At 59.9% G+C, this 55,770-nt stretch carries 55 protein-coding genes and 1 tRNA gene (2 of these 56 only partly in view); 38 read left to right on the forward strand and 18 right to left on the reverse strand.

Features of this window, described 5'->3' with window-relative positions; translation table 11 throughout:
• On the reverse strand, positions 1-321 hold the beginning of the coding sequence (locus FPL22_RS01335) for a type II secretion system protein (RefSeq protein WP_238991277.1). Its footprint begins 462 nt before the window's first position; the window shows 321 of its 783 coding nt (coding positions 1-321); its start codon is at positions 319-321; the stop codon falls past the left edge of the window.
• 126 nt (positions 322-447) lie between these two features.
• Here FPL22_RS01335 and ilvE point away from each other — a divergent pair, with 126 nt between their 5' ends.
• From ilvE to FPL22_RS01360, 5 genes are all read left to right on the forward strand, one after another.
• Positions 448-1,314 (forward strand): branched-chain-amino-acid transaminase, encoded by an 867-nt coding sequence (gene ilvE / locus FPL22_RS01340; RefSeq protein WP_144228324.1) that lies wholly within the window; start codon positions 448-450, stop codon positions 1,312-1,314.
• 258 nt (positions 1,315-1,572) lie between these two features.
• Complete coding sequence (locus FPL22_RS01345; RefSeq protein ID WP_144228325.1) at positions 1,573-2,082, forward strand: UvrB/UvrC motif-containing protein; 510 nt, start codon at positions 1,573-1,575, stop codon at positions 2,080-2,082.
• A 4-nt stretch (positions 2,083-2,086) separates the two neighbouring features.
• On the forward strand, positions 2,087-3,172 hold the full coding sequence (locus tag FPL22_RS01350) for a protein arginine kinase (protein ID WP_144228326.1): 1,086 nt from the start codon (positions 2,087-2,089) through the stop codon (positions 3,170-3,172).
• A gap of 18 nt (positions 3,173-3,190) precedes the next feature.
• Positions 3,191-5,728: an ATP-dependent Clp protease ATP-binding subunit gene (locus tag FPL22_RS01355; RefSeq protein ID WP_144228327.1), complete on the forward strand. Its 2,538-nt coding sequence runs from the start codon at positions 3,191-3,193 to the stop codon at positions 5,726-5,728.
• 73 nt (positions 5,729-5,801) lie between these two features.
• Positions 5,802-7,619: a hypothetical protein gene (locus tag FPL22_RS01360; RefSeq protein WP_144228328.1), complete on the forward strand. Its 1,818-nt coding sequence runs from the start codon at positions 5,802-5,804 to the stop codon at positions 7,617-7,619.
• On the opposite strand, the gene FPL22_RS01365 is transcribed toward FPL22_RS01360, so the two are convergent.
• The gene (locus tag FPL22_RS01365; RefSeq protein ID WP_144228329.1) at positions 7,620-8,540 is read right to left on the reverse strand and encodes a LysR family transcriptional regulator; all 921 of its coding nucleotides are present in this window, start codon (positions 8,538-8,540) and stop codon (positions 7,620-7,622) included.
• Positions 8,541-8,648: 108 nt separating this feature from the next.
• Here FPL22_RS01365 and leuC point away from each other — a divergent pair, with 108 nt between their 5' ends.
• The 4 genes from leuC to FPL22_RS01385 all read left to right on the forward strand — a co-directional run bounded on the left by leuC (position 8,649) and on the right by FPL22_RS01385 (position 11,789).
• Complete coding sequence (gene leuC / locus FPL22_RS01370; RefSeq protein WP_144228330.1) at positions 8,649-10,061, forward strand: 3-isopropylmalate dehydratase large subunit; 1,413 nt, start codon at positions 8,649-8,651, stop codon at positions 10,059-10,061.
• A 30-nt stretch (positions 10,062-10,091) separates the two neighbouring features.
• On the forward strand, positions 10,092-10,697 hold the full coding sequence (leuD, locus tag FPL22_RS01375) for a 3-isopropylmalate dehydratase small subunit (RefSeq protein ID WP_144228331.1): 606 nt from the start codon (positions 10,092-10,094) through the stop codon (positions 10,695-10,697).
• Positions 10,698-10,807: 110 nt separating this feature from the next.
• Positions 10,808-11,383, forward strand: coding sequence for a MotA/TolQ/ExbB proton channel family protein (locus FPL22_RS01380; protein WP_144228332.1), 576 nt, complete (start codon positions 10,808-10,810; stop codon positions 11,381-11,383).
• A gap of 7 nt (positions 11,384-11,390) precedes the next feature.
• Positions 11,391-11,789 (forward strand): ExbD/TolR family protein, encoded by a 399-nt coding sequence (locus tag FPL22_RS01385; RefSeq protein ID WP_144228333.1) that lies wholly within the window; start codon positions 11,391-11,393, stop codon positions 11,787-11,789.
• On the opposite strand, the gene FPL22_RS01390 is transcribed toward FPL22_RS01385, so the two are convergent.
• The 3 genes from FPL22_RS01390 to cutA form a co-directional block, all read right to left on the reverse strand.
• Positions 11,770-12,438: a DedA family protein gene (locus tag FPL22_RS01390; RefSeq protein ID WP_343160869.1), complete on the reverse strand. Its 669-nt coding sequence runs from the start codon at positions 12,436-12,438 to the stop codon at positions 11,770-11,772. The genes FPL22_RS01385 and FPL22_RS01390 overlap by 20 nt on opposite strands.
• Positions 12,439-12,543: 105 nt before the next feature.
• The gene (locus FPL22_RS01395; protein WP_144228335.1) at positions 12,544-12,699 is read right to left on the reverse strand and encodes a small basic protein; all 156 of its coding nucleotides are present in this window, start codon (positions 12,697-12,699) and stop codon (positions 12,544-12,546) included.
• A gap of 43 nt (positions 12,700-12,742) precedes the next feature.
• The gene (gene cutA / locus FPL22_RS01400; RefSeq protein WP_144228336.1) at positions 12,743-13,048 is read right to left on the reverse strand and encodes a divalent-cation tolerance protein CutA; all 306 of its coding nucleotides are present in this window, start codon (positions 13,046-13,048) and stop codon (positions 12,743-12,745) included.
• Positions 13,049-13,174: 126 nt separating this feature from the next.
• On the opposite strand from cutA, the gene FPL22_RS01405 reads away from it, so the two are divergent.
• From FPL22_RS01405 to thrB, 3 genes are all read left to right on the forward strand, one after another.
• Positions 13,175-13,375: a DNA-directed RNA polymerase subunit omega gene (locus tag FPL22_RS01405; protein WP_144228337.1), complete on the forward strand. Its 201-nt coding sequence runs from the start codon at positions 13,175-13,177 to the stop codon at positions 13,373-13,375.
• A gap of 153 nt (positions 13,376-13,528) precedes the next feature.
• Complete coding sequence (gene smpB, locus FPL22_RS01410; protein WP_144228338.1) at positions 13,529-14,008, forward strand: SsrA-binding protein SmpB; 480 nt, start codon at positions 13,529-13,531, stop codon at positions 14,006-14,008.
• Positions 14,005-14,913 carry a homoserine kinase gene (thrB, locus tag FPL22_RS01415; protein WP_144228339.1) on the forward strand — a complete coding sequence of 303 codons (909 nt, stop codon included), beginning with the start codon at positions 14,005-14,007 and terminating at the stop codon, positions 14,911-14,913. The genes smpB and thrB overlap by 4 nt, the downstream gene beginning before the upstream one ends.
• On the opposite strand, the gene FPL22_RS01420 is transcribed toward thrB, so the two are convergent.
• On the reverse strand, positions 14,899-15,324 hold the full coding sequence (locus tag FPL22_RS01420) for a response regulator (protein WP_144228340.1): 426 nt from the start codon (positions 15,322-15,324) through the stop codon (positions 14,899-14,901). The genes thrB and FPL22_RS01420 overlap by 15 nt on opposite strands.
• A 106-nt stretch (positions 15,325-15,430) precedes the next feature.
• Between FPL22_RS01420 and FPL22_RS01425 the strand changes: the two genes are divergently transcribed.
• Positions 15,431-15,895 (forward strand): tRNA (cytidine(34)-2'-O)-methyltransferase, encoded by a 465-nt coding sequence (locus FPL22_RS01425; RefSeq protein ID WP_144230233.1) that lies wholly within the window; start codon positions 15,431-15,433, stop codon positions 15,893-15,895.
• On the opposite strand, the gene FPL22_RS01430 is transcribed toward FPL22_RS01425, so the two are convergent.
• Positions 15,896-16,720, reverse strand: a complete 825-nt coding sequence (locus FPL22_RS01430; RefSeq protein ID WP_144228341.1) for an alpha/beta hydrolase — start codon at positions 16,718-16,720, stop codon at positions 15,896-15,898.
• A 108-nt stretch (positions 16,721-16,828) separates the two neighbouring features.
• Between FPL22_RS01430 and hrpB the strand changes: the two genes are divergently transcribed.
• Positions 16,829-19,381 carry an ATP-dependent helicase HrpB gene (gene hrpB, locus FPL22_RS01435; protein WP_144228342.1) on the forward strand — a complete coding sequence of 851 codons (2,553 nt, stop codon included), beginning with the start codon at positions 16,829-16,831 and terminating at the stop codon, positions 19,379-19,381.
• On the opposite strand, the gene FPL22_RS01440 is transcribed toward hrpB, so the two are convergent.
• The 4 genes from FPL22_RS01440 to FPL22_RS01455 form a co-directional block, all read right to left on the reverse strand.
• The gene (locus tag FPL22_RS01440) at positions 19,378-20,649 is read right to left on the reverse strand and encodes a glycosyltransferase (RefSeq protein WP_144228343.1); all 1,272 of its coding nucleotides are present in this window, start codon (positions 20,647-20,649) and stop codon (positions 19,378-19,380) included. The genes hrpB and FPL22_RS01440 overlap by 4 nt on opposite strands.
• An 80-nt stretch (positions 20,650-20,729) precedes the next feature.
• A complete protein-coding gene (locus FPL22_RS01445) occupies positions 20,730-21,044 on the reverse strand; it encodes a tetratricopeptide repeat protein (RefSeq protein WP_144228344.1) in 315 nt (104 codons plus the stop codon).
• Positions 21,044-21,754 carry a PP2C family protein-serine/threonine phosphatase gene (locus FPL22_RS01450; protein WP_144228345.1) on the reverse strand — a complete coding sequence of 237 codons (711 nt, stop codon included), beginning with the start codon at positions 21,752-21,754 and terminating at the stop codon, positions 21,044-21,046. Before FPL22_RS01450 ends, FPL22_RS01445 begins: the two co-directional genes overlap by 1 nt.
• A gap of 34 nt (positions 21,755-21,788) precedes the next feature.
• The gene (locus FPL22_RS01455; protein WP_144228346.1) at positions 21,789-23,867 is read right to left on the reverse strand and encodes an ATP-dependent DNA helicase; all 2,079 of its coding nucleotides are present in this window, start codon (positions 23,865-23,867) and stop codon (positions 21,789-21,791) included.
• Positions 23,868-24,046: 179 nt separating this feature from the next.
• Between FPL22_RS01455 and FPL22_RS01460 the strand changes: the two genes are divergently transcribed.
• Positions 24,047-26,326: a heavy metal translocating P-type ATPase gene (locus FPL22_RS01460; RefSeq protein ID WP_144228347.1), complete on the forward strand. Its 2,280-nt coding sequence runs from the start codon at positions 24,047-24,049 to the stop codon at positions 26,324-26,326.
• A 37-nt stretch (positions 26,327-26,363) separates the two neighbouring features.
• Here FPL22_RS01460 and FPL22_RS01465 read toward each other — a convergent pair whose 3' ends face one another.
• Positions 26,364-26,912: a L,D-transpeptidase gene (locus tag FPL22_RS01465; protein WP_144228348.1), complete on the reverse strand. Its 549-nt coding sequence runs from the start codon at positions 26,910-26,912 to the stop codon at positions 26,364-26,366.
• Between FPL22_RS01465 and FPL22_RS01470 the strand changes: the two genes are divergently transcribed.
• The 7 genes from FPL22_RS01470 to cobA all read left to right on the forward strand — a co-directional run bounded on the left by FPL22_RS01470 (position 26,911) and on the right by cobA (position 33,909).
• On the forward strand, positions 26,911-27,957 hold the full coding sequence (locus FPL22_RS01470) for an aspartate-semialdehyde dehydrogenase (RefSeq protein ID WP_415663344.1): 1,047 nt from the start codon (positions 26,911-26,913) through the stop codon (positions 27,955-27,957). The genes FPL22_RS01465 and FPL22_RS01470 overlap by 2 nt on opposite strands.
• A 109-nt stretch (positions 27,958-28,066) precedes the next feature.
• Positions 28,067-28,143: transfer RNA gene (locus tag FPL22_RS01475), tRNA-Val, on the forward strand.
• A gap of 28 nt (positions 28,144-28,171) precedes the next feature.
• Entirely contained in the window at positions 28,172-28,642 is a 471-nt protein-coding gene (gene ilvN, locus FPL22_RS01480) for an acetolactate synthase small subunit (protein ID WP_144228349.1), read from the forward strand.
• A gap of 112 nt (positions 28,643-28,754) precedes the next feature.
• Positions 28,755-29,786 (forward strand): ketol-acid reductoisomerase, encoded by a 1,032-nt coding sequence (ilvC, locus tag FPL22_RS01485; RefSeq protein ID WP_144228350.1) that lies wholly within the window; start codon positions 28,755-28,757, stop codon positions 29,784-29,786.
• Between the two features lie 298 nt (positions 29,787-30,084).
• Positions 30,085-31,332 (forward strand): hypothetical protein, encoded by a 1,248-nt coding sequence (locus tag FPL22_RS01490; RefSeq protein ID WP_144228351.1) that lies wholly within the window; start codon positions 30,085-30,087, stop codon positions 31,330-31,332.
• A gap of 84 nt (positions 31,333-31,416) precedes the next feature.
• Complete coding sequence (gene hemC, locus FPL22_RS01495; protein WP_144228352.1) at positions 31,417-32,286, forward strand: hydroxymethylbilane synthase; 870 nt, start codon at positions 31,417-31,419, stop codon at positions 32,284-32,286.
• Positions 32,287-32,379: 93 nt separating this feature from the next.
• Positions 32,380-33,909 carry a uroporphyrinogen-III C-methyltransferase gene (cobA, locus tag FPL22_RS01500; RefSeq protein WP_144228353.1) on the forward strand — a complete coding sequence of 510 codons (1,530 nt, stop codon included), beginning with the start codon at positions 32,380-32,382 and terminating at the stop codon, positions 33,907-33,909.
• Positions 33,910-33,913: 4 nt separating this feature from the next.
• Here cobA and FPL22_RS01505 read toward each other — a convergent pair whose 3' ends face one another.
• A complete protein-coding gene (locus FPL22_RS01505; RefSeq protein WP_144228354.1) occupies positions 33,914-34,267 on the reverse strand; it encodes a hypothetical protein in 354 nt (117 codons plus the stop codon).
• A 429-nt stretch (positions 34,268-34,696) separates the two neighbouring features.
• Here FPL22_RS01505 and FPL22_RS01510 point away from each other — a divergent pair, with 429 nt between their 5' ends.
• Entirely contained in the window at positions 34,697-35,791 is a 1,095-nt protein-coding gene (locus tag FPL22_RS01510; protein WP_144228355.1) for a DegT/DnrJ/EryC1/StrS family aminotransferase, read from the forward strand.
• An 11-nt stretch (positions 35,792-35,802) separates the two neighbouring features.
• Positions 35,803-36,453: a phosphoribosylanthranilate isomerase gene (locus FPL22_RS01515; RefSeq protein ID WP_144228356.1), complete on the forward strand. Its 651-nt coding sequence runs from the start codon at positions 35,803-35,805 to the stop codon at positions 36,451-36,453.
• A 1-nt stretch (position 36,454) separates the two neighbouring features.
• Here the strand turns inward: FPL22_RS01515 and FPL22_RS01520 are convergent, their stop codons facing one another.
• From FPL22_RS01520 to ffh, 3 genes are all read right to left on the reverse strand, one after another.
• A complete protein-coding gene (locus FPL22_RS01520; protein ID WP_144228357.1) occupies positions 36,455-36,979 on the reverse strand; it encodes a methylated-DNA--[protein]-cysteine S-methyltransferase in 525 nt (174 codons plus the stop codon).
• Positions 36,976-38,394, reverse strand: a complete 1,419-nt coding sequence (locus FPL22_RS01525; RefSeq protein ID WP_238991280.1) for a DNA-3-methyladenine glycosylase 2 family protein — start codon at positions 38,392-38,394, stop codon at positions 36,976-36,978. The genes FPL22_RS01520 and FPL22_RS01525 overlap by 4 nt, the downstream gene beginning before the upstream one ends.
• A 75-nt stretch (positions 38,395-38,469) precedes the next feature.
• Positions 38,470-39,813, reverse strand: a complete 1,344-nt coding sequence (gene ffh / locus FPL22_RS01530; protein ID WP_144228359.1) for a signal recognition particle protein — start codon at positions 39,811-39,813, stop codon at positions 38,470-38,472.
• A gap of 135 nt (positions 39,814-39,948) precedes the next feature.
• Here ffh and FPL22_RS01535 point away from each other — a divergent pair, with 135 nt between their 5' ends.
• The 13 genes from FPL22_RS01535 to FPL22_RS01595 all read left to right on the forward strand — a co-directional run bounded on the left by FPL22_RS01535 (position 39,949) and on the right by FPL22_RS01595 (position 52,550).
• Entirely contained in the window at positions 39,949-40,437 is a 489-nt protein-coding gene (locus FPL22_RS01535) for an Lrp/AsnC family transcriptional regulator (protein WP_144228360.1), read from the forward strand.
• A gap of 14 nt (positions 40,438-40,451) precedes the next feature.
• Positions 40,452-41,633, forward strand: a complete 1,182-nt coding sequence (locus FPL22_RS01540) for a pyridoxal phosphate-dependent aminotransferase (RefSeq protein ID WP_144228361.1) — start codon at positions 40,452-40,454, stop codon at positions 41,631-41,633.
• 108 nt (positions 41,634-41,741) lie between these two features.
• Positions 41,742-43,310 (forward strand): ribosome biogenesis GTPase Der, encoded by a 1,569-nt coding sequence (der, locus tag FPL22_RS01545; protein ID WP_144228362.1) that lies wholly within the window; start codon positions 41,742-41,744, stop codon positions 43,308-43,310.
• Entirely contained in the window at positions 43,291-44,208 is a 918-nt protein-coding gene (locus tag FPL22_RS01550; RefSeq protein ID WP_144228363.1) for a hypothetical protein, read from the forward strand. The genes der and FPL22_RS01550 overlap by 20 nt, the downstream gene beginning before the upstream one ends.
• Positions 44,209-44,230: 22 nt before the next feature.
• Entirely contained in the window at positions 44,231-45,250 is a 1,020-nt protein-coding gene (gene fmt, locus FPL22_RS01555; protein WP_144228364.1) for a methionyl-tRNA formyltransferase, read from the forward strand.
• A 40-nt stretch (positions 45,251-45,290) separates the two neighbouring features.
• Entirely contained in the window at positions 45,291-45,860 is a 570-nt protein-coding gene (locus tag FPL22_RS01560; RefSeq protein WP_144228365.1) for a LysM peptidoglycan-binding domain-containing protein, read from the forward strand.
• 4 nt (positions 45,861-45,864) lie between these two features.
• Complete coding sequence (locus tag FPL22_RS01565) at positions 45,865-46,797, forward strand: ParB/RepB/Spo0J family partition protein (protein ID WP_144228366.1); 933 nt, start codon at positions 45,865-45,867, stop codon at positions 46,795-46,797.
• A 25-nt stretch (positions 46,798-46,822) separates the two neighbouring features.
• Entirely contained in the window at positions 46,823-48,712 is a 1,890-nt protein-coding gene (locus FPL22_RS01570; RefSeq protein ID WP_144228367.1) for a SulP family inorganic anion transporter, read from the forward strand.
• A 90-nt stretch (positions 48,713-48,802) separates the two neighbouring features.
• Complete coding sequence (gene secG / locus FPL22_RS01575; RefSeq protein ID WP_144228368.1) at positions 48,803-49,207, forward strand: preprotein translocase subunit SecG; 405 nt, start codon at positions 48,803-48,805, stop codon at positions 49,205-49,207.
• A gap of 5 nt (positions 49,208-49,212) precedes the next feature.
• The gene (locus FPL22_RS01580; RefSeq protein ID WP_238991281.1) at positions 49,213-50,124 is read left to right on the forward strand and encodes a LolA-like protein; all 912 of its coding nucleotides are present in this window, start codon (positions 49,213-49,215) and stop codon (positions 50,122-50,124) included.
• Complete coding sequence (locus tag FPL22_RS01585; protein ID WP_144228369.1) at positions 50,121-50,810, forward strand: HAD family hydrolase; 690 nt, start codon at positions 50,121-50,123, stop codon at positions 50,808-50,810. The genes FPL22_RS01580 and FPL22_RS01585 overlap by 4 nt, the downstream gene beginning before the upstream one ends.
• A 114-nt stretch (positions 50,811-50,924) precedes the next feature.
• Positions 50,925-51,248 carry a ribbon-helix-helix domain-containing protein gene (locus FPL22_RS01590; protein ID WP_144228370.1) on the forward strand — a complete coding sequence of 108 codons (324 nt, stop codon included), beginning with the start codon at positions 50,925-50,927 and terminating at the stop codon, positions 51,246-51,248.
• Between the two features lie 108 nt (positions 51,249-51,356).
• Positions 51,357-52,550 carry a pyridoxal phosphate-dependent aminotransferase gene (locus FPL22_RS01595; RefSeq protein WP_144228371.1) on the forward strand — a complete coding sequence of 398 codons (1,194 nt, stop codon included), beginning with the start codon at positions 51,357-51,359 and terminating at the stop codon, positions 52,548-52,550.
• Between the two features lie 90 nt (positions 52,551-52,640).
• Here the strand turns inward: FPL22_RS01595 and FPL22_RS01600 are convergent, their stop codons facing one another.
• Together FPL22_RS01600 and FPL22_RS01605 are read right to left on the reverse strand one after the other, a co-directional pair.
• Positions 52,641-53,321 (reverse strand): metal-dependent hydrolase, encoded by a 681-nt coding sequence (locus FPL22_RS01600; protein ID WP_144228372.1) that lies wholly within the window; start codon positions 53,319-53,321, stop codon positions 52,641-52,643.
• A gap of 18 nt (positions 53,322-53,339) precedes the next feature.
• Positions 53,340-53,789 carry a methylglyoxal synthase gene (locus FPL22_RS01605; RefSeq protein ID WP_144228373.1) on the reverse strand — a complete coding sequence of 150 codons (450 nt, stop codon included), beginning with the start codon at positions 53,787-53,789 and terminating at the stop codon, positions 53,340-53,342.
• Between the two features lie 166 nt (positions 53,790-53,955).
• Between FPL22_RS01605 and FPL22_RS01610 the strand changes: the two genes are divergently transcribed.
• Positions 53,956-55,770 carry the 5' portion of an ATP-binding protein gene (locus FPL22_RS01610; protein ID WP_144228374.1) on the forward strand. 45 nt of this gene lie beyond the right edge of the window, so 1,815 of the gene's 1,860 nt are visible here — the first part of the coding sequence; the start codon lies at positions 53,956-53,958; its stop codon lies off the right edge, out of view.

Below are 55,770 nucleotides of genomic sequence, written 5' to 3' on the forward strand. Positions count from 1 at the left end.
CAAGCCACCAGAGACTGCGAGAGCGCCTGCTACGGTTTCGACGGTAGCTTGAACGCCTCCAGTGGACAAATTCTGACCGAAGGTTGTGCCGGGACCGGTAAGCAAATTGGCGGGCAGTTGATCTTTGTTGAGCTGCGAATAGATCAGCGAGGATTGGCCGATTTGGCGGAGATTGGAGGAATCGGCGGTGCGGCGGGCCGTCTGTTGGACCTTGCCGACCGTGGGGATAATGATGGAGGCAAGAATACCGATGATCGCGATAACCGTGAGGAGTTCGATCAGGGTAAAACCTGCGTTTTGACGACGGATGTTTTTAGTCATGGGGAAGGGCATTGAGGGTAGTGGTAAGGGTATGACAAAACAGTTCCTCTGGTTTTGTTGAAACTCAAGAAGAAAGTCCCTCTGAAGCTGGACAAAATCGGGGCGTGGTTTCTACGCTGACACGGAATGAAAATTTATTTGGACGGAAAATTTGTGGATGAGTCCGAAGCCAAAATTTCCGTGTTTGATCACGGCCTGCTTTACGGTGACGGGGTGTTCGAGGGCATTCGTGTTTATCAGGGTAACGTTTTCCGTCTCGAGGAGCATCTGGAGCGTCTGGAATACTCGGCGAAAGCCCTGCTCCTGAAAATGCCTTGGTCTCGCAAGGAGATTGCTGATGCGACGATGGAAACCTGCCGTCAGAATGAGCTGATGGATGGCTACATCCGTTTGGTTGTCACCCGTGGCGTGGGCGATCTCGGGCTCTCTCCCTGGCTGTGCCCAGTTCCGTCAATTTTTATCATCGCCGGCAAGATCGCCCTGTATCCCGCCGAACACTACACGACTGGTTTGTCGATCGTCACGGTGCCTACCCGCCGCATCAGTTCGGCGGCACTGCCTCCAGCCGTCAAGTCGCTCAACTATCTTAATAACATTCTCGCCAAGATGGAGGCCCGCCAGGCCGGCGCCCTGGAGGCGATCATGTTGAACGACCAAGGCTACGTGGCCGAGTGCACCGGCGATAATATCTTTATTGTTCACAAGGGCGAAATCATCACGCCGGCCGCGTCGCAGGGGGCACTCAAGGGCATCACGCGCTCGACGATCATGGCGATCGCGGAAGAGTTAAAGATTCCCCTCAAGGAGGCCGATATGACCCGCTACGATGTGTGGAATGCGGACGAATGTTTTCTTACGGGCACGGCGGCCGAGGTTATCCCGGTGGTAAAGCTTGACGGACGTGAAATTGGCAACGCCAAGCCGGGTCCGGTTACGCAGCGGATATTGGAGGCTTTTCGCCGTCGTGTGCTGGTCGAAGGGACCCGCCTTTGACGTTGTTGCCTTTGGCAATCCCCTGTCGTGTCCGCCGTCTGCAAGTGGGACATTGTCGCGCACTTGGTTTATTGGCACTGCGCCGTGTAGTCTCTTGCGTCCGGACGTCGATTTGTGTCGTTACAGAGGTGACGCCTTGCCTTGTCAGCCGACCACCGGTTGGCATGGTCGGTGCAAGAGACCTCCATCGCTTTGTCCAATCTCAAAAATTCTTGCGAGTGCAGTCGAAGTTTCCGCCTTACGTGATAACCTACTCCCATGGCCAGCCCGCTTAAGTGTGATCTTTGCACCAATCCCGCCACTGTGCACCTCACGCAAATCGTGAATAACAAGGTGCATAAGGTGGACCTGTGTGAATCGTGCGCCCAAGCCAAGGGCGTGACGGATCCGAGCGGGTTCTCGCTGGCGGATCTTTTACTCAAGGCTTCGCTCAATCCGGAAATTCCGGCCTCCGCAGTGCGTTGTGAGCAGTGCGGTTTCACTCAAGGGGATTTCAAGAAGCATGGGCGCTTTGGCTGCCCGCAGTGCTACTCCACTTTTTCCAGTATTGTTGAGCCCATGCTCGACAACATGCACAAGGGCACCGCTCACACGGGCAAAGTCCCTGAAAAAGCCCTTGAGCGTAAAACCCTTCACGACCGCCTCGGTGAACTCGAACTGAACCTTGAGGATGCGGTCAAAACTGAACGTTACGAGGACGCTGCCCGTTACCGCGATGAAATCACCCAGCTCAAACAAACCGTCGAGCAACCGAAGCGTGCGCGCTAAGCCCATGACCATCACCTCTCTGTTGGCCACGCCTTCCGAGCTCACCGATTCTTCGAGCAGCAAATCTGCGATCGTGCTGATGACGCGTATCCGTCTGGCGCGGAATCTTGCAGGCAAATCCTTTCCCGGCTGGGCTCGCGAGCCGCAACGGGCCGAAATTTTGGAGGCCTGTCGCGAGGCTTTGATGGCGACCGCTCCGATGAAGCGGGGGGCTAGCGCTGCGGTTTCGGAGCTTACTGATCTTGAGAAACAGATGTTGGTTGAACGTCATCTGATCTCTCGCGAACTCAGCGGCTCGGCCGCGGGTTCAGGCGTGGTGATCAACAAGGACCAGACGGTCTCGGTTATGATCAACGAAGAGGACCACCTGCGCATTCAGGTGCTTCGCGCCGGATTCCAACTCAAGAAAGCTTGGAGCGTGATCAACGCCCTCGATTCCGAACTCGAAGACCGCCTCGATTATGCGTTTTCGCCGCAGCTGGGCTATCTCACCGCGTGCCCGACCAATTTGGGCACCGGCCTAAGGGCGTCTGCCATGATGCACCTGCCTGCGCTCGTGATTGCCGGCCAGATGGAGAAAGTCGTTCGTGCCGTGAACCAACTCGGCATGGTGGTGCGCGGACTCTTCGGCGAGGGCTCCGATGCGAGTGGCAGCATTTTCCAGATTTCCAATCAGACGACCCTGGGCGAATCCGAGGAGGCGATCATCAAGCGCCTTGGCAGCGTCTTGGAATCCATCATCGAGCATGAGCTCAACGCCCGAGCAAAGTTGATGGAGACAGATTCCGCCAAGTTGTTTGATAAAATCGGACGCGCTTACGGAATCTTGCAGAATTGCCATCAACTGACCTCGACCGAGGCGATGAACCTGCTGTCACTCCTGCGCCTGGGTATTGATCTGATGGTATTTCCGGAAGACTCCCGCGCCATTATCGACCGCCTGTTTATCGAGGCCCAACCGGGGCACATTCAGAGGACGGCGAAACACGACTTGGAATCTAATCAACGCGATATTCTTCGTGCCGAACGTCTGCGCACGGAGTTTGCTACGTTTGCAAAACCCAATTTCACGATCAACGGTCAGAACTAACCCATATAAACCACGCCTATGGAACCGATGAACAATTTCACCCCCCGCGCCCAGCAAGTGCTGGCGCTGGCTCGCAAGGAAGCCGATCGCTTCCATCACAACTACGTCGGCACCGAGCACATCCTTCTGGGATTGATCAAGCTCGGACAAGGCGTCGCCGTGAGCGTTCTCCAGAAGATGGGCCTCGATCTTGAGACCGTCCGCAACGCTGTCGAAAAACAGGTGGGCACCGGTCAGGAAACCAAGACGCAGGGCAGCATTCCTTACACGCCTCGCGTGAAAAAGGTCCTCGCCCTCGCAGGCAAGGAAGCCAAGGCGCTCAACCATTCTTACGTCGGCACCGAGCACATTCTGCTCGGTCTTCTCCGTGAGGGCGAGGGCGTCGCCGCCCGCGTGCTCAAGTCTCTCGACATCGACATCGAGCGCACCCGCAACGAAATCCTCCGCGAACTCGATCCGCAGTTCTCTGGCGGCGAAGGCGGCACTCCTGGTGGCGGTGAAGAAGCGTCTGCCGGCGGTTCGCAGCGCGGCTCCGGTGACGAGGGCGGCGGCAACAAAAAGGAAGTGAAGACCCCGGCCCTCAAGGCCTTTGGTCGCGACCTCACGGAACTCGCCCGCAAGGGTGAACTGGACCCCGTCGTCGGTCGTAAAAACGAGATCCGTCGCGTCATTCAGATTCTCTGCCGCCGCACCAAGAACAATCCCGTCCTCATCGGTGAAGCCGGTGTGGGTAAAACGGCGATCGCCGAAGGTCTCGCCCAAGAGATCGCCGGTGGCCTCGTGCCTGAAATCCTCTTGGATAAAAAGATCATCACGCTCGATCTTGCGCTCATGGTTGCCGGCACCAAATACCGCGGCCAGTTCGAAGAGCGCATCAAGGCCGTGATGGACGAGGTCAAACGCGCGAAGAACGTCATCATCTTCATTGATGAGATGCACACCATCGTTGGCGCCGGCGCCGCCGAAGGTGCCATGGATGCGTCCAATATCTTCAAGCCCGCACTCAGCCGCGGCGAACTCCAGTGCATCGGTGCGACCACTCTCAACGAATACCGCAAGTATATCGAAAAGGACTCCGCCCTCGATCGCCGCTTCCAGTCCGTGAAGGTCGAGCCGCCGTCCGTTGAGGACACGATCACCATCCTGAAGGGTATTCGCTCGAAGTATGAGGATCACCACAAGGCCATCTTCACTGACAAGTCGCTGGAGATCGCGACGAAGCTTTCTGATCGCTACATCACCGGACGTTTCCTGCCCGACAAGGCCATCGATGTGATGGACGAGGCCGGCTCGCGCGCCCGTATCTCTTCTCTCAGCCGCCCGACCGACATCGAGGACCTTTCCAAGGAAATCGAGCAGGTCTGCGCGCAAAAAGAAGAGGCCATCGCCAAGCAGCACTTTGAGGAAGCGGCCAAATATCGTGACACCGAGAAGCAGCTCCGCGCGAAGCAGGAGCAAGCCACCGAGGCTTGGAAGAAAGCCCGCGACGAGCAGCGCATCACCATCGACGAGGATCTGATGATGCAGGTCGTCGCCGACTGGACCGGCATTCCGCTCTCGCGCATGGAAAAGAAGGAGAGCGAAAAACTCCTGGGCCTCGAAAAGGAAATCCAGCGCACCGTCATCGGTCAGGATCTCGCGGCGAGCGCCATCGCCCGCGCTCTGCGTCGTTCCCGCGCCGACCTTAAAGATCCGCGCCGTCCGATCGGTTCGTTCCTGTTCGTTGGCCCCACGGGCGTCGGCAAGACCGAGACCGCCAAGCAGCTCGCGATGCAGATGTTTGGCAACCAAGAGGCGCTCATTCAGATCGATATGAGCGAATACATGGAGAAGTTCGCTGTCTCCCGCATGGTCGGCTCGCCTCCCGGCTACGTCGGCTATGACGAAGGTGGCCAGCTTACCGAAGCCGTGCGTCGCAAGCCCTACGCTGTGATCCTTTTCGATGAAATCGAAAAGGCCCACCCGGACGTGTTGCAGATCCTGCTGCAAATTCTCGAAGACGGACGCCTGACCGACTCGCTTGGTCGCGTGGTCGATTTCCGAAACACGATCATCATCATGACCTCGAACGTCGGTGCGCAGCTCTTGATGCGTCAGACCTCGATGGGCTTTGCAGCTGCGGCTTCGAGCTTCAGTGACGCCGAAAAGATGCGTGAGAAGGTCCTGGAAGAGGCCAAGAAGGTCTTCAAGCCCGAGTTCCTCAATCGCATCTCCGACATCGTGTTCTTCCGCCCGCTGGAGAAGACCGATCTCGTCAAAATCGTGGACCTCGAAGTCACCAAGTTCGCGAAGCGTCTCGTGGAACGCAAAATCGAGCTCGAGTTCACCGACGAGGCCAAGCTGCTCCTCATCGACAAGGGCTACGACGAAAAATACGGCGCGCGTCCGCTGCGCCGTGCCGTCGAGCACTTCCTCGAAGATCCGCTGGCCGAAGCCATCCTGCGCGGCGATGTGAAGGACGGCGAAGTCATCTTGGTGACCCGTGATGGCGAAAAACTAGCCTTCACGCAAAAGACGCCCGTCGAGCCTTCACCTGATACCAACGTCGCTTCCTGATCGAACGCAACTTAGGTTCAACGCCTCGCAACCATTACGGCGGCGAGGCGTTTTTTTGTGTATTGTCTTCGCCGTGCGCGTGTTCACTCGTCTTCCCGTGTCTCGATTCTGCCTGCGATTGATCTGGTGGCTTTGTCTGGTTGCGTGCGTCGCACAAGGCCGGGCCGCGCTGAACACGGATCTGCCGGACGATTGGTTCACGCGTGCGCCCACGCCCGAGCGGCTCAAAGCCGTGCAATCCAGCGCAGTGTCTTCCGGCTGGAGCGCGGTTTCAAACCGGCTGTTTGCAGGCGCGATTCGCGCGTATGAACTTCGACAGGAAGATGCGGCCGCAGCGTGGTATCACGTCGCGCGGTGGTGCGACGTGTTTGCCCAATCCCAGTCCAAATCGGGACGGCAATGGCTGGAAGCGCTCAACCAGGTTGGCGGGATTCACGGTAATATTGATCAGGTAAAAATATTCTCGCTGCCGGATGAAGAGATCGCGCAGTTGCTGTCGGCTGAGACCCGCGGGTGGCTTCTGGGAGACAAGGCGTTTTCGGAGTCATTTTTTAATCTGCTCACGCCTTATGATTGTCTGCCGCAGGTGATGCGAATCGTGCAGACGCTCCGGGATTCGGACGCGCGTTTGTTTTCTGAATACAGCCAGCTGGCGATTGCGATTGCCTTGGTTTACGACGAATCCCCGCCGTCGTATTGGCCTCACTGGCAGGTATCCGAAAAGACGTTACCGCGGCGTTTGCCGGCTCCGCTGGATGCTTTCAAGTTTTTGGTGGATGCGGACCAACGGCGGGTGACGTTACAAAAACTGGGACAGTTGTCCGCCGGCGAATTGAAGTTCGTGGTCGATCTGGCCGCACCGGCAACCGAGCTTGCCTGGGCGCAACGCACGGTGAAGTTCCCTCTGGCTGACTTGGTTAAAAGCTATGAATCCGTTCGTTATCGGCATGACCGGATCGACGCGCGCGAATACGTTTGGACCGGTGCCAGCTATGATCTGGAGGAAATCCGTCGTGAGGGCGGAATTTGCGTGGATCAAGCTTACTACGCGACACAGGCGGGCAAGGCGAGGGGAGTGCCGACGCTGTTGTTTTCAGGCGCAGGGCAGGACGGACGGCACGCGTGGTTTGGCTATCTAGGAATAGGCCGTCAATGGGTGCTCGATGCCGGGCGTTACGCGGAGCAGCGATATGTGACCGGGGTCGCGTATGATCCGCAGACATGGCTGGAACTTTCGGATCATGAACTGGGGTTTTTGAGCGAGGGATTTCGACGGCTGTCGCCCTATCGCCAATCGTGGCAGCATCAGGTTTTCGCGGAACTCTATCTGCGCATGCACAAACCGGCCGCAGCTGCCGTGGCTGCACGCAAAGCGGTCAATTATGAGCGCCGAAATCTGGCGGCTTGGGATCTGTTGCTGGATGCCAGCGAAGGCGCGCCGGCACGCACGCGCGAGGGCTTGTTGATCGAAGCGGCCCAGGCGATGCAGCGTTATCCCGATCTCAATGGTCGTTATGTCCGCGCGCTGGTGGCGAGCTTGCGCGAACGCGGTGAAATCAGTGCGGCGGATTTGGAAGAGCGGACTTTGCTTCGTCGCAGTCGTGGCGGCGGCCGCACCGACATGGGGGTTGATCAGGCGGTCGCGGTCATGGCCAAATCATCGCCGGCTGATGACACGCGCACCTACCGTCAGGTGCTGCAACAATACGGACGAGGCGCCGGTGTGGATTTTTATGACCGCGTAACCGAACCCTTCGTTGCAAAGTTGATCACCGAAGAACGGAAGGTCGAAGCCGCGCAGATTATCGTGCAGACCCGTGCGGTGTTGAAACCGGATGCGGGCAGTCAGCTTGATCTCGAAATGAAAGATCTCGCCGACACGACCAAGTGATCAGGGCTCTCCGCTGATCGCTCCGGCGGCGATTGATAAAAAGGCAGCGAGCGCCGGATCAAGTGCCGCTGCCGATCGCCAGCCGATGACCAGACGGCTTTCCGGTCCCGGTCCATCAAGTGGACGAAAAACCACTTCGGGTGGCAGCTGCTTTGCCTCGGACGGACACATGAAGGTGGCTCCGATACCGGCGCGGACGAAGCCTACGCCGTTGGCGCGCGGCCACACTTCTTCTGCGATGCGCGGAGTGACGCCGGCGCGTGCGAAGGCTGCCAGAATCCGATCGTAGAAACCCGGGTTATAGGCTCGTGGAAATAACACGAACGGTGTCGCCGCGAGATCGCGCAATTGCAGTGAGGGTTTGGCGCTCAGCGCATGATCCGAGGGAAGTAGAATGCCGTTTTTCTCGCGAAGGAGCAGTTTGGTTTTGAGCCCCGGTGTGGGCGTTGCCTCCGGGTGGAAAAAACCGCAGGCAAGTTCGCCGGCCTGCAACGCAATCAGCTGGGTTGAGGTAGGCGATTCGTTGAGTTCGAGCCGTATCCCGGGGAATTTTTTATGAAACTCTCGCAGGATGGCCGGCAACACCGTGGCCATGGCAAGACCGGTAAATCCGACTTTGATGTGGCCGCTGCCGCCTTCGGCGAGCGCCTGCAGTTCGGATGGAATTTTTGAGAGTGATCGCAGAACCGGCTCTACCCGTTCCGCCAAGGCTTTGCCGGCTGCGGTCAGCTCAACACGGCGCCTTGAACGTGAAAAAAGGGGAGTGCCCAGCGCTATTTCTAGTTGGCCAATTTGCCTGCTTAGAGCGGGTTGAGCGATTGAAAGCGTTTCGGCCGCCTTGCGGAAATGAAGTTGCCGGGCCACCTCTCGAAAGTAAACGAGATGGCGTAGCTCATAATTAAACTGATACTCGCGAGGCATCACAGACGACTGAACAAGTATTTCTCAGGTATGCAAGATTCTGGTAGTATGATCTCCTTGTTTATGACCACGGGAGCTTGCTCCTGATAACCTCGACCACCCTGAACCATGGCTAAATCTCTTTTCCAAAAAGTCTGGGACGCCCACACCGTCCGCACTCTGGCTAACGGCCAGACCCAGCTGCTCATCGGCACGCACCTCATTCACGAGGTCACTTCTCCCCAGGCCTTCGGCATGTTGCGCGATCTCGGCCTGAAGGTCGCCTACCCGCACCGCACGTTCGCGACGGTTGACCACATCATCCCGACCAACGAATTGGTCGAGCCCTACGCCGACACGCTCGCCCAGGCCATGATGGACGAGATCCGTAAAAACTGTGCCGAATACGGTGTCACCTTCTTTGACCGCGCCAGCGGCAAGCAGGGCGTCGTGCACATCGTCGGTCCCGAGCAGGGCATCACCCAGCCCGGCACCACCATCGCCTGCGGCGACTCTCACACGTCCACCCACGGCGCGTTCGGCGCGATCGCCTTCGGCATCGGCACGAGCCAGGTTCGCGACGTGCTCGCCACGCAGACCATGGCCCTCGGCGCCCTCAAGGTTCGCCGCATCGAGGTCAACGGCAAGCTGCGCCCCGGCGTTTACGCCAAGGACGTCATTCTCCACATCATCCGCCTCACCGGCGTGAACGGCGGCACCGGCTTCGCCTATGAATACGCGGGCAGCACCTTCGATGGCTTCACCATGGAAGAGCGCATGACCGTGTGTAACATGTCCATCGAGGGCGGCGCCCGCGTTGGCTACGTCAACCCCGACCAGACCACCTTCGATTATCTCAAGGGCCGTCCTTATTCGCCCACGGGCGCCGCTTGGGATGCCGCCGTCGAGAGCTGGAAGTCCTACGCTTCCGATCCGGGCGCGACCTACGACGACGTCATGAAAATCGACGCCGCCGACATCGCTCCGAGCGTTACTTGGGGCATCAATCCCGGCCAGGGCATCTCGATCACCGAGAATATCCCCAGCCCGGAGACCGCCACCTCCGCTGACGAGAAGGCCGGCATCATCGAGGCGCTCGAATACATGAAGCTCCCTGCCGGCAAGCCGATCAAGGGCACAAAGATCAACGTCGCCTTCCTTGGCTCCTGCACCAACGGCCGTCTCTCCGACTTCCGCGAGGTCGCCAAATACATCAAGGGCCATAAGGTCGCCGCTGGCGTTAAAGCCATCGCCGTCCCCGGTTCGCAGATCGTCGCCCTCCAGTGCGAAAAAGAAGGCATCGACAAGGTTCTCGTCGACGCCGGTTTCGAATGGCGCGCTGCCGGTTGCTCCATGTGTCTCGCTATGAATCCTGACAAGCTCATCGGCGACCAGCTCTGCGCCTCGTCGTCCAACCGCAACTTCAAGGGCCGCCAAGGTTCCATCACCGGTCGCACCGTGCTGATGAGCCCGGTCATGGTCGCCGCCGCCGCCGTCACCGGCGTGGTGTCCGACGCCCGCGAGGTCTTCTCGGTCAACTAAACCCAAAAGCTACTCTTACTTTAAAATAAAATGGCTCTCGCAAAAATCACCTCCGTCACCGGCCGCGCGGTCAACGTGCCCGGCAACGACATCGACACCGACCGTATCATCCCGGCGCGCTTCATGAAGTGCGTCACCTTCGATGGTCTCGGCGAATTCGTCTTCTTCGACGTCCGCCACGACCCGCAAGGCAACAAGATCGACCACCCGATCGATCGCCCCGAGCACAAGGGCGCGACGATCCTCCTCTCCGGCGCCAACTTCGGCTGCGGTTCCTCCCGTGAGCACGCCCCGCAGGCCATCTCCAAGGCCGGCTTCAAGGCGATCATCGCCGAGAACTTCGCCGAGATTTTCTTCGGCAACAGCACCACGCTCGGCATGCCTTGCGTGACCGCCAGCCGTGAAGATATCGCCAAGATCGCCGCCGCTGTGGAAAAGGATCCGCAAGTCGAAGTCACCATCGACCTCGAAAAGCTGGAAGCCCGTTTTGCCGGCCAGTCCGTGAAGATCGCCCAGCGCGAATCCGCCCGCGACGCGCTCGTGAATGGTCGTTGGGATGCCATCGGCGAGCTCATCGATGGCCTGCCCAGCGTGCGAGTCACCGCCGGCAAACTGCCCTACATGGCCGCTTCCTAAAGCGTCTTAGCGGCACAAGCTTGCGCCGTTGCAACCGGCAGGTCTTCGTAGGCCTGCCGGTTTTTTTGTGACTTAAGCCTGTGGTCGGGGTCACTACCGCAACCATTTCCATGTTTTTCGCTGTCATTGATATCTTCAAGGGGGCTGACGTCCTCATCTATCCGCTCGCGGTGTGCTCCATCGCGCTCGTGTTTATTCTCGTGGAACGCGGCTACGCATTGCGCAGCTCGGCGATTCTTCCCGATGACTTGGTCGATGCGATTGTGGCGGGCCGTCCGATCAGCGGAGGTGCGCATTCCGTGTTGTCCCGTATCGTGGCTTTCTCTGAACAGCATCCCGCCGATCCTGATGCGACCAAAGCCTTCGCCCGTCTCGAAATTGTCCGCATGGAGCGCGGCATTCCTTATCTCGATGTGATCTACGCCGGCGCGCCGCTGATCGGTCTGACCGGCACGGTGTGGTCGCTCATTCGCGTGTTCTCCAGTATTTCCGGCGAGAGCGGCATGCCTGATCCGGCTAAGTTTACCAGCGGCGTCTCGCTGGCGCTATCGGCCACCGTGATCGGTTTGATCATCGCGGTGCCAGCTCTGGTCGGCGGTGGCATCCTGCAACGCCGTGTGGAAAAATACGCCGCGCAAATCGACGTGCTGCTCGAGCGCATTCTGGCCCGTAACTCCGCCAAATAACCGCACCATGAGCGGACTTTACCAACGCCGGCGCAAGCGTCCCGAGCTCAATCTCGTGCCGCTGATCGACGTGCTCGTGATGCTCGTTTTCTTCTCGTTTGTGACGATGCAGTTTCGTTCATCGGCCACGCTTAACATCACGCTGCCCAAGGTGGAAACCGCCGGTAAAAACGAATTCAAGGGAACGGTCACCATCGGTATCGGCGCCGATGGCACGCTCTCTTTCAACGGCAAGCAGGCGAGCGAGGCGCAACTGGCCGAGCTTCTTCGTCAGGTGCGCGATCTCGACAAGGACACGCCGGTGCTCATTCGCGCCGACGAAACCACGCCGCTGAAGACACTGACCTTTGTGATGGATGCCTGCCGCAAGACCGGTCTCAACCGGTTCAGCCTGCAGAGCCGCTGAGCTTGCGTTTCGCGAGCCAGCCGCGTGCGAATTCAAACACGATGGGCAGCACTGAAACCACGATGATGGCCATAATCACCAGACCGAAATTTTTCTTCACGAGCGGCAGATTGCCGAAGAAGAATCCCAGATAAGTGAAGGCGTAGATCCAGATGAAGCCGCCGACGACATTGAACATGAAGAAGCGGCGGTAAGTCATCGCACCGACACCGGCGACGAAGGGAACGAAGGTGCGCACGATGGGCACGAAGCGCGCGAGGATGATGGCGCGGCCGCCGTAGCGTTCGAAAAACTGATGGGCACGTTCGAGATGTTTTTTGCGCAGCCAGATGGAGTCTTCGCGACGAAAAACGGCAGGGCCGATTTTGTTGCCGATCCAATAGTTGAGCGAATCACCGAGCACTGCGGCGATGAACAACAGGAAGGCCATCAGGTGCACGTTCAGCCCGGACTCGGGCAGGGCGGCGAGTGCACCGGCAGCAAAGAGAAGGGAATCGCCGGGCAGCAGCGGCATGACTACCAGACCGGTTTCGGCAAAGATGATCAGGAAGAGGACGCCGTAGGTCCACATGCCGTAATCACGGATGATTTCGGACAGGTGTGCATCGATGTGGAGGATGAAGTCTACGAGCTTCTTGAGCAGATCAATCATGGGAATGGGACGAAAGAGGAAGGGGCGGCGGGCTTACGCCAAGACACAAAAAAGGCAGGCAGTTAAATACTGCCTGCCTTTTTTGAAAAACGATCTGAAAAATCAGACGTCGGGCTTGGTCTTGCGAAGGCCGGAAACGCGTTCGCCTTCTTTCCACTGACCGCGCTTCTTGAGGATGGCGACGCGCTCGAAGCGCTTCAGGACATTGCGCTTGATGACGAGACCGTTGGCGCCTTGGAGACTTTTGTGCTGTGACATGGTATTAAAAAAAGTGGGTTCTGACTCGTTAAAGGGTCAGTTACTAAGAGTTCTCTCGTGCCCATGACAAGTATTTTTCTGCAACATGTTCAGCCTTTACCACAATCCACTCGGGAGTCTGGTAGGGATGACGTGCATGGAGCCATGTCTCCAACAGGCTGATTTTGGCCAATAACACCTTGAAGGTCAGTCGATACTCCTCGGTTTTCTCAGGTTTGCCCTGCCAGATATAATGGGACGTGATCGGGCCGTCGATTTGCACGCAAGCAGCCAAATGCGAGGCCACGGCGGAAGCGGCCAGTGTTTCGGCCATGACCTTGGTGGGCACGGTGGTCCAGGCGATGAGCATGTGCGTATAGCGCGCATGACTCTGGCGCGACGCAACGTTGGAGCAGGGGAAATATACCCTTGACCGGTCCAAGCGTGCTCTGTGCTATCGGCTTTTTATCGCCGCCAACCACGCCCACGCCTGACCATGAGAGACGACTATCTTAAAGAAGCCCACAAAGTCATTCCGGACGCCAACATCTTGATCAACGTGGTCTCGCGCCGCGTTAAGCAGCTCCGCCGCGGTCAACGCGCCCTCGTGGAGTCCCTCGAGAAGCTCTCCCCTGAAGATATCGCCCTGCGCGAAATCATCGAGGGTAAGATCACTTACCAAGAGGCCGCCAACTAACGGCCGTCGCGGCGGGATCGACCCGCACGCCCACGGGTCATTCCGTGCCAAGCGGGAATCACCGCGGTTTAAACAACCGCCTTTTTGATTCTTCACTTCGCGCGGAGTGACTTTTTTTATAGCTTCTCACCGGGCCCCGACGCCCCTGTTTTTATGTCCGCCCAGAAAAAAGATTCCAAACGCTTCACGGAAGTCCGCAACGCCAAGGCGCTGCGTGATTATCATGTGGAAGAACGGTTCGAGGCGGGCGTCGCGTTGCAAGGCACGGAGGTGAAGGCGATTCGCGCCGGTCGCGCGCAGATCAGCGATGCCTTCGGTAAATTTGAAAAAGGCGAGCTGTGGTTGTTCAACGCACACATCGACGAATACGCGTTCGGCAATCTCAACAACCATGCGGCGCGTCGCACCCGCAAATTGCTTTTGCACAGTCATCAGATCCGCAAGATCGCGCAGGCCATGCAGGTCGGTGGTCGCGTGCTGGTGCCGCTGCGCATGTATTTCAAGGAAGCACTGGTCAAGGTCGAGGTCGCCATCTGCATCGGCAAACAACTCCACGACAAGCGCGACGACCTGCGTAAAAAAGCCGAGATGACGGAAGTCGCCAAAATCATCAAAACCACCCGTCGCGCATGAGCACTCTTCTTTCGACCGTGACCGTCCGCGTGCCGGGCAGCACCTCCAACTGCGGCGCGGGATTCGACACCCTAGGCCTCGCGTTGCAGATCTACAACCAGGTGACGTTGACCCGCGTCGACGGTGATGCGCCGCGACCGGTGACGGCAGCCGACGGGCGCGCCCAAGCAATGGTGGAGACTTCCGCGGCGGCTTTTTTTGCCGCGGCCCGCATTCGCCCCTTTGGATTTTCGTATCAGATAACTGGAGACGTGCCGCCCGCCCGCGGACTGGGCTCCAGCGTTACCGTGATCGGCGGCGTGCTGGGCGGCTTGAATGCGCTTTCGGGCGTGTCGCTTTCGGGGCATCAATTGGTGGCCATCGCGACGGCGATTGAAGGACATCCCGATAATGCCGCGGCGGGTATTCTCGGTGGCTTTTGCGTGGCGCGCTGTGATGCCACGACCGGTGCGTATGTCGATACCGTGCGCGTCGAACTCCCGGAGGAGCTGGCCTTCGTGGCCACGTCTCCCGATGTGGAAATGCTCACCAAGGAATCCCGTGGAGTCCTCCCGGCTACGCTTCCGTATTTCGATGCGGTGAAGAGCATCAACAGCACGGCCTACCTGGTGGCGGCCATGGTTTCGGGCGAATACGAGCGTCTGCGTCATTCGGTGACCGATTACATGCACGAGCCCTATCGTTTGCCGCGTATTCCCGGCGGTCGGTCTGCCATCACGGCGGGTGTGGCGGCGGGCGCTTACACCGGTTGGTTGAGCGGCAGCGGATCGACTGTGCTCTGCGTGGCGCCGAAGTCGGTTGCCGGCGAGGTGGCGCGTGCGATGCAGGCGGCGTTTACCGAAGCCGGCCTGACCAGCACCGCGCGCGTGTTGTCGGCCGATAACACCGGGTTAACGGTGGAGTGACACAGCGCCCGGACGAAGGGGCGAAGGTGCATCGGCCGGCCAGTGCTGTTCGATCAGCGAGGCGAGTTGCTGCCAGCGAAACGGCTTGGCGAGAATGCCTTTGAAGCAAGCCATGCGCGCGATGTCGGAATCCTCATCGAGTGCGTGGCCGGTGATGAGAACGCAAGGAGGCGCGATCGCGGAGCGGGCGATGGCGCCACGAATCAATTCAATGCCGTTTAGATGCGGCATGTAATAGTCGGTCACCAGCATGCCAATATCCAGGAGGGGGATCGTTTCGAGCGCGGTCACCGGATTGCTGAACGTGAGGATCGGACACTGAAAGTGTTCACCCAACAAGCGGCCTAAAAGATCGGTGAACGACATTTCGTCGTCTACGATCACGATGGCTTTACCCGCTTGATCTTCCACGGTCCAAAATGTGCAGGCGGTGTGGAGTCTGGGCAAATGCAATCAAACGTAACCGGAGATTGCCTTGGCGCCGGCACTCGCGTGATTTGTGCGTTCCTGCGCCGCTATGCTGCACATCGTCCTTTTCCAGCCAGAGATTCCTCAAAACACCGGTAACATCGGTCGCATGTGTGCGCTCACGAAGTCGCGGCTGCATTTGATTCATCCGCTCGGCTACGAGATTACGGACAAACATCTCAAGCGCGCCGGCATGGACTACTGGCATTCGCTCGACGTGCATCACCACGCGGACTGGGCGGCGTTCAAAGCCAGTCCGTCAGGCCCGAAGCGCTTGTGGTTGTTCACTACAAAGACGACGCAGAGTTATTGGGACGCGAGTTTCACCGACGAAGACGGCCTGGTGTTTGGCAACGAAGGCCACGGCGCGCCGGAGTGGTTGCACGAGGAGTTCGGCGCGGATCGCCGGCTGACGATCCCGCATGCGAACCACGAGCTGCGCTCGCTCAACCTGAGCACAGCGGCCGGCATCGCCTGTTATGAGGCGCTGCGGCAGACGAAGCTGATCGGCTGATTATTTGGCAGCTGCCGGGATGAACCCGCGCTGTTTGAGCCAGAAAAGGCAGTCGGCATCCCACGGCGGCGCGATCTTGTTGTGCATCGGCAAGCCGAGTCCGTGGTGGCCATTTTGGTAGATGTGCAGATCGAACGGCACGCCGGCCTTGCGCAACGCGGAGGCGAAGAGCAGGGCATTTTCCACGGGGACAGCCTGGTCTTCGACCGTGTGCCAGATGAAGCAGGGTGGAGTTTCTTTCGTGACCTGGAGCTCGTTGGAAAGAAAGCGAACGAGGTCTTCGGGCGGGTTTTTGCCGAGTAGATTATGCTTGGAACCTTGGTGGGTGAATTCGCCGAGCGTGATTACAGGGTAGCAAAGAATGCCGAGGTCGGGCCGCGAACTCTCACGTTCGATAGCATCGGTAGCGTCGGCTTGGCCGGCGTCGAAGTGGGTGAGGAGTGTCGAGGCGAGATGGCCGCCGGCGGAGGAACCGATGATGCCGATGCGAGCGGGATCGAGTCCGTCACGTTTGGCGAAGGAGCGGACCATGCGCAGAGCGCGGGCGGCGTCGTTAAGCATTACCGGATGGTGATAGCCGTGGGTGCCGAGCCGGTATTGCAGCACGTAGCAGGTGATGCCTTGCGCGACGAACCAGTCCGCGTAGCCCTTGCCTTCGTGGCCGGCGAGACCGCCGTAGCCGCCACCGGGCAGGATAAGCATGGTGGCACCGTTGCGTTTTTCAGGCGCGGGCAAATATGCGGTGAGCGTGGGGATGTCCTGTGGTTTATCACCGAGGGCACCGGGTGCAGCGGAAGGCCAAAGGGGCAGCGGGGCGGCGTTCATGGAGGAAAAAGCGCTAGATAAGAGCAGGCCAATGACGAGCAGATAACGTGGGGTCATGCGCGCAGGCTGGACATGTGTGCGTGCAGCGAAAACAAGAAACCTCGCCCAATGCCTGTTATTCCGCGCGACCTCCCCATCTACGAACTCGAGAAAAACCTCGTGGCGACGCTGCGCGCGCAAGGACGGCTCATCGTGCAGGCGCCGACGGGTTCAGGCAAATCGACGCAGCTGCCGCAGATGTTGCGGGCGCATGGTTTCTTGGAAAAAGGCGAAGTTGTCGTGCTGCAACCGCGCCGGCTGGCGGCGCGCATGTTGGCGAAACGCGTGGCCGAGGAAGTGGGCTGCGCACTCGGCGACGAGGTGGGTTACCAGATCCGGTTGGAGTCGCGGGTGTCGGCCAAGACGAAGATCCGTTTTGTGACCGAGGGAATTTTGCTCCGGCAGATGTCGTTTGATGCGACGTTGAAGGGCATCGCGGCGCTGGTGTTCGACGAGTTTCACGAGAGGCATCTTTATGGTGATATCTCGCTGGCGCGGGCGGTGCAGATTCAGCAGACCACGCGTCCGGACCTGAAGATCATCGTGATGTCGGCTACGCTGGATGCGGTGGTGCTCAAGGATTATCTAGCACCCTGCGAAGTGCTCACGTCGCAGGGGCGGAGTTTTCCGGTGGCGATCGAATATCTGCCGAAGGCAGTCAATTTCGAGAAGGACAACGTGTGGGATGTGGCGGCGCGTGAAGTGGCGCGGGTGGCGGCGAAAACCTCGTCGGGCGATTTTTTGGTGTTCATGCCGGGCTCGTATGAGATTAGCCGGACGTTGCAGGCGCTGCAGTTTGAGAGCGCGTTGAGGGATTTCGTGGCGTTTCCGTTGCACGGCGAATTACCTCCGGAGCAACAGGATCGCGCGGTGGCGCGGAGCGAGCAGAGGAAGATCATCGTTTCGACCAATGTGGCGGAGACGTCGCTGACGATTGATGGCGTGACGGTGGTCGTGGACTGCGGACTGGCGCGCGTGGCGAGGTTCGATGCGAACCGCGGGATCAATACGCTGCTCATTGAAAAGGTTTCGATTGCGAGTGCCGACCAACGTGCGGGACGTGCGGGTCGCACCGCGCCGGGCGTGTGCGTGCGGTTGTGGACGGAGCGCGAGCATTCGCAGCGGGCGTTGCAGGAATTGCCCGAGGTGAAGCGGCTGGATTTGTCGGAAGTGGTGCTGACGCTCAAGGCGAGTGGCATCGACGATATCGTCGCGTTTCCGTGGCTGGAGAAACCGGAGCCGAAGGCTCTGGAGCGCGCGGAGATGTTGCTGGCGGATTTGGGCGCGCTGGGCGGCAAGCGTCGGGTTATCACCGACACGGGACGGCGCATGCTGAGGTTTCCGGTTCATCCGCGTTATGCGCGCATGTTGCTGGAGGCGGATGCGCGGGACTGTGTGCGTCCGGTGGCGTTGATGGCGTCGCTTACGCAGGGACGTTCGTTTTTGATGCGCGGGGTGCCGCGCGATGTGGAAGAGGCGCGCGAGAAGACGCTGGGCGACGAAGAGGAGAGTGATTTTTTCCTGCTGATGCGGGCGTGGAAATATGCCGAGCAGAACAGTTATTCGGTCGATGCGTGTCGGAGGTTGGGCATCCATGCGCAGGGAGCGCGTCAGGTCTGGCCGTTGTTTAAGCAGTTCTTGGAGATCGCGGCGAAGGAGGGACTCGATGCGAGCGAGAAGTCGGTCGATGGCGTGCAGGTGCGCAAGTGTGTGCTGGCGGGGTTTTCGGATCAATTGGCGAAGCGGCTCGATGGCGGCACGCTGCGATGCGATCTCGTGCACGGGCGTCGCGGTGTGCTGGCGCGGGAGAGTGCGATGCAGCGGGCGCCGTTGTTCGTGGCGGCGGAGATCAGTGAAGTCGAAGGGCGCGGCGGCGAGGTGAGCGTGCTGTTGTCGCAGGCGACGGCGGTTGAGGAAGCGTGGTTGAAGGAGCTTTTCCCTGAGGATTATCGCGACGCGGTCGGAGTGGTTTATGATGAGCAGGCTCGGCGGGTGATTGCGCGGCGTGAGCGGCGGTTTCGTGATCTGGTGTTGGAGGCGAAGCTGACGGCGGAGACTCCGCCGGAGAGCGACGCGGCGTCGTTGCTCGCGAGGGAAGTGATGGCGGGGAATATCGTTTTAACGGAATGGAATGAAAACGTGGATCAGTGGATCGTGCGCGTGAACCGGCTGGCAGAGTGGTTTCCGGAGCTGGAAGTCACTCCGATCACGGACGCAGACAAGGCGACGCTCATCGAGCAAGTTTGCTACGGCAGCTACGGGGCGCGCGAGTTGAAGGACAAACCGGTGATGCCGGCGTTGCGCGACTGGCTGCGGCCGGAGCAACTGGCGGTGCTCGATGATTATCTGCCGGAGCGGTTGATCATGGGCAACGGACGCAAGGCGCGGTTGACGTATAAAGCGGAAGGTCCGCCGATCATGAGCGCGCGCATCCAGGAGCTGTTTGGTGTCGATGGGCGTTTCACCATCGCTCACGGGCGCGTAGCGGTGAAATTCGAGGTGCTCGCGCCGAATCAGCGGCCGATCCAAGTGACGGACGACCTGACGAGTTTCTGGAGAGACATGTATCCGAAGGTGAAGGCGGAGTTGTCGCGGCGGTATCCGCGCCACGAGTGGCGCTAGACCGCCACGGCGCCGCGGGCGTGTTCAGCGACGAAGCGTTCCAATTCGGCGACGGCGGTGACAGGGCCGTTTTCGCTGAGGAGTTGGGCGCGGACGGCCTTGGCGCGCTGCGCGTGGTTCGAATTGGCGGCGAGCCGGGTGAGGGCGTTGTGGAGCTGTTCAGGCCAGACGTTTTTACTGAGGCGGAAACCGCAGCCGAGGCGCTCGACCTCGCTGCCAAAGAACTGTTGGTCGCCGATGTGCGGAACCACGATCTGCGGGACGCCGGCATGGAGTGCGCTCGCGGTGGTGCCGGCTCCGCCGTGATGGATGACGGCACTGGCGTGTTGGAAGAGCTGGTCGTGGGAGACCTTGCCGATAACCTTGATGTGATCGTCTTCGCCCAGTTGGGGGAACTGCGCCCAACCGCGTTGGATGATGATTTTTTTGTCGCGGGGCCAGGCGCGGACGAAGCGTTCCATCCAGGCGCCGGCGTTTTCATAGACCATGCTGCCGAAGGTGAGGACGGGGACACGGTCGCCGCCGGTGAAGGCGCGGATCTCGGCGTCGATCTCGGGGCTTTCGGGAGATTGCCAGCGGCAGTAGCCGGTGAACTTGAAGCGCGGGTCGATCTCGGCGCCGGGCGGGCGTAGCAGCGCATCGGATACAGTGACGAGGACACGGCCGGCGGGTTTGGAGAAAAAGTTGCGAACTTTCGGAAGACGGGCGGCTTTGAGCTCGGCGTGGACGCAGTTGTTGATGACGCGATCGACGACGGCGTTGGCGATTTTCCATAGCCAGCGGTTCCAGGCGCGACGGGTGGTTTCGCCCAGCCAGCGCGGAGATGGAAAGTTTTCCGGCGGGTAGTCGGGCGAAGGGATGACGTGCGGCGCGAAGGCGAGGGTGGCGAAGGGGACGCCGTATTTTTCGGCGATGCCTCGGTTCATCGGAAAGAGGTAACTGGAGACGACGAGGTCGGTCTCGGGCATAATCGCATCCATGCGCGAGATCATGTCAGGAATGTATTTTTTCGCGCCGACGTAGATCTCGCGAAGCTGATAGATCGGAGTGCGGATTTTTTGGAGACGGCCCATCCAGTAACTCAAGTCGGCTTGTTCCCAGTTGGGGCAGAGCGGATAGAACTCCACACCGGCGGCCTCGATCTCGTCTTTGTAATGCGGGATGGTAGCGAAGCGGACCTGGTGGCCGGATTTTTGCAACGCGACGGCGAGCGCGATGACAGGATAAATGTCACCGGTGGAGCCGTGGGAGGTGAGGATGACGCGCATGGTTTTTGCCGCCGACTGTGGCAGGCAAGAGGCGCGGAGGCGAGTGGCCGCGCGTGACGTTTAAGTAACGAAGGCGGGGCTTACAACCCGGCGAGCAATCCGCGCAGCTCGGCTTCGGGATCCTGGTGATCCTGGTCGATGGCGAGTTGGAGGGCGTCGGCGAGCCACGGTTTCGCTTCGGCACGACGGCCTAGGGCGAGGAGGGTTTTTCCGAGCATGATGCGGGGCATCATCCAGTCGGCCTTTTTACGGGCGCAGGCCTCGAGGTGTTCGAGGGCGTCGGCGCCGCGATCCTCGGCGAGTAGGGCCTGCGCGAGGCTGAAACGGAAGAGTTCGTTGTCGGGTTGTTTCGCGACCAAGGCGGCGAAGTGCACGGAGCGGGCGGGGGCGGTCATCAGGCTTCGTCGATGAAGATGAGAACGGCGGTGAGGTTGTCGTGGCCGCCGCGTTTCAGGGCGAGATCGAGGATGAGTTGAAGCATCTCGGCGGGGCTCTCGGGCCCGGATATAATCTCGGCGAGTTCTTCGTCGGCGATCATACGGCAGATGCCGTCGGTCGTGAAAAAGTAGCGGTCACCCTTCGTGACGATGAACTCCTGGAAGTCGACTTCGGGCAGGCCGGGTTGACCGATGCAGCGGGTGAGGGCGTTGCGGTTTTCGATGCTGATCTCCATGTCTTCGCCACGGGCACGCAGGCGGCGGGCTTCGTTTTCCACGGTGTGGTCTTCGGTGAGCGGGAGGAAGTCGCCTTTTTGAAACACGTAGGCGCGGGAGTCGCCGACGTGGGCGAGTTGTAGCTGGCCGTTTTTGAAGGAACCGAAAGTGAGGGTGCTGCCGATGCCGTAGGGCGGGTTCAATTGCTGGCCGAGCTTTTGAACGCTGAGGCTGGTGGTTTGGGTGAGTTTGATGAGGTCGGGTTGGGCGCCTTCGATAAAGCCGCGGGTGATTCCCTCGACCGTGCATTCGGCGGCTTCAGCTCCGCCGGGGAGACCGCCAATGCCATCGGCTACGCCGAACAGACCGAGCGCATCATCACGCAAAAAACGATCCTCGTTTTCAAAGCGGGTCTTGCCGATGTCGGTGATGGCTGCTGATCGGTATTTCATTCTTGGTGACAGGGCTAACGTAGGCTCGGGTGGCTCAAATAAAAGGCTGAAATCGCTCGATGCGATTTTCACGGTTCATTCGCACGGCGTTTTTTTGCGGGATACAGTCCAGAAAGAGACGGCCATAGGCCTTTTGGGTGACGCGGGAGTCTAAAATCGTGATCACACCACGGTCGTTGGCGGTGCGGATGAGGCGACCGATACCCTGGCGAAAGGTGATCAAGGCATCCGGCAGCGTGAGCTCGCTGAAGGGATTGCCTCCGCGTTCACGGATCCACTCGGTGCGCGCCTCGAGCACGGGATGGGTGGGCACTTCGAAAGGCAAACGCGTGATGATCACCTGGGCCAAGGCGTCGCCGGGAACGTCGATCCCAGTCCAAAAGCTATCGGTGCCGAAGAGGATGCCGTTGCCTGCCTCGCGCAGTTTGCGGGCAAGTTCGGTGCGCGAGTAATCGCGACCTTGCATAAAAAAGGGCCGGAGCGCGCCGTCGTAGATCGGTTCCATCGCCTCGGCCACGCGCTTCATATCGAAATAACTCGTGAAGAGAACGAGCGTGCCGCCCTTGGTGCGCCGCGTGCAGAAATCGATGTAGTCGATAAGCACATCGAGCGCGAGACGCGCCTCCTGCGGCGTAGGCAGCGGCACGTCGGCGGCGACGAAGACGCGCATCTTGCGTTCGAAATCAAACGGCGAGTGTTCGACCGCGGTGGTAACGTGTTGAGCGCCGATGCGGGCTTGGAACGGTTCGATGCGGCCGCCCATCGCGAGTGTGGCGCTCGTGAAAACGACCGACGTGCCGCGCTTGAGGAGTTCTTCGCGGATGAACGGGGCGACATCGATCGGCGCGGTGCGCAGGGCGACGATGGTCTGGCGTTTGCCCATGCGCTCGACCCAGTAAACGGTCTTGTCGGCATCGGCGACGGCGAGGAAGGCGCGGAGGCTGCCCTGAAGCGTTTTGACCTTGCCCGCTTGCTCAAGGAGTTCGTCGCGTTCGCGGCCGTCGTCCATGCGGTCGGCGCGGGTTTTAACCGCCTTGTGCAAGGCGAGGAGCGGTCCGTCCATCCAGGCTTCGGCAAAGCCCTCGGCGCGCACGCGCACGATGGTTTGTTTGGTGAGCAGGCGTTCGTCGAGGAAGGCGAAAAACTGGTGCGCGGCCTCGAGCACATCGACGACGAGCTGGCGGTCGACGGCGTCGCCGTGTTTTTGAAGCAGACCGCGACGCGCCTTGGGGTTGTAGAGATACTTGAGCATCCGGTCCACGCCGTAGCTGGAGAGACGCAGACCGCAGTGATCGGTGGCGACCTCGGGAACGGTGTGGGCTTCGTCTAGGACCAAGAAGTCGTCGGGAAACAACACGCCGCGCGTGGCGCCTTTCTCGGCGGCGCCGCCGGCGTTGATGTGGGCGAAGAGCAACGAGTGGTTGACGATGATAACGTTCGCCGCGCGGATGCGGGTGCGGGCGCGTTGGTAGGGGCACTTGTTGCAGTCGCAGTATTTGCGGGCGCAACCGGAAGAGTCGGCATTGACCATCTCCCAGACCTCGGGGAGCGGGGCGGGATTGAGCTCGTGGCGCAGTCCCTCGGTGGTCGTCTCGGCCCAGGCTGCGATGCGCTGAAGATCCTCGTGTTCGGGCGTGGCGAAGAGTTCGTTTTTATCCTGCAACGCATGGGCGAGGCGCGAGGTGCATAGGTAGTTGCTTTTCCCTACAAGCATCGCGGATTTAAACGAGGCGTAGGATTCCGTCTCGGGCGAGGCAGCAAACACGCGGCGGCACAGTGGCAGATCCTTTTGATCGAGCTGTTCCTGCAAGGCGATCGTGTGCGTGGAGACGATCATCTGGCGGGACTGATCCATCGCGTGGACGATGCCGGGGAGCAGGTAGGCGAGGGATTTGCCGACGCCGGTGCCGGCTTCGAACAACAGGGATTCATCGCCCTTCATCGCAGCGGAGACGGCACGGGCCATTTTTTCCTGCTGCGGGCGGTGTTCGAGCTTTAGACTGGCTTGCAACCAGCCTCCGGCGGAAAACAACTTCGCGGCAAATTCCGGCGCGCGCGACGGGGGCGGCGGGGGCGGAAGCGCATCGGAGGAGTTGTCTTGGAGACCGATCATGGGGACGTAAGGGGTGAGAAGAGGCGCGCAGGGGGAGGAGCGCAAGTCGTCAGGCAGGTTTATCCGCGGATGTAATAGAAGAGGCTCTGATGACCATAGCGCGGTCGGTTCATTGGGACACAGTCTCAGGGGCTCGTGCGTTGCGTAGTGAGCTAAAAGGGTTTGGCTGATTTTTTCATATGCAGCCCTCGTGGACGGATACTTTGGCGGAATTCCTCAAAAAAGAGCCCGGCGTTGAGGCCGTGCGGCTCGATCCGGTGTCGCGCACGGTGTCCGTGGCCACGCTCGGAGAGGTGGATCTCAAGCAGCTGGAAAAGCGTCTCGATGAAACCTTGATGGCGATCGAATCGCAGCTGGGTGCGAAGGCCAAGGCGCCGGCCGGATTTACTTTAACACGCGACGGGCAGCGCACGGAGTTTTCCGGGGTGAGTTGTGCGACGGCACCAAAGTTTTGGAAATGGCGTGAGTTTGCCTGGCCCGAGGCGGATGCGTCGCATGCGGACCATGATCATGACAATGACCACGATCATGACGAAGGCTCCCACGGGCATGGGCACGGCCACGGGCATGGAGAATCGGAATGGAAGGAACTGACGATCTTCGCCGCGGTGTGCGGAGTTTTTGGTATTGCCGGATTTACCGTGAAATCGCTCGCCGTGGGCCCTTCTTGGCTGCCGCTGGCATTGTATGCGATCGCGTTGATCGCGGGCGGTTGGGATGCGGCGGTCGATTCCTGGGCGAACATCAAAAAGGCCAGGGTTGATATTCATTTTCTGATGCTCGCGGTCGCCGTGGGTGCGATCTGCGTCGGCGCCTGGAGCGAGGCGGTGTTGTTGCTCTTCTTGTTCTCGGCATCGGGAGCGATGGAGGCGTTTGCAATGGATCGCACCCACCGCGAGGTGAACGCGTTGCTGAAATCAGCACCGAAACACGCCACGTTGCTTGTGCCGGGTGGTGGTGAACGCGAAGTGCCGGTCGATGAAATCTGCCTCACGGACCGTCTGCTCGTGCGTCCGGGCGAGGCGTTTCCGGCCGATGGCAATGTGCTCAAAGGCAAGAGTGCGACCGATGAATCGGCGCTGACGGGGGAGGCGATCCCGGTGGAAAAAGCCGTGGGCGATCCGGTGTTCAGCGGCACGTTGAACCTGTGGGGCGCGGTGGAGTTTGAGGTCACGCGACTGCCGGCCGAGAGCACGCTGCAAAAGATCATCCGCTTGATCCAGACCGCGCAAAAACTGCGCGCACCCAGCGAGCGGTTCACCGATAAATTTGGCGGCGGTTATACACTCGCGGTGCTGGGGGCGTGCGCGGTGATGTTCCTCGTGTGGTGGCTGGGCTTCGGGATCGCACCGTTTTTGAACGACGGTGAAACCAAGTCCGCGTTTTATCGTGCGATGACCCTGCTGGTGGTGATGAGCCCGTGCGCGCTGGTGCTGTCGATTCCTTCGGCGATTCTCGCGGCGATCGCGTGGGGCGCACGTCATGGCGTTTTGTTTCGCGGAGGTGCCGCCATCGAAAAACTCGCGAGCATCAACGTCGTCGCGATGGACAAAACCGGGACGTTGACCACGGGCGAACTCGCAGTGGTGGGCTACGAGAGTTTCCCCAAAGGACGCGAGTCGGACATCATGGAACTGGCGTATGCGCTGGAGGCGAATTCGCAGCATCCGTTGGCTCGGGCCATCGTGCGCGATGCGAAGGCGCGGGGCGTGCGCGAGCTGGGCGTGGATGAATTTGAATCGATCACGGGGCAGGGCGTGCGTGGGAGTCTTGGCGGGAGCCAGGTGCTGCTGGGACGTCGTGAATTGCTGGAAAAAGGTCCACTGGCTGAGTGGGCGCGAAACTTGCCTCCCGCCGCTGCGGATCTCGCGGAAGTCTGGGTCGTGGGCAAGGACGTGATCGGGCGCGTGTTGTTGCGCGACCAGATCCGTGCGGAGTCGAAGGATGTGTTGGCGAAGCTAAAAGCGGCCGGCATCCACACGGTTATGCTGACGGGGGACCGTCGTCAGGCGGCCGAGTCTGTCGCCCGCGAAATCGGCTTGGACGAGGTGCGCGCCGGCCTGACGCCCGAGGAAAAAGTCGCGGCGATCCAGGAGTTGCGCGCGGGTGGTCGCAAGGTCGCGATGGTGGGTGATGGCGTGAACGATGCGCCGTGTCTGGCCGCCTCGGATGTGAGCGTGGCGATGGGAGCACGCGGCAGCGATGCCGCGCTGGAGCAGGCCGAAGTCATCTTGATGCATGATCGCATCGAGAATTTCCTCGCCGCGCTCAGGCTCAGCAAACGAGCCACGGCGATCATCAAGCAGAATCTGGCGATCTCGCTCGGCGTGGTGCTCTTGATGGCGATTGCCGCGATTTTCGGGATTATCCCGCTGGCGATCGGCGTGGCCGCCCATGAAGGCAGCACGGTGATCGTGTGCTTGAATTCGCTGCGGCTGCTCTTTGGCGAGAACCGGTGAGCTGTGAGTAAATAAGCGGGTTATCCGAAGGAGATAATTACTCGATCCAGACGAAGTCGCCTGCTCGCACCTCTTCGTAGAGTTCTATTATTTCCAGGTTGCGCATGAGGACGCAGCCGGCGCTTTGCGGCGTGCCGAGGCGGTCTTCGTGGTTGGTGCCGTGGACGTAAACGTAACGTTCGTAGGTATCGACCAATTCACCGGTGATGTTGAGGCCTTGGTTTACGCCCCGCTCGAGCCCGCGCAGCCAGAGAATGCGGCTGGTGATAAGATTGGGGTGCGTGTCTGCATCGGCCACTTCGTTGAAGTGCCGGCACGTGGGAACGCGCGCCTTGAAAACCATGCCCGGGGGCTGGTCGGTGCCGATTTTTTCCGCAATGGCGTGCAGGCCGCGCGGGGTGCCGAGGGAGTCCTTTACGTTGGAAGGCGGGCGCTTGGAGGTGGAAATGACGTAGCTGCGGACCAGTTCACCTTTGCGGAAAAACTGCATCGTTTGCGTGGCGATGTGCACGGCAAGCAATCGCTCTGCGGACTTGATGCCGAGGCGGGTGCATGTTTCAGTGACCGACTCCCAAGGAGATTTCATCGTGAATACGCGTAAAGATTACGTCATCGGTATCGTCGGCGCCACGGGTGCCGTCGGTCAAGAGCTCGTGCGTTTATTGCATGAGCGTAACTTCCCCATGAGCGCGCTGCGGCTTTTTGCCTCGGCCCGCTCGGCAGGAAAGGTCGTGGAGCGTTTCGGGAAGAAATGGACCATCGAGGAAGCCAAGCCGGGCGCATTCGCCGGCGTTGACCTCGCGTTCTTTGCCGCCGGCGGCTCCGTCACGCGCGCCCTGGCGGCTGATGCCGTGAAGTCCAGTTGCGTCGTCATCGACAAGAGCTCGGCCCTCCGCATGGAGCCGAATATCCCGCTGGTCATTCCCGAGATCAATCCCGAGAAGCTGCGCAACCACGGCGGCATCATCGCCAATCCGAACTGCTCGACGGCTGTCATGTTGATGGGCCTCTGGCCGCTCCATCAGGCTTTTGGCCTGAAGCGCATCATCGTGTCCACGTATCAATCCGTCTCCGGCACGGGCGCCGAGGCCGTCAAGGAGCTCGCCGACCAGATTCAGCAGCACGTCTCCGGTCAGCCGGTCACGCACAAGGTCTATCCCTACCAGATCGCCTTCAACTGCATCCCGCACATCGATTCGTTCGGTGAGAACGGTTACACCGGCGAAGAGACCAAGATGGCCGAAGAGTCCCGCAAGATCATGGGTCTCCCCAATCTCAAGGTTTCCGCCACCACGGTCCGCGTGCCCGTCGTGCGTGCCCACTCGGTGTCGGTTAGCGCCGAGTTCGAGCGTCCGGTCGATCTCGCCAAGGCGCGTGCCGCCATCGCGGCATTCCCCGGAGCCGAGCTGGTCGATGACGTTGCCAACAAGAAGTATCCGACCCCGCTCGACTTTGCTGAGAAGGTGAAGTGCGGCGTGGGCCGTCTGCGCATCGATACGGCATGGGACAACGGTCTCTCGTTCTGGGTGAGCGGCGACAACCTCTGGAAGGGTGCCGCCCTCAACGCCGTGCAGAACGCCGAGCTGATGATCCGCGAAGGCATTCTTAAGTCTGAGCCAGCGGCGGTTTGAGGCTTCCGGCGGGGCGGGGGACTTTGCTCCTCCGCCCCGCCTTGTTTCGTCCATGGAATAAAGCCTTGTCAGCACCCATACCCGCCCGCTTATCTCTCAACTTTGGTTCGGACGATTAGCTCAGTTGGTTAGAGCACCTCGCTTACACCGAGGGTGTCGGGGGTTCGAGTCCCTCATCGTCCACCAGAAATTTTCACCACACCATAACCCGCAAATGCGACACACGATCTCAGTCCTCGTTGAGAACAAGTTCGGCGTTTTAGCCCGCGTGGCCGGCATGTTTTCCGGTCGCGGCTTCAACATCGAGACCCTCAACGTCGCTCCTACGCATGACGCGTCGCTGTCCCGGATCACCGCTGTGCTCATCAGCGACGACTCCGCGCTCGACCTCTGCATCAAGCAGCTCCGCAAGCTGGTCAACGTCGTCGATGTCGTTGACTTCACCGAGGGCCAGGCCGTCTCCCGCGAGCTCGTGCTGATCAAAGTCAAGGCCGACTCCAAGACGCGCTCCGAGATCATGCAGATCAGCGACATCTTCCGCACGAAGATCGTCAACGTCGCCCACGATTCGCTCATCATCGAGATGACCGGCGACGACGCCAAGGTCTCCGCCTTCCTCAAGCTCGTCGAACCGTTCGGCATTCTTGAACTCGCCCGCACCGGCGCACTCGCGCAGACGCGGTGACGCATCTGCGCAGATTAAGTTGGAAGATTAAGTTTAAGAACGAATCTTCCAAATTATCCGCCTCCTGATTTTCCCTTAAACTTAACCCTAATCCTTCAACTTTTTCACCACCATGCCCGCTAAAGTATACACCGACAAAGATGCCGATCTCGGCCTCTTCAAGAACAAGACCATCGCTGTGCTCGGCTACGGCTCCCAAGGCCACGCGCACGCCCTCAACCTGAAGGACTCCGGCGTCAAGGTCATCATCGGCCTTTACGAGGGCTCCAAGTCCAAGCCCGTCGCTGAAAAGCACGGCTTCACCGTCGTCTCCACCGCCGAAGCCGTGAAGCAGGCCGATGTCATCCTCGTCGGTCTCCCCGACATGAAGCAGGCCGACGTCTATCTTTCCGACATCGCCCCCAATCTCACCAAGGGCAAGACCCTCGTCTTCTCCCACGGCCTCGCCGTCCACTTCGGCCTGATCAAGGTCCCCGCCGACATCGACGTCATCCTCGTCGCCCCCAAGGGCCCCGGCCACATGGTCCGCCGCCTCTACGTTGAAGGCAAAGGTATGCCCGCCCTCATCGGCGTGTTCCAGGACAAGTCCAAGAAGGCCAAGAAGAACGCACTCGCCTGGGCCAAGGGCATCGGCAGCACCCGCGCCGGCGTCCTCGAGACCTCCTTCAAGGAAGAGACCGAGACCGACCTCTTCGGCGAACAGGCCGTCCTCTGCGGTGGCGCTTCCGCCCTCGTTCAAGCCGGTTTCGAGACCCTCGTCGAGGCTGGCTACCAGCCCGAGATGGCCTACTTCGAGTGCTTGCACGAGCTGAAGCTCATCTGCGACCTCATGTATGAAAAGGGCATCTCCGGCATGCGCTTCTCCATCTCCGAGACCGCCAAGTATGGCGACATCACCCGTGGCCCCCGCGTGATCAACGCGAACACGAAGAAAGAAATGAAGAAGATCCTCACCGAGATCCAGAGCGGCAAGTTCGTCAAGCAGTGGGTCGCCGAATACAAGGGCGGTCTGAAGAACTACAACAAGCTCCTCAAGGCCGGTGAAAAGCACCAGATCGAGAAGACCGGCGAGCGTCTCCGCAATCTGATGCCTTGGATGCCCAAGCGTAACATCAGCGGCGTGGCCGGCTCTTACGTTTCGTAAAGAGGAGTAGCGGTAATGGGTAGCGAGCGTTCGAGCTCCTAAAACTCCACTTATCTTCAGGGGTGCCGTCCGGAAGGACGGCACCCCTTTTTTGTGTTCTCAAACTGCTCCCTTGGCGCAAACAAGGTTCGCGCATGCCGTGTTCGACGAGTAAGTAAATCCCGTGTTTATCACCTCTCGCTCACTTCGGATAAACCGACGTTTGAGGAGCATTTGGAAATATACTTGGCGTATCGCGTGCCTGCTGGTTGGGCTCGCGATCATTGTTTTGGCAGCACTCTCGTTCGACGACCGGCTCATGGACACGACTGCTCTGCACTATATCCCGCGTGTGCTGCCCGAATCAGAGAACGGTTATCTTGTGCTTGCGAAAGTAGCCGGCCAACTCGGCAAGCCGGACGATCTAACTGGAGACAACTTTAGCGATACGCTTTATGGTCGCAGGTGGGATTCAGCCCAAGTCGGAGCATGGTTGAAAGATCGTGGGTTCGCCATCGACGCTGTCCGCCAAGTTCGGTCGCTGGAATTTGGGCAAACGCCCGTGCCGGATAACGCGGTCTCCGCGTATGGTTCGCAACCGGATGTGCGCATGATTATTTATCTTACGGTGCTTCGAGCGCGGCAGCTGCTCGGTGAGAACGATACTTCGGGCGCGACCACCATGGTGTGTGATGCACTGCATGCTGCTCGTATCGTTCTTGGCAGTCGTGGGGACCTGTTAACTCATGTTTCTGTAGTTGCTGCACAAACCGTGACGTTCGAAACGGCTTACGCTGTAATTTCAAATCCGCACACAACACTGACGGATTGTCAGCGACTCCGCCATGAAATCTCTCTCTCCCGACTGTTGACCGAGGACTTCGCCCAGTTGATCGCGGCAGATTTTCGGATGAAGCAGCTAATGATTGAGGGATTGAAGCATCCTCAAAGCTTATCAGGCCTTTTGCAGTTCAGCATTAAAGACCGCATTGGCTATCGCCTTCCGTTTCTTTTCAAACCCAACCAAAGCCTGAATTATGTCATCCCTTGGTATCATTATTACGAATCATTGATCGACATTCCGATTGATCGAAAGCGGTCGGCTTCTACGGAGCACATGCCTGATCTTTGCGCATTATACGGAGAATGGCTCAACGGTTACGGTAAGAGGCTGGCACATGATTTTCTGCATTCATCGTTCGGTGGCGTGTTGGATGCCCGACTGCGTCAACAGACCAGATGCTCAATTGGAGAGGCTTTGGTTGCCCTTCGTCGTTATCACGAAGCAACTGCGGGACAGTTGCCCTCTTCATTGGGCGAACTCGTGCCTGATTATTTGCCGTCTGTTCCTTTGGATTATGCGGATGGCCTTCCAATTAAATATTCCAAAGAAATGAAGGCCCTTTGGTCTGTCGGTGAAAATCATTTTACCTTGGTCAAGGAAGATCAGGATGTGGGGGCCGAGGTGATTATTGTGCCTGTGCGGTTTGATGGAAGTTACGCGCCTTGGAAACGAATAGACCCGGATCAAGCGAGGGAGGTAGCGGGTGGGTTATTCGGCCATTAACGGCTGCCCGCTGGTAACGCTGTCGTTTGTATAAATAATTTCGACTTAACCGATCAGGGAGCGCTCAATGTTCCTCCCTATTTCATGTCTGCACCCTTAACGAAACTCCGACTGGCCACTCGAAAAAGCCCGCTTGCCCTCGCGCAATCGGAGCAGGTCGCCGCGCACCTGCGCGCCACGCTGGGCGTCGAAGTTGAGTTGTTGAAAATCGTCACCACCGGCGACCAGCGCATCGAATGGTCCCTCGAAAAACAGGGCGGAAAAGGTCTTTTCACCAAGGAGCTCGAAGACGCGCTTTTGCGTGGAGACGCTGATCTCGCGGTCCATAGCTGCAAGGATCTCCCCGGCGAAATGCCCGCCGGCTTGTCCGTTGCCGGCTACCTGCCGCGTGAAGACCCGCGCGACATGCTGGTCGTCCGCGAAGGCCTCGAGTCGCCCGCGACCATCGCCACCAGCAGTCCGCGCCGCCGCCTGCAGCTCGCGATGCTGTTTCCCGATGCGCAGTTCACGGAGATCCGTGGTAACGTGGACACCCGTCTCCGCAAGATCGGCCAGGACCATGTCGCCGACGCGACCGTGCTCGCGTGCGCGGGTCTGCGCCGTCTCGGCATCGGTGGCTGGCAAGGCGTTGAGTTTCACGCGCTCGGTTTCGAGCACATGGTTCCCGCCGTCGGCCAGGCAGCGATCGCGATCCAGACGCGGGCGGCTGATGCGGCTCGTTTCGCCGCGGTGCTCGATAAACGCACCTCGCGTTTCGTTACGCTGGAACGCGCATTTCAAGCCGCGCTCGGTGGCGGTTGCCAGACGGCCTTCGCCGCGCATGCCACGTCTGACACACTCTGGTTTTACCACCACGAAATCGGCCTCCGCAGCCTCCCGCTGAGCGACGCGGAAATCGACGCTCCGGTCGAAACCGCCCGCACGCTGCTCACTCACTTCGGATTCAAACTTTGAAACGCAAAGACGCCATGACGCGAAGAGACCGAGGTTCGGAATCTTTGCGATCGAACTTAGCTCCTTAGCGTCTTTGCGATTAATTCCTCACTTATGTCTACAGGCATCGTTCATCTCGTTGGCGCCGGTCCCGGCGATCTTGGCCTCGTCACCTTCCGCGCAAAGGAACTCATCTCGCAGGCCGACGTCCTCGTTTACGATTACCTCGTTCACCCCGAGCTGGTGAAATGGTGCCGCCCCGAATGCGAAATTGTCTACGTCGGTAAAAAAGCCGGTTTCCATTCCGTGCCGCAGGAAGAAATCGAGACGCTCCTCGTCACCCACGCGAAGGCAGGCAAGAAGGTCGTGCGACTCAAAGGCGGCGATCCCTACATCTTCGGACGCGGTGGCGAAGAAGCCCGCACGCTCGCCAAGGATGGCATTCCGTTTGAAGTCGTGCCCGGCGTTACTGCGGCCATCGCAGCAGGCGCCTACGCGGGCATTCCGCTCACTTATCGCAATCTTAGCACCGCGCTCGTGCTGCTCACCGGGCATGAAGATCCGACGAAGAAGGAAACCCAGGTTGATTGGCGTAGCTACGGTGCGCTGAAAAACACCACGCTCGCGATCTACATGGGCATGGGGAACCTCGAGTTCATCTTGGCCGAACTGCAGGCCGGCGGACTTTCCTCCAAAACGCCCGCCGCCGTCGTGCAATGGGCTTCGCTCGGCCGCCAGCGCAGCGTGACCGGCACGGTTTCCACTCTGGCCGAACTCGTGAAAACTTCGGCGCTCGCCGCGCCCGCCATCATTTTTGTGGGTGAAGTGGTGCGCGACCACGAGGCGATCGACTGGTTTGAACACCTGCCTCTCTTCGGCCGCCGCGTGGCGATCACGCGAACGCGCGACCAGAACAGTGAACTGCGCGACAAACTTGAAACCCTTGGCGCCGAGGTGCTCGAACTGCCGCTCATCACGATCAGCAAGGATACGGATCGGCTCGGTTTTGTGGAGATCCTTGCCGAACTCGGCACCTACGACTGGATCGTCTTCACGAGCGCGAACGGCGTGCGGTTCTTCTTCGAGGATTTCCTGAAGGGCTTTAAAGACATCCGCTCGCTCGGTATGTTGCGCTTCGCCTGCGTGGGCAAAGCGACCGCGCGCGAGATCGAGAAATATCACATAAAAGTCGAGTGCATGCCCGAGACCGCGACGGGTTCATCGCTGGCCGATGCGCTCATCGCCACCGGCAGCCTCGACAGCGCCAAGGTCATCGTCGTCACGGGCAACCTCAACCGCGACACGCTAGTTCGCAAACTCGAGGCCGGTGGCGCGATTGTGGACAGCCTGCTCCTCTACAAAACGGAGAAGACCGATCTCACCCTGGATCCCGTGGCGGATGACTTCCGCGAGAAGGGAGCGGATGCGATCCTCTTTGCCAGCTCGTCGGCCGTGTTGTCATTTGCCGAACAATCCGCGGCGTTGGCTTTGTCGGACAAGGCCACACTTCCGCTCGCTGGCAGCATCGGACCGCAGACCACCGAGACGATGAAGAAAGTAGCCATGGAGATCGGCTTCGAGGCGAAGAAGCCCAGCCTCGACTCGCTTATAGAAGCTCTGATTAAAAATCTTAAAGCCCGTTGAGGGTTTAGTGAGGTGTCGGGCCGGGGACGGCCTTCAGTAGGCGGGTGTCATCGATCAAGTTTTCCTCATCGTAGCTCACCTGCACGGTGAGGAGATCACCGGCAAATTGTCCATTGAAGGGACCGGTCTGGGCCATGAGAACGGTAACCTCGGCTTTGTTATTCTCGTTTGCTGCACGCTTTTTTTCGGAGATCGGCTTGGAGTTTAGAGCTGGTGCGCTTTCCACGAATTGGAAGACCTCGACGGGAATTCCATAGGCATCGATTCCGTGGGATACAGGCTGGCCGAATTTTTCGATCACTTCGCTGCGCTCCACGCCCGCGTGCAAATCTTTTAACTCGGTCAGAGCTGACGGCACTTTGCTTTTAGGTTTCGTCGCGCAACCTGCCAACAATAGCACCGGGCAAAGCACTGAAAATGCCGGTATAATCAGCGCGCGAAATGTAATTGGTTTCTGCATACACCTCACCGACTGGGGGGCTTTTGATGCGTTCCCCTTATCGCGGGGCGGGGGGAATTACCGACCGTGACGTAGGGGGTAAAAACGTGAAACCGCAGGCGGCTAACATGCATAATCTTGCGCGATCACGGTGGTTTTAACGCAAACAGATGTTGCCCGGAAACATGGGCAGACGACTGGTGATTCCTCGGGTTTTATTCAGTCATCAGGCAATTTCTCATTCGCGAATGCTCAGCCGTGAGCCGTGAATACTGCTTTTGCACGCGGTTGGTGATAAAATCGGGTTTGGATTTTTGCCGGTTATCGGTTGGGTTGACCCTTACTCCCATGAAAGTCCCGTTTCTCGATCTTTCGATTCAGCATCAAGCCTTGCGCGAACAGGCGCTCGCCGCGCTCGCGTCCACTTACGACGGCACGCGCTTTTGCCTCGGCAAGGACGTCGAAACCTTTGAGGAGAACTTTTCCAAGACGCTCGGCTACACTCGCACGCTCGGCCTGAACAGCGGCACGTCGCCGTTGCACCTCGCGGCGGTCATCGCGGGCTGGGGCCCTGGCGACGAGGTGATCGTGCCGGCATTCACCTTCATCTCGTCGGCGTGGGGCGTGAGCTATGTCGGCGCTACGCCCAAGTTCGTCGATATTGACGCGAAGACCTTCAACCTGGATCCGGCGGCGGTCGAAGCTGCCATCACGCCCAAAACGAAGGGCATCGTGATCGTGCATCTCTTCGGGCAGCCCGCGCCGATGGATGCGCTACTCGCCATCGCCAAGAAGCACAACCTGTTCGTCGTCGAGGACTGCGCGCAGGCGGTCGAAGCCAAATATAAAGGCACGCCGGTGGGTATCCTGGGTGATGTCGGCACGTTCAGCTTTTATCCGACCAAGAATCTCGGCGGCTGCGGCGAGGGCGGTGCGCTGGTCTCGAAGAACGATGCGCATTTCGACCAGGCCAAACTCCTGCGCGTGCACGGCATGGGCCGTCGTTATTATCACGACCAGGTGGGTTTTAATTTCCGCATGGACGGCTTCCAAGGCGCGTTGCTCAACGTGAAGCTGCCTCACCTCGCGACGTGGACTGCACGTCGTCAGGCCATCGCTGCGAAATACATCGCGGGCATCAAGCTCGCCGACGTGATCCTGCCGGCGACGGTCGATTACGGCGCGAGCGTGTATCACCAGTTCACGATCCGTCATCCGCGCCGCGATGCGTTGCGCGAGCATCTCACTAAGCACGAGATCGGCACTGACTTGATCTATCCCGTGCCGCTGCATCGCCAGACGTGTTATGCGGGCCTGGGCTACGCGGAAGGTTCGATCCCGGTTGCGGAGAAGGCGGCGGCGACTTGCGTGAGCCTGCCGATCTTCCCCGAGCTCACCGACGCGCAGGTCGATCACGTGATCGCCTCGGTGAATTCATTCTGATTTATCGAAGCATGATTGGTAATACCTACCTCAAGGTTTGCGGGCAGACTCGTCTCGAAGATGCGCAGGTGGCCGCTGATCTGGGGGCGGACTACTTGGGATTCATTCTTTATCCGAAATCACCACGCTACCTTTCGCTGGAGCGTTACAAGGAAATCGCGCCTACGCTGCCGGCGGGACCGCGGCGGGTGGCGGTGATGGTCGAGCCTTCACTTGAGGCGCTGGGCGAGGCGATAGCGGCCGGCTTCGATTTGTTTCAGATTCATTTTTCGCACACGACCTCATTGGAGACGGTGCGCGCCTGGTCGGGTTCGGTCGGAGCGCATCGTCTCTGGCTCGCTCCCAAGTTGCCGCCAGGTGAGGACGTGCCGGCGGATTGGCTGCCGCTCGCGGCTACGTTTTTATTGGATACATTTCATGCCGGCGGTTTTGGCGGCTCGGGTAAAACCGGCGATTGGGGAAAGTTTGCCCGTCATCAGCAGACCTATCCGCAGCACACATGGATACTCGCGGGCGGTCTTAATCCCGACAATCTGACGGATGCGATCACGGCGAGCGGTGCGCGCACAGTTGATGTGAACAGCGGCGTGGAAACGTCGCCGGGTGTGAAAGATCACACCAAGCTGAAGCAGTTGGGCGACGTGCTGGCTAAAATCGGCTGACTCAATTGATCAACTGAGGTGGCAACGCGCCCTCGAGGGCGAGCAGCTGGCGCTTGATGTCCTCGCCGAAGGCGAAGCCGGTGAGCGAACCATCGGCACCGATGACGCGGTGGCACGGGACGAGGAGGCAAATGGGGTTGGCGCCGTTGGCACTGCCCACCGCGCGCGAAGCGGTGGGATTACCGAGATCCGCGGCGAGGCCACCGTAGCTACGGGTTTCGCCGTAAGGAATCGCGACGAGGGCGGACCAAACTTTGTGCTGAAACTCCGTGCCTTGCGCAGCAAGCGGCACGGTGAACGTGTGCAGTTTACCTGAAAAATAGGCATCCACTTCCTTTTTTACCGGAATGGTTAAGGAAAGTTTGTCACTTATTAAGTTACAAGTGGGCTTGAGGCGTTCGCTCAGGCGGTGGAGGTCGCCGAAGGCGGTGGCGACGACGGCGCCGGTGTCGTCGACAGCAACGGAAAAGGGGCCGCAGGGAGTTGGGAAGGTCGTCGTGTGGAACGTGGGGGCGGTCGGCTTCATGGGGCGGGTTGGTTGAACTGCCAGAGGTGCGCAGTGGCGAGACTGCGGTGCGGGGAAAACACGGACATGAGGCGCTTGGTGGCTTCGATGTCGGGGCGAGTTTGCAGTTTGAGGAGTGCGTGGAGCCCGCTGGTCACGCCGGTGTCGCCGAGAGGAACGCAGTCGGCGAAACCGAGGGCGCGCATCATGAGATAATTGACGGACCACGGGCCGAGTCCGCGGATGGCGAGCAACGTGCGCTCGGCGCGGGTGGCGCTCATCGTGCGCAGGGCTTCGAGGTTGAGTTGTCCGCTCGCGACGAGGCGTGCGGTGTCGATGACGTAGGCGGCTTTGGAGCGGGAAAACTGGAGAGGTTTGAGGTCGTCGTAAGTGAGCGCGGCGATGGCGGCGGGCGTGGGCGGAGCGTAGAGATTTTCGGCGAAAGGCTGGCTGGTAAGTTCGATAAGGCGGCGGCGGAGTTGGAACGCGAAGGGGAGGTTGATTTGCTGGCCGATGATCGACCAGAGGAGTCCGTCGAAGACGGATGGAGTTTGCGTGATGCGCAGTTCGGTGCGGCCGGCGATGAGACGGGCTAGCCCGAGTTTGCGGGCGAGTCGGGCGAAGGCGGCGGCGTCCTGGTCGAGCCCGAGCAATGCGATGACAAGGGCATGGGCTTCGGGTGCGTGATCGGCGGATTCAACGCCGATCAAGTCAGGCGATAGGTGTAGGCGGAGCAGGGAAGGCGTCTGGTTTTTGCCAAGACGGACAACCGTTGTGTAGGTATCGCCATCGAGGCGCTCGGTGAGACTTTGCGTGTCTCGGGCGAGGGCGCGCTTCAGGTAGGCAAGAGGATAGCCGGTGGGAAGCGTGAGATCGAAACGGCAAGCGGTGCGGAGGTCGCGATACGCGGACGGCGTGAGGCCGTTGAAGGCGCGGAAGTGCTCTTGGAAGACGGAGAGTGATTCGAAGCCGGCGGCGAAGGCGATGTCGGTCAGCGAAGCGTCGGCCGCTAGGAGTTGGTGTTTGGCGGTGGCGAAGCGGGCTCGGAGCAACACGTCGGCGGGCGTGGCGTGGTAATGTTGTCGGAAAAGCTCGAACAAACGCGTGGGGCCGAAGCCGGAGCGTTTCACGATGGCGCGGGCATCACGGAAGGCGGCGGGATCCTGGCGGATTTCAGCGACGAGTTGCTCGATGCTTTTGAGGACGGGATCGGCACCGCGTGCGAAGTCGTCGGGATGACATTTTTTGCACGGGCGCAGGCCGGCCGCGCGGGCAGCTTCGGCGGTCGGAAAGAAGCGCGTGTTCTCGGGCTTCGGTTTGCGGGCGGAGCAGGACGGCAGGCAGTAGATGCCGGTGGTCGTGACACCGAAGAAGAACCGGCCGTTATACGACGCGTCGCTCGCAAGGACGCGTTCGTAGAGTTGGGCCGGATTCATTCGCATATGCACACCTTAGCACAGGTCCGGCGGGGCGTCGTCCGGATTATTCCGGTGCAATTTCTCCGGCGCGGCTCACATGCCGGGGAAACCGCCTTTGCCCTTCATGGCTTCCATCTGGCGCATCATCTTTTTCGCGCCGCCGCCCTTCAGCATCTTCATCATTTTCTGCATCTGCTGGAATTGCTTCAGGAGCTGGTTGACCTCGAGGACCTTCACGCCGGCGCCGTTGGCGATACGTAGACGGCGGTTACCGTTGAGGATGTCGGGCTTGCGGCGCTCCTGGATAGTCATCGATTTGATGATGGCTTCGGTGCGGCCCATTTGATCTTCGGCATCATCAGGGATCTGCATGCCGCTCATGCCGGGCATCATGCCCATGATGCTCTGCATGGAGCCGAGCTTTTTGATCTGCTGCATCTGCGCGAGGAAGTCTTCGAGGTTGAAGTCGGCCTTGCGCATCTTCTCGGCCATCTTCTCGGCCTCTTTCTGGTCGATGTTTTCCTGCGCGCGTTCGACGAGGGAAACGACGTCGCCCATGCCGAGAATGCGCGAGGCAAGACGGTCGGGATAAAACGTGTCGAAGTCGGCGGTCTTTTCGCCGGTGCCGACAAATTTGATGGGCACGCCGGTGATCGACTTGATCGAGAGCGCGGCACCGCCGCGGGCGTCGCCGTCGAGCTTCGTCAGGATCAAGCCGGTGAGTCCGAGGGCGTCGTGGAAAGCCTTGGCGACGTTGACGGCTTCCTGACCGAGCGCGCCATCGGCCACGAGGAGGATCTCGTCGGGCTTGATGCGTTCGCGGAGTTTTTTGACCTCCTCGATGAGGTCGGAGTCGATTTGGAGACGGCCGGCGGTGTCGAAGAAAATGGCGTCGGCGTTGGCCGCGTGTGCGGCGGCCAGACCGGCGGCGCCGATGGCGGGGACATCTTTGGAGACGCGGTCGCTGTAGAAGCCGAGCTCTTCCTGTTTCGCGAGGATTTCGAGCTGGTCGATGGCGGCGGGGCGATAGACGTCGCAGCCGACGACAAACGGACGGTAGCCGCGTTTTTTGAGCAGCTTGCCGAGCTTGGCGGTCGAAGTGGTTTTGCCGGAGCCGTGGAGGCCGACCATCAGGACCTTGAGCGGGCGGGCGGAGGAGAGTTCATTGGTGCCCTCGCCGAGGAGGCGCACGAGTTCGTCGTTGATGATTTTGACGATCTGCTGGCCGGGGGCGACGCCCTTGAGGACCTCCTGGCCGACGCAGGCGGTCTGGACGCGTTCGATGAATTCGCGGGCAACCTTGAAGTGGACGTCGGCCGAGAGTAGGGCGGTGCGCACCTCTTTGAGGGCGTCGGCCATGTTTTCTTCGGTGAGCTTGCCGACGCCGCGGAGGTTGCGGAGGGCGGAGGAGAGTTTGTCGGTGAGGGATTCGAACATCGGAAAGAGACGGAGTTGAAACGGCCAATGGACGCGAATCGACGCTAATTTCCAAGTCCGGGCAAACGAAGCGGGCGGGCAGGGTGCAGAATTGTGTCGATTCCGCGTTCCTTATTCTGTGAATCTTTCGCTCCCATGAACCCTGTTCTCAAGCTGTTGCTCGAAGGTGGACGACTCACGACTGCGCAAATGGCGCAAGTGGCGAGCATCACTGTCGCCGAAGTCGAACAGCACCTGGAGCAGCTGAAAAAAGATAAAATCTTCCTCGGCTGGCGTCCGGTGCTCGATCTCTCGCGTGATGCGGCAGCGGGTGCAGCCGTGCGCGCCGTGATCGAGGTCAAGCTCACGCCCGAGCGCGGCGGCGGCTTTAACAACCTTGCGCAACGCCTCGCCAAGTTCGACGAGGTCGAGTCCTGTTACCTCATGTCAGGCGGTTTCGACCTGCTGGTCTTCGTCAATGCACCGACGCTTCAGAAGGCCGCGTCCTTCGTGTCGGAAAAACTTTCAACCCTCGGCGGCGTGCTTTCGACGAGCACCCACTTCCTGCTGCGTTCTTACAAGGAAGGCGGCTTCCTGCTCGCGGGTAGCGAAGGCTCCAGCGATCGCCTCAACGTCAGCCCTTGAGCTGATCCACCCCAATGAGCACTACCAGCAACCGCTGGGTGGCGGGCCATGTGGCGGCGCTACCGAGGAGCGGCATTCGTGATTTCTTTGAGCTCGTGGCCAAGATGAAGGGCCAGGACGTGATTTCGCTCGGCGTGGGCGAACCTGATTTTGTGACGCCGTGGCATGTGCGCAAAGCCGCCATCACTGCGCTCGAAGAGGGCAAAACCTACTACACGTCCAACCTCGGCATGCCCGAGTTGCGTCGCGCGGTCGCGACCTACGTGACCGAACACTTCGGCGTAAACTACCGTCCTGAGGACCAGATCATCATCACGGTCGGCGTCTCCGAGGCGCTCGATCTGGCGTTCCGCGCCTTCTGCAATCCGGGCGACAAGGTCATGTATCACCAGCCGTGCTACGTGTCCTATCATCCGAGTATTTCCCTGGTGCACGCCGAGGGCGTCGCGGTGCCGACCTATGCCAAGGATAACTTTGCGCTGACCGCCGAGGCCCTGCGCGCCGCGTGGGTGCCGGGCTGCAAGATTCTCATGCTCAACCTCCCGTGTAATCCCACGGGTGGCACCTGTGATCGCACGCAACTTGAGGCCATCGCCGCATTCTGCCGCGAGAAGGACCTGCTGGTGTTGAGCGACGAAATCTACTCCGAGCTTACCTTCGATGGCACGCACACCAGCATTGCCAGTCTGCCAGGCATGCAGGATCGCACGATTTTCCTCCACGGTTTCTCGAAGGCCTTCGCGATGACCGGCTGGCGCATCGGCTACGCTTGCGGCCCCGAGGTGCTCATCGACGCGATGATGAAGGTGCACCAATATTCCATGATGTGCGCCTCGATCATCGCACAGGAAGCCGCGCTTGAAGCCCTCAATAACGGTTGGGACGATGTCTGCGAAATGCGTGATCAGTATCACCGTCGTCGCGACTTGATTGTCCGCCGCTTCAACGAGATCGGCCTCACTTGTCACTCGCCGCGCGGCAGTTTTTACGCGTTTCCCAGCACCCAGGGTATTGGCATGACCGAGAAGGAGTTCGCGATTGGCCTGCTCAAGGAGCAGAAGGTCGCGGTCATCCCGGGAACGGCGTTTGGCGTCAATGGCACCGGCCACGTCCGCGCGTGTTTCGCCACCGGTTACGAGCAACTCGTGATCGCCTGCGACCGCATGGAGAAGTTTGTTCAGGGAGCGAAAAAATAAACCGCCTTGTCCGCAAGCGTTGTCCGGAGATGGCAGCGCTTGCGACCCGTTGATTTATAGGCTGGGCTCTGAGGCGTCCGGGCTTTATTCCTTAGCTTTTATATAACCATGAACCGCACCGTCGTCATCGTCGGCCGACCCAATGTCGGCAAGAGCCGCCTCTTTAACCGGCTCGCGCGGAAGCGCATCTCCATCGTTCACGACCAGCCGGGTGTCACCCGGGACGTCATCTCGGCCGATATCGAAGACGGCGGCTACACCTTGCTCGATACCGGCGGTCTCGGCTTCAAGGGCGACGATGGCAACCTCAGCCTCGCCGCGCTCACCCGCGCCTCCGAGACACAGGTCGATTTCGCTATCGAAACAGCCCAGTTGATCCTGTTCGTGATCGACGGCCTCGAAGGCCTCACCGCGCTCGACATGACGATCGCGCGCATGTTGCGCAAATCGAAGAAGGACGTGCTCCTCGTCGTCAACAAAGCCGACTTCGATGACGACAAAGTCGATCTCGCCGAAGCCTACCGCCTCGGTCTCGGCGAACCTCTCCGCGTATCCGCCGAGCACGGTCGCTCCGAGAGCTACCTGCGCGAAGAGATTCTCAAACGCATTGGCACGGTCCCCGAGGTGGAAGAGGCGACCGGACCCAAGACCTCCGCCGACCCGCTTTGCGTGTGCTTCATCGGTCGTCCGAACGTCGGTAAATCCTCCCTCAGCAATCGTCTGCTTCGCAGCGACCGCCTGATCGTGAGCGATGTCCCGGGCACCACGCGTGACGCCATCTCGCTTCCCTTCGAATTCAAGGGCCGCAACGGCAAGATGTATCCGTTCCGCCTGATCGATACCGCCGGTATCAAAACCCAGACGAAGCTCGCTTCGCCCGTCGAATATTTCTCCCGCCTTCGCTCGCTCGACGCGATCAAGGAAACCGATGTCGTTTTCCTCGTGCTCGACGCCATCGACGGCGTCACCCAGCAGGACAAGGCGATCGCCGGTGAGGCCGTCAAGGAGCGCAAGCCCATCGTTATCGTCGTTAATAAATGGGACGTTGTTCGCGATGCGTTCAAGAAAGGCGAAGACCCGAACTGTGCGCCCGAGGCCGCGATTCACGGTTTCGACAGCGAGCGCGACTACCGCAAAAAATACGAACGCTCCATCTTCGACAGCCTGTTCTTCACGCCGGGCGCTCCGGTGATTTTTGCATCCGCCATGTCGGGCTACGAGGTGGACCGCATGCTCAATGCCGCGGTGCAGCTGAACCGTATCCTCGATACGAAGATGCCCACGGCGAAGTTGAACAAGACGATCAACTATCTCACCGAACGCACGCCTCCGCCCGCCATCGGTGGCAAACGTTTCCGCGCTTACTACGCGTTGCAGACCGGCAACCGCCCGTTCCGCATCAAGATTTTCTGCAACCGCGAAGAAAAGCTCACCGAACAGTATCGCCGCTACCTCGAGGCCGGCCTCGTCGATGCGTTCGAATTGAACGGCTGTCCGATCTACTTCGAGCTCGTCGGCAAGGAAAAGCACGAGCCTGGCACTGCGTATTCGGGCAAGGCCAAGAAAGCCGGCCTGATCTTTAAGGAAGAGCATCCCGAGGCGCACGTTCCCAAGTGGAAAGAAGGCGAAGATGCCGCCGCGGCCGACGACTTTAAGCATGAAACACTCGAAGACTGATTTCCGTGGCGGCGAAGCCGTCGTGTTGTCCACCAAGGCGATTTCCCTGGCGGTTACCACCGACGTCGGGCCGCGCGTCGTCACTTTCAAATCCCTCGAAGGTAAGAAGGCCGGCAATCTCTTCCTGGAGATGCCCGCCGACGAACCTCGTTATCACGGCTACTATCTGCGCGGCGGCCATCGCCTCTGGCATTCGCCCGAGGACATCGTTCGCACCTACCAGCCCGATGACGAGCCGCTTGCTGTGAAGCCGCTCAAGAACGGCGTCGCGCTTGCCCAGCAGACCGAGGAAAAAACCGGTCTGCAAAAGGCGATGAAGCTCGAAGTGCAGGGCGAGCGCACGGTGAAAGTCACGCACGCGCTCACCAATCACGGTCTGTGGACGATCGAGACAGCCGCTTGGGCGCTCACGATGCTGCGCGGCGGCGGTTACGGCGTTCTCCCGTTGCTGCCGAAAGGCAACCATGCGGACGGCGACCTGCTGCCATCGTATTCGTTGGTTCCCTGGTCCTACACCGATCTCTCGCTGCCGCTGTGGAATATGCATCGCGAGTTCATCGGCATCGACGTGCCGAAGGCGAAGGTCGCTCAAAAATTCGGCATCACCAATTATCCCGGCTGGTCCGCGTATTGGGTCGAAGGCGTCACCTTTGTGAAATACGCGCCGGTGATCAAGGGTGCGGTGTATCCGGATCTTGGATGCGCATTCGAGGCGTTCACCAACGGTGAGATGATTGAGTTCGAGACACTCAGTCCGCTCGTGAAGCTCGCTCCCGGCGAGTCGGTCACGCACACCGAGCACTGGGGCGTATTCGACGGTTTGAAGAAGCCGTCGACCGATGCTGCTTTCGCCGAGCTCGCGGCGGTCGTCGGCAAGTGGATCAAGACGCTGAAGTAAGTTAAGCACCGCGCGCCGTCTGATGTTGAATATCGTTTTCCTCGGCTCCGATCCCATCGCCCTGCCGCTGCTCGACTGGCTGGCGGGCGAGGGAAGTGCCGTCGCCCGGGTCATCGCGGTGTTCACGCAGCCGGATCGCCCGGTCGGTCGTGGACAAAAAATCACGGCCAACGGCATCAAGACTTGGGCATTGGCGCGCGGGTTGCCTGTTTACCAACCGGAGAAAATCACTGAGGACGTCCGGGCACAGCTCGTTTCGCTGAATGCCGATGTGTCCCTAGTCATGGCTTACGGGCACATCCTGAAGCAGGACTTCATCGACACGCCGCGCCTCGGCACGTTGAACCTGCACGCATCGCTGCTCCCGAAATATCGCGGCGCTTCACCGATCCAGACCTCCATTGCCAATAGTGAGAAGGAGACCGGGGTTTCGCTGATGCGTATCGTGCGCCAGCTCGATGCCGGCCCGGTGGCCGACCTCGAGCGCGTGGCGATCGCACCGCGCGACACCGCTCTCGATATTGAGTTAAAACTGTCCGCCGCCTGCGTGCCTCTGCTCGTGCGCACCCTGCCGAAGCTCGCCTCCGGAGAGTTAATATTCGTCGAACAGGAGCACGCTGCCGCCACCTTTTGCCGGCGCATGGTGAAGGATGACGGCGCACTCGATTTTAACGTCCCTGCCACCGTGCTGGCCGCGCGCATCAACGGTCTTTTTCCCTGGCCGGCCTGCAGCGTCGAAGTCTCCGGCCAACCCGTTAAAATCGGCCTCGCTGACGTGCCCCGTGCCGAGGCCATTTGTAACTTAATAAGTGACAAACCGGCTGGCACGGTGCTGGGCGCGGATGGGGAAGGGTTGCTCGTGGCGACGGGGAACGGCGTGTTGCGGTGCCTGCGTTTGCAGAAGCCGGGTGGTAAGATGCTCGGCGCTCCGGAGTTCCTGCGCGGTTCACCGATTGCGGCCGGCACGGTGCTTCCATCCGTCGCACTGCCGCCGTTGGTTGCCGCGACCCCGTTTCCGTATAAAAAAACCGTGCAAGGCTAGCTCTTGTTTTCGCCGGAAAAGTTCCGCAACGTCTTTGTTCATGTTGAAACCATTCCTCTGGGGCGTCGGCCTCGCCCTGCTTTCAATCACGGTGCGCGCCCAATCGGTCGGCTCCGAACTGGCTAATATGCGTGAAGACGTTCGCCTGCTGAACCAAAAAGTCGGCTCGCTTTCACTCAAGATCGAAGAGCTTGAACGCCAAAACGAATCACTGGCCAAACAGGTCGCCGCCAGCTCCGCCCAGTTGCCGACTTCGGCCACCGTGCAGCAGCTCAACGCCGCGGTAGCTGATCTGAACCAGGCGATCAAAGCCGGTGATGCCGCGACCGCCGCCAGCGCCGCCGCGCAGATCAAAAAACTCGGCGACGCCACCAACATCGCCCTCGATTCGCTGGCCAAGGGACAAGCCGCCCGTGCACCCGTGCAAACGACCTTCAGCGAAAGTTTTCCTTCAGAGGGCATCAGCTACACGGTCCAAAAGGGCGACACGCTCTCCACCATCTCGCGCAACACCGGCGCCAAACTTTCCGATATCATCAACGCCAATAAAATCGCCGATCCCACCAAGGTGCGTGTCGGCGACATCCTCTTCATTCCCGGAGGCAAATAATCCCATGTGCGCAGCTCCTAAATCCCGTCTCGGTCGTGGCATCAGTGGTCTCATCGCCGGCGCCACGCCCGCCAAACCTGCGGCCACCGCCATCGCCGCCACGCCGGCTCCGTCCGCGGCCATTCCTCCGGCACCCGGTTTTGCCGAGGTGACTGTGAGCCTGATCGTGCCGAGCCCTTATCAGGCGCGTCGCGAGATTTCGCCCGAGCAGCTCTCCGAGCTGGCCGAGAGCATTCGCAGCGAAGGCCTGTTGCAGCCGATCGTGCTGCGTAAGAAGGGTGATAAATTTGAGCTCATCGCCGGCGAACGCCGCTGGCGTGCGTTCCAATTGCTTAAGATCAAGACGATCCCCGCGCGTTTGGTGGAAGCCAGCAACGCTTCCGCGGCCGCCCTCGGCCTGATCGAGAATCTCCAGCGTGAAGGCCTTAACCCGCTCGAAGAAGCCTATGGCTACGCGAGCTTGATCCGTGACTTTGATCTTACCCAGGAAGCCGCCTCCGAGCGCGTGGGCAAAGGTCGCGCAAGCGTGGCCAACTCACTGCGTCTGCTTTCGCTCGATGCGGAGCTTCAGGGCTACGTTTCCAAGGGAACGCTTTCCGTGGGCCATGCGAAGGTGCTGCTCGGGGTTGAAGAGCCTGCGCAGCGCGCGGTGGTCGCCCGCCGCGTGATCGAGGAAGGCCTCAGCGTCCGCGCCACCGAGAAACTGGTGCAGGCCAAAAAAGCCGGTGCGCCCGCTCCGTCAGTGCAAAGCGCCTCGGCGCGCAAGCTCTCCGCCGGTGACGCCGCGGCGGTGTCCGGTATCGAGAAAAAACTTACATCGCATCTCGGTGCCCGCGTCGCGCTTCAGCATACGCCCAAGAAGGGCAAGATCGTGATCGCCTATGCGGGTAACGACGACTTGCAGCGCATTCTGGAGAAGCTGGGTGTTGAGGCCTGAGCGCAGGGGGTTTTAATCTACGGACATGGAAGCATCGCCAGCCCCCGGAGCTTTGGATCAGATCCAAAAGCATTCCCGGAAATGGTTGCGCGAGCGTTTCCCGCTGGGTGAAGAACTAAAGACCTATTCGTGGGCCAAGCTGAAAGCCGACTTCCTGGCGGGATCGACCGTTTCACTGGTTTCGATTCCTCAGGCGATCGGTTTCGCGCTGATCGCGGGATTGCCGCCGCTCATGGTGATCATGTCGGTGGTGGTGGGCGGATTCGTCTGCGCGCTGTTCAGTTCCTCGCGTCATCTGGTTTTCGGACCGACCAATTCGATCAGCATCATCCTGGCGGCGACGTTGTATTCACTCAGTGGAGGCAGTCTTACGCCGGCTGATCTGGCGCTGGTGCTGGCGTTGTTGATCGGTGTTTTTCAAGTCGTCGCGGGACTCGCGCAGATGGGGAAACTGACGCAGTTCATCTCGCGCTCGGTGATCATCGCGTATGGCACGGGAATCGGGTTGCTACTCGTCGCGGGGCAGGTGCCGCATTTGCTCGGCTTGGCGGCGGGGCACGGAAGCTTTTTCGAAGCTCTGGTCGGAGCCTTCACGCACATCGTGCATTTTCAGTTCAATCCCTTTCCGATCTGCATGGGCGTCCTCACGCTTCTGCTGTTCTGGGCGATCGAACATTTCTTACCCAAATTACCGGCGGAATTAATCGGCTTGATCGTGCTCTCGCTGTTCACGCAGCACTTCAATTTGCAGGAGTTGGGCATCCGGACCATCGGCGATGAGGGCGCGCTGGCGGCGGCGTTGCCCTCGTTCATGGGCATGCCGTTCGGAGGGTCCGAGTGGGCGGTGGTGCCGCCGCTCATGAGTGCGGCGCTGGCGATCGCGATTCTCGGAATGTTGGAGGCGGTCTCGATTTCCAAAACCCTCGCTTCGCAATCCGGCCAGCGGCTCGATACCAATCAAGAACTGGTCGCGATGGGTTCGGCCAATATCGCCAACAGCTTCTTCGGTGCGATGCCCGGCTCGGCGTCTTTCGCGCGGTCGGCGGCCAATCTCCACAGTGGTGCTCGCACGCAGGTCTCGGCCTTGCTGAGCAGCCTGATCGTGCTGGGGGCGCTGTTTTTCGTGGCGCCGCTGATCAATTTCATTCCAGTGCCCGCACTGGCGGCGCATCTGATCCGCATCGGTCTGAAGATGATTAATCGCGAGCAGATCCGCATCTCGTGGCACTCGACGCGTTCGGATGCGATCGTGTTTGCAGTGACGTTGTGCGCGACGTTCTTCCTCAAGCTCGACACCGCAATTTACGTGGGTGTGGGTGTGTCGCTCGCGCTCTTTCTGCGTAAAGCGAGCGCGCCTTCGCTGGTGGAATACGGTTTCAATGAGCAGGGCCAGCTGGCGGAGATCGATGAAAACCAAACGCGCGGGAATTCCGCCATTTCCATCGTGCACGTCGAGGGCGAGTTGTTTTTTGGCGCGGCCGATCTCTTTCAGGAACAGGTCCGGTTGCTGGCCGATGACGATGGGATCAAGATCGTCATCCTGCGCATGAAAAACGCGCGGCATCTCGATGCGACCTCGGTCATGTCACTGCTGCAGTTGCACGATTATTTAAGTAAAACGGGACGGCATTTGTTGATCAGTGGCATCAATCCCGACGTGGAGCGCGTGCTGCGAAAGAGTGGGGCCCGCAAACAGATCGGCGCGGATAACATTTTCCCGGCCGAGGCCAATCTCACGATGAGCACCAAGCGGGCGTTGTTGCGCGCCTCACAGCTGCTCCAGCAGGTCGGCTCGGCACCGTCGGCGGGTGTGCGTATTTTTTACGATCGCAACCGCGAAAACTCCACGGGAGCGGAAAGCCCCACGCCGATTCGCCGGGGCGATCACGACAAACCCGGCGATTATCAAATTTGATATTTTCGGGGCGGGGCAGGGGGCCTTTCAGGCCTTGGCTCCCCGCGATTGACAACTGCGCCGCCGTGCGGCTCTCTGACCCTTTACATCATGTCCATCCTCATCGGCATTTTCACGTTCGTTCTCATATTGGTTTCCGTGTTTCTCGTCCTCGTGGTGCTGGCCCAGAAGGCCAAGACCGACGGTGGTATGGGCGCCACGCTCGGTGGTGGAGCTACCGAGGCCGCCTTCGGCGCCGATACCGGCAACGTCCTCACCAAGGCCACGATCAACGCCGCCGTCATCTTCTTCGTGCTCACGTTTGGCCTCTATTTGAGCCACATCTACGTCTCGAAGCACCACAAGAGCACCGAGGGCCAGCTGCCCGCGATCGCGGCTCCTGCTGCTACCACGCCCGCTGTTGAGCAGACGACCACCGCCGCTCCCGCGGAAGCCCCTGCGGTGACGCTCCCGGCTGCCGCTACTGCCGCTCCGTCCGAAGCCGCCAAACCCTGATCAGCGTGCAACTCGCGTCCATCCGGACGATTTTTTCAAGGCAGGCGGGCTTGCTCGCCTGCCTTGTTGTTTTCTGCGCCGCGCTTCCTCACGAGGTTGAGGCGCAATCCCGCCGCTATCGTCCGCCGGCCCGCTACATTCAGTTTAAAGCGCCCGACCAAGCCGAAGGCCGGAAAATTCTGGAGGATTTCCGCAAGCTCGGTCCATCCGGCGATTATTACTTGGAGTTCGATCTGCGAGTGCTCCCGCGTCGGGGTGACACGCGGGTGATCTCAGGCGGACGGCTCTGGGGCGGTCGCAACGAAATCGGTCCGGTTTCCCGGGTGGAACTTCCTGCCGTCGATGACACGTCCGCACGACGTCTGCTCGTGCAAAACGGCGCCCAAGGTTCTGTCTGGGTCGCACCTTTAACCGGTGCCATCACGAAAGCCGGAGCCTTGGATGCATCGGCGTTGTTTGCTCCGCTGGCCGGCACCGATCTCACGGCTTTCGATCTGCAGATGCCGTTTCTGTATTGGGGCGATTTTGTTTTTGAAGGACTCGCTCCGGTGCGCGGACGTCCTGCGCATGTCTTCCTGCTTTATCCGCCGGCCGACATCGTGGCTTTGAAGCCTGAGCTGACGGGGGTGCGCGTGTATTTGGATACGCAATTTGGTGCGCTGGTCCAGGCGCAGCAAATTGGTGCCGAGGAACGCGTCCTCAAATCCATCACCGTGCTCGATCTGAAAAAAATCGACGATCAGTGGATGGTGAAGGTCATCGATCTGCGCGACGAGACGACGCGCAACAAAACCCAATTTGTGGTCACGGGCGCAGCGATGGGCCTGGATTTTTCGGGCATGCTTTTCGAAGCGTCGAATCTGGCCGAAGCCGTGACTCCGCCGCCGGCGAATCGCATCCGTCGTCTCGGGCCATGAGCGCACTCGGTCCTGCGATGAAAACAGGCTCCGGTGTTCGTGCGGTCATCTTTGATCTCGATGGCACGTTGATTGATTCGATGCCGATGGTGCTGCAGGCGTTTGCTCATGCGCTCGCGCCGTTTCGTCCCGATCTGGATATCGACGGGATTTTTCAACGCTTGGGCGGACCACCCGAACGCACGTTTCTGGAGTTGACGGGAGACGCGGTCAAAGCCGCCGAGGCCATGCGACGCCTGGATAGTTTTGGCTTTGAAAACGGTGCGCTGGTTCAACCGTTTGGCGGCATGCGCACCTGGTTGGAAAGCTTGCGCGCGCGAGGCTTCAAACTGGCGATTTGGACGGGGCGTGATCGGCACACGACGCAGGCGATTTTTTCAGCCCATCAGCTGGGTGAGTTTTTTAGTGTCGTGGTGTGTGGTGATGATCTGCCCACGCACAAACCGCACCCTGCGGGCCTGGTGGAAATCCTCACTCGTCTGGATGTTCGGCCCGAGGAAGCGCTTTATGCCGGCGATGCCGACGCGGATGTGCTGGGTGGCGCCGAGGCCGGGGTGCGCACGGTGTTGATCTCGCACGGACGCAAAGCCGAGGCGTCGGTAGTTGCCCTTGCGTGGTGCAATGTGGATACGCCGGCCGAGGCTTATGCGCGTATCGAGAGTGAAATCAGCCCCGTAAAAGAATAAATTTCTGCTCATTGTCGCATTCACGTAAATTTAGCGTTGCTCAGAAAAAAGTGACAGGCATTCGTAATTCATAGGTTTCCCCGTCATTAAGTCAGTATCCAGCCCCACTTACACATGGCCAAAAAATCCGCCCCGACCCCCGCTCCGCTTACCTTCGATCTCCCGGTTTCGCTGATCGCGAAAATCGAAACTCACCGCAAGAAGCTCGGCTTCAAATCCACCAGCGAAGTTGTTCGTCTGGCTATCGGTGAGTTCAACCTCGACCGCTACGAGTCCGATGCTTCCGAGCACCGTCAGATCTCCGTGCGTCTCCCCGGCCCGACCAAGGTCGCCCTCGTGAAGGCCGCCAAGAAAAAGCGCGTGAGCGTCGGCGAACTCCTCCGCGTCGCCATCGAAGCGCTGCCCGCCAAGGCCACCGCCAAGAAGGGTAAGAAATAATCCGGGCGGAGCGCTTCGACGCTTCGCTCTCGTTTTCACAGGCAAGTTTCCGCCATGCGCGGGGCTTGCCTTTCTTGTGTCCACATTTTTTGTTCTAACGATCTATCCATGAGCCAAGCACCTGCTCCGCTTTCGTCCTGGGCCCTTAATGTTTCGCCTTCGCCGACCCTCGCGGTCGATGCCAAGGCCAAGGCACTCGCCGCCGCCGGCGAGGACGTCTGCGGGTTCGCCGCCGGCGAGCCCGATTTTGATACGCCCGAACACATCAAGGACGCGTGCATCGCCGCCTTGAAGTCCGGCAAGACCAAGTATGCGCCCACGCCCGGCATCGAGCCGTTGCGCCAGGCCTTGGCCGACAAGTATCTCGCCGACTACGGGCTGAAGTATGCCCCGTCGCAGTTCATCGTTTCCCCGGGTGGCAAGTTCTCCTGTTACCTCACGATCCTGGCGACCTGCTCGCCCGGTGACGAAGTCATCATTCCTGCGCCGTTCTGGGTGAGCTATCCGGAAATGGTAAAGCTCGCCGGTGCCGTGCCGAAGCTGGTCCTCGCCGACGATTCCACGGGCTTCAAGCTCACGCCTGCCCAGCTCGAGGCCGCGATCACGCCCAAGACCCGCCTGCTGATCATCAATTCCCCGTCCAATCCGACGGGCGCGGTTTATACCAAGCCGGAGTTGGAAGCGCTCACCGCCGTCGCGTTGAAGCACAATCTCTACATCATGTCGGACGAGATCTACGAGCATCTCACCTATGATGGCGCGAAGCACTACAGCCCTGCGACTTTCAGTAAGGAAGCGTTTGATCGCACGATCATCGTTTCCGGCTTTGCCAAGACCTACGCTATGACCGGCTGGCGTCTGGGCACCACCGTCGCACCTCCGCACATCGCCAAGGCCATCTCCGAGCTGCAAAGCCAGATGACCTCCAACGCCACGACTTTCGCCCAATACGGCGCCGTCGCCGCGCTGAAGGAAAAGGAAAAGACCGATGCCGCTTTGAAGACGATGCTGGTCGCCTTTGATCGCCGCCGTAAGTTCCTGCATTCCGAATTGAACAAGATTCCCGGCATCAAGTGTCTCCTGGCCGAAGGCGCGTTTTATCTCTTCCCGAACATCTCCAGCTTCGGCTTGAGCTCGGTGGATTTCTGCTCGCGTCTGCTCGAGGCCGAGAAGGTCGCGGCCGTCCCCGGCAGCGCGTTTGGCGCCGAGGGTTATCTGCGCCTCAGTTACGCCACCAGCGACGAAATCATCGCCAAGGGCGTCAGCCGTCTGGCGAAGTTCTGCGCTACGCTGAAGAAGTAACCGGCCAACTGTGCGAAACGGTTCGCGTGTTGTTGACCGCAGAGGCGTTCGTGCCTCTGCGGTTTTTTGTGTCCGGCTACCCGAGTTGTTTTAAATATCAAGCGTGCCGCCCGGAGGCACGGCGTTGACCGTGTGACCACGGCGGGCGGCCGCGAGCGCGAAGGCGGCTGCATCCTGTGCGATCGGCGGCCAAGTGTTGTAGTGAACAGGAATGGCCAGGCGGGGCTTGAGCAGATCCAGTGCGTCGAGCGCATCCTCGGGTCCCATGGTGAAGTTATCGCCGATGGGCACGATGGCGAGGTCTAGACCGCCCTTGGCGATGAGCTGCATATCGAGGAAGAGCGCGGTGTCGCCCGCGTGGTAAATCCGCCGCTCGTCGGCCTCGATAATGATGCCGCAGGCGGTGCCCATGTAGAGCGGGTTGAGGCCGGCGTTGATCGAAGAGGAATGATGCGCGATGGTGAGCTTTACGCGACCAAACGGGAACCGGAACGAACCGCCTGGATTCATACCGTGGGATTTTACGCCCTGCGCGCCGAAGTATTCGGCGATTTCGTAGTTGGCGATGAGGGTGGCGTTGTTGGCCTTGGCGACGGCGAGCGCGTCACCGGTGTGATCCTCGTGGCCGTGGGTGATCAATACATAGTCACAGCGCACGTCTTCGGCTTTCAGCGGAGCCTGCGGATTTTCGGTGAGAAACGGATCGATGATCAGGCGCGCGGACGAGGTCTCGATGAGGAAGCACGAATGGCCGTAGTAGGTGATTTTCATGGGGTGAGAGGCGGGAGTCTATCGCTTGGCGGGAAAGCGGTTCGCACGGGTGTAATCGGTATCCAGCCAAGGAGAACTAAACAGGAAATCTGCGGTGGCGGCATTCATGGCGCACGGGATGTTCCAGAGAACGGTGAGGCGCAGCAGTGCTTTGACATCCGGATCGTGAGGTTGGGCGGCCAGCGGATCCCAAAAGAAAATCAGCAAGTCGATCCGGCCCTCGGCGATGGCTGCGCCGATCTGTTGATCACCACCGATTGGTCCGCTCAGAAACTGGTGCACAGGCAGTCCGAGCGCATCGGCAATCAGTCCGCCGGTCGTGCCCGTGCCCGACAGTTCGTGCCGGGACAGCGCGTCACGATGAGCCCGCGCCCACGTGAGCAACGCTTCCTTCATGTGATCATGGGCGACCAAGGCGATGCGCTTGCGGGAGGGGAGGGCGACGAGAGTGTTGTCAGTGGAGGACATGGTGAACCGTTTGGGTATGCTTAGATGGTGGCTGTGGCGTTCGATTGGCAAGAAAGCGGGGCGTCACAAAAGCGGGTTTAAATGCCAGATGATTGCCGCTTTCAAAAAACTGTAAAAATGGTGGTGCGGCGCGGATGAGAATTACTAATGTCCAGATCGTCCCGGCATGTATCGTCCTTTCGCCACCTACTTTGATAGGCTCGCTTTCACCTATCGTGATCGGACTTATTTTTTTGGCGTGAAGGCCCGGCTGCTGGCGGGCTTCAGCATCCTTCTGCTGTTTTTGATCCCGCTGAATACGGCGAAGTTCATCATCGATCCACCCCCTTTCGTCGGCCTACGCGTCGTTTTTAATCTTTGCATGGGTGTGGCTGCGGTGATGTCCCTGCGATGGATACGCAAGGGACGCCCGGAGCTGGCGGGAAACTGCCTCGTGCTGGCCACGGTTCTGCCGGTGCATCTGATCTCGTTACTGGTCCCTGCTTACCAGCAGCCACTATCGGCGGCTATTTTGATGTTTCTGTTTGGGGTGGTGTTCATGCTGCTCTCCTTGGTTTTTGCCACGCGCATGGTCGCGCTCGGGATCTTGGTGATCACGGTATCGAGTCAGGTCTCGTTTCATTTCACCCAGCTGCAATTAGACACCATCGAGGGCTCAATGCGGTTCGCGGCCACCACGTTGCTTCGCGACGGGTTGATTTCTCTGGGGCTCGTTTTTATTTTGGGCATGGCGTTGGTCCGTATGATCGAAACCGCCCATCGTCGGAGTGAAGAGTCGTTGCGTGAGACGCGGGCGACCAATGAAAACCTCGGACGTCTGGTGGCGGAACGCACCTATGAATTGGAGACGGCTACGGAACTTGCCAACGAAGCCTCGCGGGCAAAGGGCGATTTCCTTGCCAACATGAGTCACGAAATCCGCACGCCGCTCAACGGCATCATCGCGTCCTCGGATCTCCTGCGGCGTCGCGATGATCTTTCTCCGGAGGCTGCGGAGCACGTGCGGCTCATCGCGGAGTCCGGAGAACTGTTGCTCAAACAACTCAGCGATATTCTGGATTTTTCAAAAATTGAATCCGGACAGTTTTCATTGGAAGCGCAGCCGGTGGAGGTGCCGGCACTCGTGACGGATTGCGTGACGCTGCTGGCTCCGAAGGCGGCGCAGGGAGGAATGCGCATCGAGTGTGTGCTGGGCGTGGATGTCCCGCCGTATTTGCAGGGCGACGGGTTTCGCCTGCGTCAGGTGCTGCTCAATCTTCTGTCGAATGCCATCAAGTTCACGCCGTCTGGCGGTGATGTGCGCATCACGGTCACGCAGGCCGGAAGTCATGCGTCGGTGGCGCAAATTCGTTTCGAGGTGCGTGACACCGGCATCGGCATGGATGAGTTCGCCATGAACCGGCTTTTCGAGCGTTTCACCCAGGCGGATTCGTCCACCACGAGGCGCTATGGCGGCACCGGACTGGGACTCGCGATCAGTTCGCGGATCGTAGGAATGATGGGCGGTCGTATCGAAGTGGAGAGTTCACCGGGCGTGGGGTCCGTGTTTTATTTCACCGTTCCTTTTGGCGTGATCACCGCGGCGGAAGGTGAATTGGACGTGCCGGCCCCGCAGGTTGTCCGCCTCGGCCTGAGCGTGCTGGTTGTGGAGGACAATGCCATGAACCTTAAAATTCTGGGGGCCCAGCTGACGGCGCTTGGCTGCACGCATAGCGTGGCCGTGGACGGAGTGGAGGCCTTGGCGGCGTTGAAGAAAGGACCGCTGCCCGACGTGATTTTGATGGATTGCCACATGCCCAACCTCGACGGGTGGGAAGCGACGCGCTGTATCCGCTCGTGGGGCGACAAAGCGGCGACGATTCCGATCATTGCGCTGACGGCAGCCGCACTGCCCGAAGAACGGGCGCGGTGCATGGAAGCCGGCATGAACGATTTTCTGTCCAAGCCGGTCAAACTTTCCGGACTGCAGCAGGCACTGAGG

This window comes from Rariglobus hedericola, from assembly GCF_007559335.1.
In the GTDB taxonomy this organism is placed as follows: Bacteria; Verrucomicrobiota; Verrucomicrobiia; order Opitutales; family Opitutaceae; genus Rariglobus; species Rariglobus hedericola.

Bases quoted from the DNA above. Each gene is read 5' to 3' on its own strand.
- ilvE (WP_144228324.1), top strand. From the start codon at position 448: ATGAAAATTTATTTGGACGGAAAATTTGTGGATGAGTCCGAAGCCAAA.
- FPL22_RS01345 (WP_144228325.1), top strand. From the start codon at position 1,573: ATGGCCAGCCCGCTTAAGTGTGATCTTTGCACCAATCCCGCCACTGTG.
- FPL22_RS01350 (WP_144228326.1), top strand. From the start codon at position 2,087: ATGACCATCACCTCTCTGTTGGCCACGCCTTCCGAGCTCACCGATTCT.
- FPL22_RS01355 (WP_144228327.1), top strand. From the start codon at position 3,191: ATGGAACCGATGAACAATTTCACCCCCCGCGCCCAGCAAGTGCTGGCG.
- FPL22_RS01365 (WP_144228329.1), bottom strand. From the start codon at position 8,540: ATGCCTCGCGAGTATCAGTTTAATTATGAGCTACGCCATCTCGTTTAC.
- leuC (WP_144228330.1), top strand. From the start codon at position 8,649: ATGGCTAAATCTCTTTTCCAAAAAGTCTGGGACGCCCACACCGTCCGC.
- leuD (WP_144228331.1), top strand. From the start codon at position 10,092: ATGGCTCTCGCAAAAATCACCTCCGTCACCGGCCGCGCGGTCAACGTG.
- FPL22_RS01380 (WP_144228332.1), top strand. From the start codon at position 10,808: ATGTTTTTCGCTGTCATTGATATCTTCAAGGGGGCTGACGTCCTCATC.
- FPL22_RS01385 (WP_144228333.1), top strand. From the start codon at position 11,391: ATGAGCGGACTTTACCAACGCCGGCGCAAGCGTCCCGAGCTCAATCTC.
- FPL22_RS01395 (WP_144228335.1), bottom strand. From the start codon at position 12,699: ATGTCACAGCACAAAAGTCTCCAAGGCGCCAACGGTCTCGTCATCAAG.
- cutA (WP_144228336.1), bottom strand. From the start codon at position 13,048: ATGCTCATCGCCTGGACCACCGTGCCCACCAAGGTCATGGCCGAAACA.
- FPL22_RS01405 (WP_144228337.1), top strand. From the start codon at position 13,175: ATGAGAGACGACTATCTTAAAGAAGCCCACAAAGTCATTCCGGACGCC.
- smpB (WP_144228338.1), top strand. From the start codon at position 13,529: ATGTCCGCCCAGAAAAAAGATTCCAAACGCTTCACGGAAGTCCGCAAC.
- thrB (WP_144228339.1), top strand. From the start codon at position 14,005: ATGAGCACTCTTCTTTCGACCGTGACCGTCCGCGTGCCGGGCAGCACC.
- FPL22_RS01425 (WP_144230233.1), top strand. From the start codon at position 15,431: ATGCTGCACATCGTCCTTTTCCAGCCAGAGATTCCTCAAAACACCGGT.
- FPL22_RS01430 (WP_144228341.1), bottom strand. From the start codon at position 16,720: ATGAACGCCGCCCCGCTGCCCCTTTGGCCTTCCGCTGCACCCGGTGCC.
- hrpB (WP_144228342.1), top strand. From the start codon at position 16,829: ATGCCTGTTATTCCGCGCGACCTCCCCATCTACGAACTCGAGAAAAAC.
- FPL22_RS01440 (WP_144228343.1), bottom strand. From the start codon at position 20,649: ATGCGCGTCATCCTCACCTCCCACGGCTCCACCGGTGACATTTATCCT.
- FPL22_RS01445 (WP_144228344.1), bottom strand. From the start codon at position 21,044: ATGACCGCCCCCGCCCGCTCCGTGCACTTCGCCGCCTTGGTCGCGAAA.
- FPL22_RS01450 (WP_144228345.1), bottom strand. From the start codon at position 21,754: ATGAAATACCGATCAGCAGCCATCACCGACATCGGCAAGACCCGCTTT.
- FPL22_RS01455 (WP_144228346.1), bottom strand. From the start codon at position 23,867: ATGATCGGTCTCCAAGACAACTCCTCCGATGCGCTTCCGCCCCCGCCG.
- FPL22_RS01460 (WP_144228347.1), top strand. From the start codon at position 24,047: ATGCAGCCCTCGTGGACGGATACTTTGGCGGAATTCCTCAAAAAAGAG.
- FPL22_RS01465 (WP_144228348.1), bottom strand. From the start codon at position 26,912: ATGAAATCTCCTTGGGAGTCGGTCACTGAAACATGCACCCGCCTCGGC.
- ilvN (WP_144228349.1), top strand. From the start codon at position 28,172: ATGCGACACACGATCTCAGTCCTCGTTGAGAACAAGTTCGGCGTTTTA.
- ilvC (WP_144228350.1), top strand. From the start codon at position 28,755: ATGCCCGCTAAAGTATACACCGACAAAGATGCCGATCTCGGCCTCTTC.
- FPL22_RS01490 (WP_144228351.1), top strand. From the start codon at position 30,085: ATGGACACGACTGCTCTGCACTATATCCCGCGTGTGCTGCCCGAATCA.
- hemC (WP_144228352.1), top strand. From the start codon at position 31,417: ATGTCTGCACCCTTAACGAAACTCCGACTGGCCACTCGAAAAAGCCCG.
- cobA (WP_144228353.1), top strand. From the start codon at position 32,380: ATGTCTACAGGCATCGTTCATCTCGTTGGCGCCGGTCCCGGCGATCTT.
- FPL22_RS01510 (WP_144228355.1), top strand. From the start codon at position 34,697: ATGAAAGTCCCGTTTCTCGATCTTTCGATTCAGCATCAAGCCTTGCGC.
- FPL22_RS01515 (WP_144228356.1), top strand. From the start codon at position 35,803: ATGATTGGTAATACCTACCTCAAGGTTTGCGGGCAGACTCGTCTCGAA.
- FPL22_RS01520 (WP_144228357.1), bottom strand. From the start codon at position 36,979: ATGAAGCCGACCGCCCCCACGTTCCACACGACGACCTTCCCAACTCCC.
- FPL22_RS01525 (WP_238991280.1), bottom strand. From the start codon at position 38,394: ATGAATCCGGCCCAACTCTACGAACGCGTCCTTGCGAGCGACGCGTCG.
- ffh (WP_144228359.1), bottom strand. From the start codon at position 39,813: ATGTTCGAATCCCTCACCGACAAACTCTCCTCCGCCCTCCGCAACCTC.
- FPL22_RS01535 (WP_144228360.1), top strand. From the start codon at position 39,949: ATGAACCCTGTTCTCAAGCTGTTGCTCGAAGGTGGACGACTCACGACT.
- FPL22_RS01540 (WP_144228361.1), top strand. From the start codon at position 40,452: ATGAGCACTACCAGCAACCGCTGGGTGGCGGGCCATGTGGCGGCGCTA.
- der (WP_144228362.1), top strand. From the start codon at position 41,742: ATGAACCGCACCGTCGTCATCGTCGGCCGACCCAATGTCGGCAAGAGC.
- FPL22_RS01550 (WP_144228363.1), top strand. From the start codon at position 43,291: ATGAAACACTCGAAGACTGATTTCCGTGGCGGCGAAGCCGTCGTGTTG.
- fmt (WP_144228364.1), top strand. From the start codon at position 44,231: ATGTTGAATATCGTTTTCCTCGGCTCCGATCCCATCGCCCTGCCGCTG.
- FPL22_RS01560 (WP_144228365.1), top strand. From the start codon at position 45,291: ATGTTGAAACCATTCCTCTGGGGCGTCGGCCTCGCCCTGCTTTCAATC.
- FPL22_RS01565 (WP_144228366.1), top strand. From the start codon at position 45,865: ATGTGCGCAGCTCCTAAATCCCGTCTCGGTCGTGGCATCAGTGGTCTC.
- FPL22_RS01570 (WP_144228367.1), top strand. From the start codon at position 46,823: ATGGAAGCATCGCCAGCCCCCGGAGCTTTGGATCAGATCCAAAAGCAT.
- secG (WP_144228368.1), top strand. From the start codon at position 48,803: ATGTCCATCCTCATCGGCATTTTCACGTTCGTTCTCATATTGGTTTCC.
- FPL22_RS01585 (WP_144228369.1), top strand. From the start codon at position 50,121: ATGAGCGCACTCGGTCCTGCGATGAAAACAGGCTCCGGTGTTCGTGCG.
- FPL22_RS01590 (WP_144228370.1), top strand. From the start codon at position 50,925: ATGGCCAAAAAATCCGCCCCGACCCCCGCTCCGCTTACCTTCGATCTC.
- FPL22_RS01595 (WP_144228371.1), top strand. From the start codon at position 51,357: ATGAGCCAAGCACCTGCTCCGCTTTCGTCCTGGGCCCTTAATGTTTCG.
- FPL22_RS01600 (WP_144228372.1), bottom strand. From the start codon at position 53,321: ATGAAAATCACCTACTACGGCCATTCGTGCTTCCTCATCGAGACCTCG.
- FPL22_RS01605 (WP_144228373.1), bottom strand. From the start codon at position 53,789: ATGTCCTCCACTGACAACACTCTCGTCGCCCTCCCCTCCCGCAAGCGC.